The following is a 48388-nucleotide window of genomic DNA, read 5'->3' as shown; positions in this document are numbered from 1 at the left end:
TCGGCTACACCCCGGCCGGCAAACGCATCGTCAAGAAGGCCAGCGGCAAGACCAAGACCGAAGCCAAGGCCAAACTCAAAGAGATCATCCGCGACTACGAAGACGGCCTGGCAATCGCGCCGACCAACTACACCGTGGCCGACGCGGTGCGCTACTGGCTGGAACACGGCCTCGGTGGGAGGTCGGACGCCACGGTGAAGATGTACATCACCTACGCCGACAAGCACGTGATCCCTGCCCTCGGCGCTCGCAAGCTGCGCGACCTCTCGGTGGAGGACGTGGACAAGTGGCTCACCAGTAAGACCGGTGACCTGGGCACCCGGTCGCTGAAGCTGATCCACGGCATCCTCAACCGGTCGGTCAAGAGCGCCATGCGCCGTGACAAGGTGAAGCGGAACGTCGTGGATCTGTGCGACATCCCGGAGGGGCGCGCCGGTCGTCCGTCCAAGGCCCTGACGCTGGCCCAAGCTCTCGCCGTTCTCGCCCAGGCGGAGAAGAGCAACGAGCGCATACGGGCCTACATCGTCTTGTCCCTGCTGACCGGGGCTCGTACGGAGGAACTGCGGGCACTGCTCTGGTCGCACGTCGTGGCGTACGACGAGAGCCGTGAAGCCTGGCTGCCGGTGGCAGAGGCGGGCTGGGAGCACACCGACTTCGCGGTCTACGTCTGGCGATCCGTCCGGCAGAAGGGCGACACCAAGACGGTGAAGTCCCGCCGGTCACTCAAGCTCCCCCAGCGCTGCGTGGACGCGTTGCGCCTCCTCAAGGAAGCGCAGGACCTCGCGAGGGAGAAAGCGGGCAACCGATGGCAGGACACCGACCTCGTGTTCTGCACGCGAACGGGCACACCCGTCACGGCTCACAACGTACGGCGTGACTTCCGCAAGGTCGTCGTGGCGGCGGGGCTCACCGAACGAAAGTGGTCACCTCGCGAGCTACGCCACAGCTTTGTGTCCGTGCTGTCAGACTCCGGCGTCCCCATCGAGGACATCTCGCGCCTGGTCGGCCACTCCAACACGGTGGTCACCGAGACGGTCTATCGGCACCAGATCCGGCCTGTGATCATGCAGGGAGCTGCGGCGATGGACAGGATCTTCGGGAGTTAGTCACTCACTTAGTCACTCAGTCGCCGTTTTCAAGATCGAACATCACTTGTTTTCGCAGGTGGGCGGTACTGGGTTCGAACCAGTGACCCCTCGCTTGTAAGGCGAGTGCTCTACCGCTGAGCTAACCGCCCCTGATCGGCACTACACCTTACGACACCAACGGACCCGATCGCACATCCACCACCCACCCGGGCCCCAGCTCGGGGCGGCCGGCGGCGCGCCAGCCCAGGAGGGCGGCGCCGAGCATGCCGGCGTCCACGCCGAGTGCGGCGGGGACGAGCGGGGGCGCCTCGCGGAAGGCCAGGCGCTTGATCAGGCGCGTGCGTACGGGGTCGAACAGGGCGGGGCCGGCTTCGGCGAGGCCGCCGCCGAGGACGATGACGGACGGGTCCAGGAGCAGCGTGTACGTGGCCAGCGCCAGCGACAGCGCCTCCACGGCCTCGTCCCAGACCTCGATGGCGATGGGATCGTCGGAGGAGACCACCTGCTCGGCCTTGACGCCCTCGACGCCGGCCCGCTGGCTGTAGCGGCGCCCGACGGAGGCCGCCGACGCGTACGTCTCCAGGCAGCCGAACTGCCCGCACGCGCACTGTTCGCCGTCGGGGAAGACAGGGGTGTGGCCGATCTCGCCCGCCCAGCCGGCGGCGCCGCCGTACGGTTCGCCGTTGATGATCGAGGCGCCGGCGATGCCCGTGCCGATGGGGAGGAAGAGGAAGTCGGAGACGCCGCGGCCCGCGCCGAGGATGCTCTCCGCCAGGCCCCCGGTGCGTACGTCGTGCCCGAGCATGACCGGGATGTCCAGGGTGGTGAAGTCCGTGGCGGGGACGTCGCGCCAGCCCAGGTTCGTCGCGTATACGGCGGTGCTCTCCGTCACCAGCCCCGGTACGGCGAGGCCGACGCCGGCGGGGATGCCGTCGCCCGATCCTGCCAGGTGGCTGATGAAGTCGGAGATCGCGGCCACGACCGCCTCCGGCCCCTCGGTCCGAGGGGTGGGGCGCCGCTCGCTCAGCAGCACCGCGCCGGACTCGCTGACCAGGCCGCCCTTCATGGACGTGCCACCGACGTCAAGCGCGACGACGAACGAACTCATTGCGGACACGGAAGGAGACGATAGCGCAGCTCAGCAAATGTCCGGAAAGGGTGTCCGGCCCCAGGCACAAGATCAGCACGTGAACGCGACGTCGACCGGCCGCCGACCACGACCTTGATCAACCAGCCAGACCGGGGTCGATGGCAGGGCTCCGTGGCAGGGGGCCCGTGACAGGGGGCCCGTGACAGGGGGCCCGTGACAGGGGGCCCGTGACAGGGAGCCCGCGGCAAGGGCTCCATGGCAAGGGGCCCACGACAAGGGGCCCACGACAAGGGGCCCACGACAAGGGGCCCACGACCTGTGCCGAGTCCGGGGGCAGGGCATCCCAGAGAAGTCCGGTGCGGCATCCCGGTCAAGTTCGGTGCGGCGTCCCAGACACGATCAAGCTCAGGCGCGCATCCCGTTCAAGACGCCCCAGACCATCACACAGCCCCGCGAACCCAAGTGAAGCCCACCAAGCCCCGCACACACCCGCAACCCCGCACAAGCCCCCTCAGGCCCGCCCAAGGACCCGGTTGAGCGCCGCCTCCACCTCGGCCGACAGCCCTGGGGGTGCGGCGACGGTGGGTGGGTGGATGGGGTCGGTGGACGAGCGGGCCATCCAGACGGCGCCGCACCCCCGGCACTCCACCTCGCCCAGCCGGCAGAACAGCGCCGTGGACCCGCACGTCGAGCAGGAGTCGAGGTCGAGGTCGTGCAGCCGCTGACAGTCAGGGCAGATGAGCACCTGGGACTCGTGGCGCACCCCGCGCTGCCACGGGCTGGCTCCGCGCACCGGGTCCGTCTGCCGGGCCCCGCACCGGAAGCAGGGCATCGTTTCCTCCGAAGTCGGCGATGTCCTTGAACGTCATGCGATATCGGCGAGTGCCTTGACATAGTCGGCGACGTCACGTGCTGAGGAGATCGGACTGACCACCGACCACCGGATCACGCCCTCGCCGTCGATGATGAAGGTCCCCCGCTGCGCGAGCCCCTTCGCCTCATCGAACACACCGTACGCCCGCGCGACCTGTCCGTGTGGCCAGAAATCAGAGAGCAGGGGGAACGTGTAACCCTCGCGATCCGCCCACGCACGGTGGGTGAAGACCGAGTCGACGGACACGGTCAGCAACCGCGCGCCCTCGATGGGCTGATCGCGCAGAGCGGACAGCTCGCTGCCGCAGATGCCGCTGAACGCCAGCGGGTAGAAGACCAGCACGACCTTCTCGCCCCGGAACTGTCGCAGGCTCACCGGGGTGCCGTGCTGGTCCTGTAGCTCGAAATCAGGAGCCTGGGCGCCGACCTCGGCAGGATGTGCGTTCACAGATCCATCCTGCCGTACGGCAGGCGCTCGAGACTCCTACCGGCGGCTGCCTTTCGGCGGGACGAGCCTGGTCCCGGACCAGTCGGGTGCGGCGGAGATGCTGCTCGTCTGCGAGAGACCCGCGGTAGCGGCATCCTCCCCGATGTCGCTCGGCTCCACGTGGCCATCGCGCCCGGCCTTGGGAGTCAGCAGCCAGATCTGGCCGCCGTCGGCGAGTGCTCGCATGGCGTTGGTCAGAGCGTCGAAGAGGTCGCCGTCACCGTCGCGCCACCACAGCAGCACCACGTCGACGACGTCATCACTGTCCTCATCCAGCAGCTCGTTGCCGGTCAGGTCTTCGATGGAGTCGCGAAGCTCGTCGTCGACGTCCTCGTCCCAACCGATCTCCTGCACCACCTGACCCGGCTTGAGGCCGAGTCGTTCGGCCAGGCCGCGCTCGCCCTGCGCCTGACCCGCGGTCGCGCTCACGTTTATCCCTCCTGCTTGAGTGGCCCCGCTTATGCGGTTTATCGCTTCGGCACAGTCCACACGCTGTGACCCTCAGTCGTCAACGGTCGCCACGGGTACGGCCCTGGTCGGCCAGAATCAATCAGACAAAAACGACAGCCGAACCTGACGTTGCGGGTTGTCGACGTTCAGGTCGATCAAGGCGACCGACTGCCACGTGCCCAGTGCCATTCGCCCGCGCAGCACGGGGATCGTGGCGTACGGCGGGATCAGTGCGGGCATCACGTGGGACCTGCCGTGACCTCGCGAACCGTGGGCATGACGCCATCGATCGTCGGCGGGCAGCAGGTCGCGCAGCGCGGCCAGCAGGTCGTCGTCGCTGCCCGAGCCCAGCTCCAGCAGCGCGACCCCGGCCGTGGCGTGGGGCACGAAGACGTGCAGCAGCCCGTCGCCGCCCTGACCGCGTACGAATTCGGCACATTCGGCCGTGATGTCGTGCACGGTCTCCCGGGAACCGGTGGCCACAGCGATGATTTCAGATCTCACGCGAAAATCTTACTGATGCAGCACCACGGCATCGGGCCCGGGAAAGACCAGGCAGGTGTGCCCGTCGTCGTACTGGACCCGGTACGGGGGCGCGCCGTCCACGCCTTGGACCTCAGTGATTACGCCACCCCTGTCCCTTTCGCCCACGGTATTGCCATGTACCAGGAGGCGGTCGCCAACCGTCGCATTCATACCTCTCACATTGGTACGTGGAATGCCGTACGAAAAGTGAGATTCCTAAGTTTTGCCGGGTCTGGAGAGCGCTCCAGAATCATGACCGGATTGTTACGGTGCATGGAGCGAACGTCGCCACCGCGAGAGCGACGGTTGGAAGCCCCGATCGGCGGCGACGCGCCCGGGCGGTGGGACACCGGGCAAAGGGGTGAGGAGAGGCTCCAGGGCACACCGGCGCAAGGCCCCCGAGGGCCGCGGCGGACAGCACAGGAACAGGCCGGGGCCGCCGCCCGTTCGCGCCGAAAGCCGGCGCATGACCGGCGCGTGATCCGCCTGGCCACCTGAACCAAGAGCGGTCCGGCCAGGAGCGGCCGGCGGACGCCGTGATCGCGGCCTGAGCGCCCGGCCGACCTGGCCGGATAGACTCGCCCGCCGCGAGTGAGAAGCCTCCCCCGAGGGGGAGGCTAAGGCTACGGAGGAGACATCGCGGGAAGCAGCCGGGAATCGAGCGAAATTTCGTTGGTTTTCTGGTCTTGTTAAATTGTTTTCGGGATGTAACCTTTGGTGGCGATTCGTCCTACCATCGGTGGTCTAGGCCATCAGGGGCGGCCCTGCCAGCAGGGACACTCTGGTTACTGGCTAGTAGAGATGCGTTTTCTCCGGCTAGAGACCAGGATGGAAGGCGACCCAGACCAGACATCAGTCCATCTCGGAAGGCGAGACCCAGTGGCTTCCGGACGCCAGCGATTCTCGATCATCAGCGACGGCCTACCCAGCCAGCTTCCTGATGTCGATCCCAGCGAGACCAACGAGTGGCTCGAGTCCCTCGACAACGTCGTCAAGACCGAGGGCCGCACCAGAGCCCGCTATCTCATGCTGCGCATGCTGGAGCGAGCCCGCGAGCACCAGGTCGGCGTGCCGGGCCTGCGCAGCACCGACTACATCAACACCATCCCGCCGGAGCGCGAGCCCTGGTTCCCGGGTGACGAGCACGTCGAGCGCCGCATCCGTGCCTACATCCGCTGGAACGCGGCGGTCATGGTGTCGCGAGCCAACGCCCGCACCAACGTCGGCGGCCACATCGCCACCTACGCCTCGGCGGCCTCCCTTTATGAGGTGGGCTTCAACCACTTCTTCCGCGGCAAGGACCACGGCGAGTCCGGCGACCAGGTCTTCTTCCAGGGTCACGCGGCCCCGGGCATCTACGCGCGCGCGTTCCTCGAGGGCCGGCTCAACGAGGCCCAGCTCGACGCGTTCCGCCAGGAGCTGTCGCACGGCTTCCACGGCCTGCCCTCCTACCCGCACCCGCGGCTCATGCCCGACTTCTGGGAGTTCCCGACGGTGTCGATGGGTCTCGGCCCGATCGGCGCGATCTACCAGGCGCGGTTCAACCGCTACCTGTTCAACCGCCAGATCAAGGACACCAGCCGCAGCCACGTCTGGGCCTTCCTCGGCGACGGCGAGATGGACGAGCCCGAGTCGCTGGGCGCGATCGGCCTGGCCGCGCGCGAGGAGCTCGACAACCTCACGTTCGTGATCAACTGCAACCTGCAGCGGCTGGACGGCCCGGTACGCGGCAACGGCAAGATCATCCAGGAGCTGGAGTCGTACTTCCGCGGCGCCGGCTGGAACGTGATCAAGGTCGTCTGGGGCCGCGACTGGGACCCGCTGCTGGCGGCCGACGTCGACGGCGTGCTGGTCAACCAGATGAACACGACCCCCGACGGCCAGTTCCAGACCTACTCGGTCGAGTCGGGCGCCTACATCCGCGACCACTTCTTCGGCTCCGACCCGCGCCTGCGCAAGATGGTCGAGCACCTCACCGACGACGACATCCGCAAGCTGTCGCGCGGCGGCCACGACTACCGCAAGGTCTACGCCGCGTTCAAGGCGGCCCGCGAGCACGTCGGCCAGCCGACGGTGATCCTCGCCCAGACCATCAAGGGCTGGACGCTGGGCAAGGACTTCGAGGCGCGCAACGCCACCCACCAGATGAAGAAGCTCACCAAGGCCGAGCTGAAGGAGTTCAGGGACCGGCTCTACCTGCCGATCCCCGACTCCGCGCTGGAGGGCGACCTGCCGCCTTACTTCCACCCGGGCGAGAACGACCCCGAGATCCAGTACATGAAGGAGCGCCGCGCGGCGCTCGGCGGCGTGCTGCCCAAGCGGATCATGCGCGCCAAGCCGGTCAAGCTGCCCGGCGACGAGGTCTACGCCACCTTCCAGAAGGGCTCGGGCAAGCAGCAGGTCGCCACCACGATGGCGTTCGTGCGGCTGCTGAAGGACCTCATGCGTGACAAGGAGATCGGCCACCGGTTCGTGCCGATCATCCCCGACGAGGCCCGTACGTTCGGCATGGACGCCATGTTCCCGACGGCCAAGATCTACTCGCCCCACGGGCAGACGTACGAGGCCGTCGACAGGGAGCTGCTGCTGTCGTACAAGGAGGCGACGCAGGGGCAGATCCTGCACGAGGGCATCAGCGAGTCGGGTTCGATGGCCTCGGCGATCGCGGCCGGCACCTCCTACGCCACGCACGGCGAGCACATGATCCCGATCTACATCTTCTATTCGATGTTCGGGTTCCAGCGCACCGGCGACCAGATGTGGCAGATGGGCGACCAGATGGGGCGCGGCTTCCTGCTGGGCGCCACCGCGGGCCGCACCACGCTCAACGGCGAGGGCCTGCAGCACGAGGACGGCCACACGCCGCTCATCGCCTCGACGAACCCGGCCGTCGTCGCCTACGACCCGTCGTGGGCGTTCGAGGTGGCCCACATCGTCAAGGACGGCCTCAGGCGCATGTACGGCGACCAGCCCGAGGACGTCTTCTACTACCTGACCGTCTACAACGAGCCCTACCTGCAACCGGCCCAGCCCGCCGACATCGACGTGCAGGGCCTGCTCAAGGGCCTGTACAAGTTCGCCGACGGCCCGGAGACGCAGGGGCCCAAGGCCAACATCCTGTCCTCCGGCGTGGCCGGTCCGTGGGCCGTGGAGGCGCAGCGGCTGCTGGCCGAGCACTGGGGCGTGTCCGCCACGCTGTGGTCGGCGACGTCGTGGTCGGAGCTGCGCCGCGAGGCGCTGGCGTGCGACGAGCACAACCTGCTCAACCCCGACGCCGAGCGCCGCGTCCCCTACGTCACCCAGGCGCTGTCCCAGGCGCACGGCCCGTTCGTGGGCGTCAGCGACTACATGAAGGCCGTGCAGGACCAGATCGCGCAGTGGGTGCCGGGTGACTGGTCCTCGCTGGGCACCGACGGGTTCGGCCTGTCCGACACCCGTTCGGCGCTGCGCCGCCACTTCCACGTCGACGCCGCCTCGATCACGCTGGCCGTGCTGAGCAGCCTGGTCAAGCGGGGCGAGCTCGACGGCGAGGTGCTGCGCGAGGCCATCGCCCGCTACCACCTCAAGAACGGCGTCACCGAGGCGGGCGGCGCGGAGAGCAACGACACCCAGTCGATGGGCGTCTGACCCGACCGAGATACGGCGCTCCCGCGAAGATCTTCGCGGGAGCGCCGTCATATCAGGCCGTCCGGGCCGCCGGGCAGCTGAGGCGGCACGTTCAGGAGGGGGTACGTGCCGCCTCACTCACGATTGGTGCACGTTGCCGTATTGTGGGCACTACTTCCCCCTGAAGAGATGTGAGGGGAAGTTTCGTCATGCGTCGCGTTATAGCCGCCGCCCTGGTCCTGGCGGCCGCCGGCTGCTCCACCGCACCCGCTCAGCCGGCCTCCGAGGCCCTCGACGGCGCGAGCCCCGGGCCCGCCGCATCAGGGTCGATCGCCTGGGGGCCGTGCACCGACATCAAGCGTCCCGACGGCGATCCGCCCGCCCGCCAGGACGCCTCCATACGGTGCGGCAAGCTCGCGGTGCCCCTCGACTACGCCAAGCCGGACGGCGAGAAGATCGACCTCGCGCTCATCAAGCTGCCCGCCGCCGGCAAGGCGAAGAAGCTCGGCTCGATGGTGTTCAACTTCGGCGGGCCTGGGGCCTCCGGCGTCGACACGCTCGACCAGGCCGCCAAGGCGCTGACCGCGCTGCGCGCCCGCTACGACCTGATCAGCTTCGACCCGCGCGGCGTCGAGCGCAGCTCCGGCGTGCGCTGCGGCGACGGCGCCGAGATGGATAGGTTCACCTCGCTCAACACGCTGCCGGCCGACGCGCAGACGCACCAGGCGGCCGAGGCGGCCAACAAGGAGTTCGCCACCCTCTGCCAGGAGCACTCCGGCAAGATCCTGCCCTACGTCGGCACCGTGAACGCCGCCCGCGACATGGACCGCATCCGCGAGGCCGTCGGCGACCCCAAGCTCAACTACGTCGGCATGTCGTACGGCACCCAGCTCGGCGGCGTCTACGCCACCCTGTTCCCGAAGAACGTCGGCCGCATGGTGCTCGACGCGCCACTCGACCCGACGGTCACGTTCGAGCAGCGCACGCTGGCCCAGACGCGCGGCTTCCAGCAGGCGTACGAGAGCTTCCTCAAGGCGTGCGTGAAGGAGGGCGGCTGCGCGGTCGGCAAGACGTCCGAGGAGGCCAACGCGAACGTGGCCCGGCTGATGAACCAGCTGACCACCAAGCCGCTGCAGGTGGGCGGCCGCGCGCTGACCCAGGGCCTGGCCTCCACCGGTGTGGCCGCCGCGCTCTACTCGGAGCTGACCTGGCCGTTCCTTGAGCAGGCGCTGGGCGAGGCGCTCAAGGGGCGGGGCGAGGCGCTGATGTACCTCGCCGACTCCTACACCGGGCGCGACCAGAACGGCAACTACTCCACGCAGATGACCAGCTTCCCCGCCATCACCTGCGTCGACACCGCCGAGCGGCCCGACGAGGCGACGCTGCGCCGCACGGAGGCGGCGGCGCTGAAGATCTCGCCGCTGTTCGGCAGCGAGGGCTCGGGCGGGCTGTGCCGGGTCTGGCCGGCCAAGGGCAGCGACGAGGCCAGGCACGTGAACGCCACCGGCTCCGCGCCGATCCTCGTGGTGGGCGGCAAGGGCGACCCGGCCACGCCGTACGAGTGGGCGCCCAAGCTGACGGCCCAGCTCAAGACCGCGACGCTGGTGACGTACGAGGGCGAGGGGCACGGGGCGTACCTGTCGGGCAGCAAGTGCGTGCAGGGGATCGTGGACGCGTACCTGATCGACGGCAAGATGCCGCAGAAGGGCACGACTTGCCCGGCGGCCTAATGTAGGTCGGGTGACTGACTACCTCGCGAAGATCGAAGCCGAGACGACCAGGCTGGCGGCGCTGTCGGGCGACCTGTCGGTGCCGGTGCCGAGCTGTCCTGGCTGGACGATCGCCGACCTGGTCACCCACGTCGGGCGGCTGCACCGCTGGACCGTGCACGTGCTGGGCAACCAGGTGCAGGAGCGGGTCTGGTCGTTCCAGGTGCCGACCGGCCTGCCGGAGGGCGTCCCCGGCGACGCGGCGTGGCTGACGGCGGGAGCCGGCGAGATGCTGGAGACGCTGCGCGCCACCGACCCCGCGACGCCGGTGTGGTCGTGGGGGCCGGAGAAGCAGGCCTCGTGGTGGCCGCGCCGGATGTTCTTCGAGCTGCTGATCCACCGGGTGGACGCCGAGCTCGCGCTCGGCATCGACCCGGAGATCCCGGCGGAGACCGCGATCGACGGCATCGAAGAGCTGCTGCACAACCTGCCGTCCGCCCGGTGGGTCACCAAGCCGCTGGCCGAGCTCGGCCTGGAGGGGGCCACGATCCACCTCCACGCGAGCGACGCCGACGGCGAGTGGACCATCACGCAGGGCCCCGCCGGGACGTTCACCTGGGAGCGCGGGCACGCCAAGGGCGACGTGGCCGTGCGCGGCCCGGTCGCCGACCTGCTGCTCGTGCTCTATGGCCGCCGCTCACTCGCCGCGGTGACCGTGCACGGCGACCAGGACCTCCTCGACCGCTGGCTGTCGGCCGCCTCCCTCTGATCACCGCCCTGCTCCCTGACCGCCGGCCCTGAGCACCGGCCCTGAGCACCGGCCCTGAGCACCGGCTCCGAGCACCGCCCGATCACCGCGAGCGCAAGGGCCCTGGACGCGCCGCCGCTCGGCGATCGGCGGCGTGTCCAGGGCGACGGGTGACCCGCCCCGCACGGGCGGGGCGGCCCGCTCGCCGGGACCGGGATCTCGCGGGGAAGGCGCTCTCTCCGGCCGGCGAGCGGATGATCACCTGGAATGGATGATCATGCGCTCCTCATTGTTCGAACACCACAAGGATGTATCCCTATGGCGACAACCCCCTGTCGGTGTTTTCGAAAAAACTCTCGGATCAGTCAGTCGAGCACCGTTCCGTGCACGACCATCTCGGGCACGTCGGTGGCGAAGCCCTCAAGGGGCCGGTCGGGGCAGCGCTCGGCGGTGACGGTGGCGGCCGCGATGCGGTCGAGGCGGAAGACGCGTACGTCGTCGCGCAGCCGGCACCACGCCACGAGATACCAGAACCCGCCACGCCCGCCCAGGAACACACCAGGCTCGACGTCCCGCGAGGTCAGCGCCCCCTTGGCGTCGGCGTAGTCGAGCCTGAGCACCCGGCGGCGCAGCAGCGCCTCCTCGATGGCCCTGGAGATGCCCTCGCCGCCCATCGGCCGGACCTCCGGCTCGTCCTGCGGGCGCGCGAGCTGCACGCGCCTGGCCAGCTCTCTGGCCAGCTCGCCCTCGGCGCCCGGCATGGCGGCCACCACCTTGCGTAACGCGCTGCGGGCCTGGCGGCCGAACGGCTGGTCGCCGGCCCGGCTGAGCGCCACCGCGATGGCCACCGCCTCGGTCGGCGTGAAGTTGAGCGGGGGCAGGGAGGCCTTCCTGTCGATCGCGTAGCCGCCCTTGCGACCCGGCTCGGCGTAGATCGGCACGCCCGACTCCTGCAACGCGGTGATGTCGCGCTCGATCGTGCGTACGCTCACCTCGAACCGCGCGGCCAGCTCGCGGGCGGAGCGGCAGCGTGGCGCGATGGCGCGCAGGTCTTCGACGAGCGCGTAGAGCCGGTCGGTACGGTTCACAAGCGGAACGCTACGCGCCGCCACCGACAATCGCGGGCCGCGCGGCAGCCCCGCGACACCCACCTAACCGCGCCGCCACAGGGGTCTCACGCCCGCGTCACCACCCCGGCGCCCCCTGGAAAAAGCGGAACGACCTTCCATGCGACATGCGAGCCGTGCTCGCCTTTCCACGGTGTGACGATCCGCGGTTCTTCCCGTCAGCCGACCAGCCCGCCGATCGATCAGCCGCGCCGCCAGCCGAGCGGTCAGCCGACCGTTCAGCCGCGCCGTCAGCCCCGCGTCCAGTCGAGCAGCCGGTCGAGCGGCCAGGTGTTGACGATCCTGTCCGCCTCGATCCCGCACCTCGCGGCCCGCTCGCAGCCGTTGCGCTGCCAGTCGAGCTGCCCCGGCGCGTGCGCGTCGGAGTCGATCGCGAACAGGCAGCCCATCTCGTACGCCAGCCGCATCAGCCGCTTGGGCGGGTCGAGCCGGTCGGGCCTGGAGTTGATCTCCACCGCGACCGAGAACCGCCGGCACGCCTCGAAGACCAGCTCCGCCTCGAACTCCGACTCGGGACGCTTCACTCCTCGCTTGCCGCCCGCCCGCACGACGCGGCCCGTGCAGTGGCCGAGCACGTCCACGCGGGGGTCGGCGATGGCGGTGACCATGCGGCGGGTCATGTCCTCCGCGCCCATGCGCAGCTTGGAGTGCACGCCGGCGACCACCACGTCCAGCCGGTCGAGCAGCTCGGGCTCCTGGTCGAGCGAGCCGTCGAGGTTCACGTCCACCTCGATGCCGGTCAGGATCCTGAACGGCGCCAGCCGCTCGTTCAGCGCGGCCACCTCGTCGAGCTGGCGCTCCAGCCGCTCGGCCGACAGCCCCTTGGCCACCGTCAGCCGCGGGGAGTGGTCGGTCAGAGCCAGGTAGTCGTGCCCGAGCGCGATCGCCGCCCGTGCCATCTCCTCGATCGGCGAGCCGCCGTCCGACCAGTCGGAGTGGCTGTGCAGGTCGCCCTTGAGCGCCGCGCGCAGCTCCGCGGTCTCCGCGTCGAGCTCCGTCCCGGCAGTTGCCCGCATTCGCCGCAAATAAGTTGGAACCTCACCCATAAGGCTTTCGTTGACCACAAGGGCGGTGACCTTCCCGATGCCGGGCAGATCACCGAGCCCGCCGTCACGGGCCAGCCGGGCGAGTTCTCCGGGGGACAGCTCATCGATCACCGCGGCGGCGCGGCGAAAGGCACGCACGCGGTACGGGGGCTCATCCGCGCGCTCGAGCAGAAAGGCGATCTCGCGCAGGGCCTCGACCGGATCCATGCGTCCAGTCCTACCCCAGGAGAGCGGCGACCAGGAGCACCAACCCTGATCAGGGCAAATCGGCCAGGGACCATTGATCAGGGCCAAGGGCCGCCGCTAGTCTGATCGGCCCAGGAAAGCAGGAGTTTCATGCCACACCCGTCGCAGGCGCCGAAGCAACCGCCGCGCAAATCGTCCAAGATCGTTCCGCTGGCGGTCCTCGGTGTCCTCTCGGTGATGGTCGTGGGTTATTGCGCGGCGGTCGACGACGACGAGGAGGTCACGGCCGACTGCGTCCTGCTGGGCAGCCCGAACGGCAGCGGCGACTTCCCCGCCACACCGACCCCCACCCCGACCTCCACACCGACCGCCTCCCCCACCGCCACAGACAGCGCCACCCCTACCGCCACCGAGTCCCCGACCACCTCCCCGACCCCCACCGACAGCCCCGCGGCCACGAGCACTTCCTCCGACGGCTCCTACCAGGTCGTGGACGACTCCTACTGCGACGACGACAGCCGCTCCTCCTCCACCGGCCACCACTACGGCGGCTCCCACGGCGCCTACGTCTGGTACTACGGCGGCCACCGCGTCGGCACCCGCGTACGCGGCGGCACCACGCTCAAGCCCTCCGACGTCAACATCAGCAGCAGGAGCGGCAAGTCGATCCAGCGCGGCGGCTTCGGCCGCGGCTGGAGCGGCGGGAGCTGAAGCCATGCGCCGCGAGCACGCCGCTCCCAGGGACGGCTGGGAGAAGACCATCGAAGGCCAGGGCCTGGCCTACCACCGCGCCGCCCACCCGGCCGGGCTGAGCCGCCCCTACTGGGACGAGTCCGTCCATTACGTCTTCTCCATGGACGAGGTCGAAGAGCTCGAACGCCAGGTGGAAGAGCTGCACGAGATGTGCCTGCACGCCGCCGCGCACGTGGTGGAGACCGGCCGCTTCGCCGACTTCGCGATCCCCGAATGGGCGTGGGAGGACGTCGCCCGCTCATGGGAGCGCCGCGACGACCACCTGTACGCCCGCTTCGACCTGCGCTACGACGGCACGGGCCCGGCCAAGCTGCTGGAGTACAACGCCGACACCCCCACGTCGCTGGTGGAGTCGTCGGTCGTGCAGTGGTTCTGGCTGCAGGACGTCTTCCCCGGCGACGACCAGTGGAACTCCGTGCACGAGCGGCTCATCGACCGCTGGCGGGAGCTGCGCCTGCCGTCCGGCCCCGCCCACTTCGCCTTCACCAGCGCCGACGAGACCGGCGAAGAGGCCATGACCGTGGCCTACCTCCAGGAGACCGCCGAGCAGGCGGGCCTCGCGACCGTGGCCGTCGCCATGGAGGACATCGGCTGGGACGCGCTCAACCGCACGTTCGTGGACACCGAAGGCCGCGTCATGCGCTCGGTGTTCAAGCTGTACCCGTGGGAGTGGATGCTGTCCGACGAGTTCGGACGCCACGCCGTACGCCACTCCACCTGGATCGAGCCGCTGTGGAAGGTGCTGCTGTCGAACAAGGCGCTGCTCGCCGTGCTCTGGGAGCTCAATCCCGGCCATCCCAGCCTGCTGCCCGCCTACCTCGACGGGCCCCGCGACCTGACCTCGTTCATCAGCAAGCCGCTGCTCGGCAGGGAGGGCGCCTCGATGCGCATCGTCACCCCTGAGGGCGTCCAGGAGACGCCCGGCCAGTACGGCCGCGAGGGCTACGTCCACCAGGGCTTCGAGGCGCTGCCCGTCTTCGAGGGCCAGCGGCCGGTGCTCGGCGCCTGGATGGTCGCCGACGAGGCGGCCGGCCTGGGCATCAGGGAGACGACCGGCTACATCACCGACGACACCTCCTCCTTCGTCCCGCACCGCATCCAGTCCTGAGCCCGTACCCACCCGTTTCGAATGGATCTTCCGTGACCCTCCTTGAGACCCTCGCCCGCGGTTCGGGCGCCATCGCCGCGTACGCCGCCGTCGGCCTGATCCTGCTGATCGTCGGCTTCTACGTGATCGACTGGGCCACGCCCGGCAAGCTGAGCGAGGTCATCCGCTCCGAGCGCAACCCCAACGCCACCCTGCTCGCCACCTCCGCCCTGGCCGCGATCGGCCTCATCGTGGCCGCCTCCATCTGGTCGGCGGGCGGCCGCCTGGGAGAGGGACTCGCGGGCACGGCCGTGTTCGGCCTGGTCGGCATCGTGGTCCAGACGCTCGCCATGCTGATCTTCGACAAGGTGGCCGGGATCTCCGTCCGCGACCTCGTCAAGGAGCAGGAGCTGCAGCCCGGCGCCCGCCTGCTCGCGGTCACGCACGTCGCGATCGGCCTGATCACCGCGGTCGCGGTCATCTGAGCCGCGAACCCGTCGCGCTCCGAACCGCCGTTCCGGACATCCGGAGGGACCTGGCACTCTAGGAGGCGTGACAGACCGGACCCGGGAGGACACCACCCGCCGCCTTGAGCGCGCCATGGGCGCGCTCGGCACCGCGGCGATGGCCCGCATGGACGAGCAGCTGCCGTGGTTCCGCGCGCTCAGCGCGGAGGACCGCTCGTGGGTGGGACTGGTGGCCCAGGCCGGCATCGCCGCGTTCGTCGAGTGGTTCCAGCACGCCGGCGAGGGCCGGCTCACGCCCAGCATCGAGTTCTTCGGCACCGCGCCGCGCGAGCTCAAGCGCTCCATCTCGCTCCAGCAGACCGTCGACGTCGTCAGGGTCGTGGTCGAGGTGGTCGAGGCGCAGACCCACGAGCTGGCCGCCCCCGGCGGCGAGGACCAGCTCCAGCAGGCCATGCTGCGCTACACCCGCGACGTCGCCTTCGCCGCCGCCCAGGTCTACGCCCGCGAGGCCGAGGCCAGGGGCTCGTGGGACGCCAGGCTCGAGGCGCTGATCGTCGACGCGCTGGTGCGCGGCGAAGTGGACGACGGCCTGCACTCCTGGGCCGCCGCGCTCGGCTGGACCTCCTCCCCCGTGGTCGTCATCGCCGGCAACGCGCCCGACGACGACCCGCGCGCGGTCATCGACGGGCTGCGCGAGAAGGGCCGCCGCATCGGCATGGACCTGCTGGCCGGGGTCCAGGCCGACCGGCTGATCGTGATCGTGGGCGGCGCGAGCGACGCCGACCACGCGGCCAAGCAGGTCGTGGCCAGGTTCGGCGTCGGTCCCATCGTCATCGGGCCCGAGGTGCCCGACCTGCACGCCGCCGCCAGGTCCGCGCGGGCGGCGCTGGCCGGGCTCAAGGCGTCCTGCGGCTGGCCCGACGCGCCCCGCCCGGTGCACGCCGAGGACCTGCTGGCCGAGCGGGCGCTCGACGGCGACGCCGACGCCAGGGAGCAGCTCATCGAGAACGTCTACCTGCCGCTCGCGGGCACGCCGCTGCTCGACACGCTGGCGACGTACCTGGAGCAGGGCACCTCGCTGGAGGCGACGGCGCGGCTGCTGTTCGTGCACCCCAACACCGTGCGCTACCGCCTGAAGAAGATCACCGAGCTGACCGGCTACCAGCCGACGGAGGGCAGGTCCGCCTTCACCCTCCAAGTGGGTCTCATCCTCGGCAGGCTCTCGGAGAGCGCCGAAACGTGGCGAGCGCTAACGTAACGCCGCCGAAATCCCCACTGTAGGGAACCTACAAATCACCCCGGACAAAGTTCGTACGGATCTCCATCCGCGTGTCGAAGTTCTACAGGGCAAGGTGGTTTTTGTGCTTGTACTCGTCGCCCCGGGCCAAGGTGCCCAATCACCGGGCTTCCTGACTCCCTGGCTCGAGCTGCCCGGCCTGGCCGACAGACTCGGCGCCTGGTCCGACGTCGTCGAGCTCGACCTGATCGCCTACGGCACCACCGCCGGCGCCGACGAGATCCGCGACACCGCCGTGGCGCAGCCGCTGCTCGTGGCCGCCGCGCTGGCCGCCGCCGAGGCGCTCGGTGCGGCCCCCGACGTGCTGGCCGGCCACAGCGTCGGCGAGTTCGCCGCCGCCGCGCTCGCCGGGGTGCTCACCCCCGAGCAGGCGCTCGGCCTGGTCCGCGAGCGCGCTCAGGCCATGGCCAGGGCGGCCGCCACCACCGAGACCGGCATGACCGCGGTGCTCGGCGGCGTCGAGGAGGACGTGCTCGCGGCCATCGAGAAGCACGGCCTGACCCCGGCCAACATCAACGGCGCCGGCCAGATCGTCGCGGGCGGCACGCTCGAGCAGCTGGCCGCGTTCAAGGACGACGCTCCCGCCCGCGCCAGGCTCATCCCGCTGAAGGTCGCGGGCGCCTTCCACACCGACCACATGGCCTCCGCGGTCGAGAGCCTGCGCGCGGCGGCCGCGGCCGTCGAGCCCGCCGACCCGTCGGTCACGCTGCTGTCCAACGCCGACGGCCAGGCGGTCGCGTCCGGGGCCGAGTTCCTGCAGCGGCTGATCAAGCAGGTGAGCAACCCCGTCAGGTGGGACTCCTGCATGGAGACCATGGCCGCGCTCGGCGTGACCGGCATGATCGAGCTGCTGCCCGGCGGCACGCTGACCGGGCTGGCCAAGCGCGGCCTGCGCGGCGTCCGCACCGCGGCGCTCAAGACCCCCGACGACCTCGACGCGGCCAGGGAGCTGATCCAGTGAAGATCCCCGACATCGTTCCCGGCGCGAAGGTGCTGGCGCTCGGCCACTACCAGCCCGCCAACGTCGTCACCAACGACGACCTCGCCAAGACCATGGAGACCAACGACGAGTGGATCCAGTCGCGGGTCGGCATCAAGGAGCGCAGGGTCGCCCCGGCCGGCGAGTCCGTCGAGGACATGGCGGCCATCGCCGGCGGCAAGGCCATGGCGGCCTGCGGCATGTCGCCCGACGACATCGACCTCGTCATCGTGGCCAGCTGCACGCTGGAGACCCAGATCCCCAACGCCTCCGCGGTCGTCGCCCACCGCCTGGGCATCCACGCCCCCGGCGCGTTCGACGTCAACGCCGCCTGCGCCGGGTTCTGCTACGCGCTCGGCACCGCCAGCGCCGCCGTCCGTGCGGGCTCGGCCCAGAACGTGCTGGTCATCGGTGCCGAGAAGCTGTCGCAGTGGGTCGACTGGACCGACCGGTCCACGGCCGTGATCTTCGCCGACGGCGCCGGCGCGGCGGTCGTCGGCCCGTCCGACACTCCCGGCATCGGTCCCGTCGTGTGGGGCAGCGCCGGCGACAAGTCCGACGCCATCATCATCAAAGACCGCAACGACAGCCTCCACCAGGAGGGCCAGACGGTCTTCCGGTGGGCCACCACCGCCCTGCACCCGGTGGCGCTCGAGGCCTGCAGGCGCGCCGGCGTCGAGCCTTCTGAGCTCGCCGCGTTCGTGCCTCACCAGGCCAACCTGCGCATAGTCGAGTCGATCGCCCGTAAGCTGGGCGCCGACAACGCCGTCATCGCCCGCGACATCGTCCTCGCCGGCAACACCTCGGCCGCCTCCATCCCGCTCGCGCTCTCGCGCATGCTGGAGCGTGGCGAGGTGCAGTCGGGTGGCCTGGCGCTGGTGCTCGGCTTCGGCGCGGGCCTGACGTACGCAGGACAGGTGATCGAGATCCCGTAGGGAGCTCGCCCACCCTTTCCATACTTGTGCGGCATCGCCCGCACAGAATCCAGAAAACCAAAGGAGAACTAGCGACATGGCTGCCACCGAGCAGGACATCCTCGAGGGCCTCGGCAAGATCATCAACGAGATCACCGGCATCCCGGCGTCCGAGGTGACCCCCGAGAAGAGCTTCGTGGACGACCTCGACATCGACTCCCTGTCCATGGTCGAGATCGCCGTGGCCGCCCAGGACGAGTTCGGCGTCGAGATCCCCGACGACCAGCTCAAGAACCTGAAGACGGTCAAGGACGTCCTCACCTTCATCCAGAACTGAGCGATCGATCACCGATCCGATCCATCCATGACTGATTCCAGCAAGGAGCGCGAAACGTGAGTGCGAACCGGGTACGTGTCGTCGTCACCGGGCTTGGCGCGACGACGCCCGTCGGTGGAGACGTCACCTCGACCTGGTCGGCGCTCCTCGCCGGTCAGTCGGGCGTCAAGACCCTGACCACGGACTGGATCGACACCGTCCCCGTGAAGTTCGCGGGGACGGCGGCGGTCGATCCCGCCGAGGTGCTGCCGCGGCCCGAGGCCCGCCGCCTCGACCGCAGCGAGCAGTTCGCGCTGGTCGCCGCCCGGGAGGCCTGGCAGGACGCCGGCGCCCCCGAGGTGGCGCCCGAGCGGCTCGGCGTCGTGGTCTCCAGCGGCATCGGCGGCATCAACACCACGCTGTCGGCGTACGACACCTACCGCGAGCGCGGCTGGAACCGGCTGTCGCCGTTCACCGTGCCCATGCTCATGCCCAACGGCCCGGCCGCCTGGATCGGGCTCGACCTGGGCGCCATGGCGGGCGTGCACGCCACGGTGTCGGCCTGCGCCTCCGGCGCCGAGGCCATCGGCTACGCGATGGACATGATCAGGGCGGGCCGCGCCGACGTGGTCGTGGCCGGCGGCACCGAGGCCGCGATCCACGGCCTCAACATGGCCGCCTTCGCCGCCGCGCGGGCCATGTCCACCCGCAACGACGACCCCGAGGGCGCCTCCCGCCCGTGGGACCGCGACCGCGACGGCTTCGTGCTGGGCGAGGGGGCGGGCGTCGTCGTGCTGGAGTCGGAGGAATACGCCAAGGCGCGGGGCGCGCGCATCTACGCGTACTGCGCGGGCGTCGGCTACTCCGCCGACGCGCACCACATCACCCAGCCTGAGCCCGAGGGCCGCGGCCAGATCATGGCGATGACGCAGGCGCTCAACGACGCCGACGTCACGGGCCTCGACGTCAAGCACGTCAACGCCCACGCCACCTCGACCCCCGCGGGCGACATCGGCGAGGTGCAGGCCGTGGCCAAGGCCATCGGCACCCACCCGCTCGTCACCTCCACCAAGTCCATGACCGGGCACCTGCTCGGCGGAGCCGGCGGCATCGAGTCCGTCTTCACCATCAAGGCTCTGCAGGAGCGGATCGTCCCGCGCACGATCAACATCGACGACCTCGACGACGGCATCGAGGTCGACCTCGTCCACGACGCGAACCGCGCGCTGCCTGACGGCGACATCGCCGCGGTCAACAACTCGTTCGGGTTCGGCGGCCACAACGTGACCGTCGTGTTTAAGGGGGCTTAAATGACCGTGCTCGACAACCGGGTGGTGAGCGAGGGCTCCGATCAGGAGCCCGCTGATCCCCGCGATCCCGTCGTCCGCCTGACCGCGCTGCTCGACGAGGGCTCGCTGCGGCTGATCACGCCCGAGGACAAGAGCGGCGCGCTCGCCGCGATGGGCCGCGTCGAAGGCGTCCCCGTCGTCGCGTTCTGCAGCGACGCCCGCGTCCAGGGCGGCGCCATGGGCGGCGAGGGATGCGAGCACATCGTCCACGCCTACGACGTCGCCGTCCGTGAGCGGGTGCCGGTCATCGGCATCTGGCACTCCGGCGGCGCGCGGCTCGCCGAAGGCGCCGAGTCGCTGCACGCGGTCGGCCGGGTCTTCGCCGCCATGACCAAGGCGTCCGGCATCGTGCCGCAGATCTCCGTGGTCGTCGGTCCCGCCGCCGGGGGCGCCGCCTACGGGCCCGCGCTCACCGACCTGGTCATCCTCGCCGACACCGGCCGCATCTTCGTCACCGGTCCCGACGTCGTGCGCAGCGTCACCGGCGAGGACGTCGACGCCGCCGCGCTCGGCGGGCCCGACCCGCACAGCAAGCGCAGCGGCGTGGCCCACATCGTCACCAAGTCCGAGACCGACGCCCTCGTCAAGGCGCGCCAGCTCGCCACGCTGCTCGGCCACCAGGGCCGCATGCGCACGGGCGAGATCGGCGAGGTCGACTTCTCGTCCCTGCTGCCCGACTCCGCCCGCCGCGCCTACGACGTCAAGCCCCTGGTCAACGGGCTGCTCGACGAGCCGGGCCTGGAGCTGCACCCCAAGTGGGCGCCCAACATCGTCACCTCGCTCGGCCGCATGGGCGGCCGCACGGTCGGTGTCATCGCCAACAACCCGATGCGGCTGGGCGGCTGCCTCGATGCCACGTCCGCCGAGAAGGCCGCCCGGTTCGTCCGTATGTGTGACGCCTTCGGGGTGCCGCTGGTTGTCCTGGTGGACGTACCCGGTTACCTCCCGGGTGTCGGGCAGGAGCACGACGGCGTGGTCCGGCGCGGGGCCAAGCTGCTGCACGCCTTCGCCGAGGCGTCGGTGCCGCGGGTCACGCTGATCACCAGGAAGGCGTACGGCGGGGCGTACATCGCGATGAACTCCCGCGCGCTCGGCGCCACCAAGGTCTTCGCCTGGCCGACCACCGAGATCGGGGTCATGGGCGAGGTGGCCGCGGTGCGCGTGCTCAAGCGCCGCCAGCTGGCCGCCGTCCCCGAGGAGGAGCGGGCCGAGCTGGAGCTGCGCCTGGCCGAGGAGCACAAGCAGGAGTCCGGCGGGCTGGTCAGGGCTCAGGAGCTGGGCGTCGTCGACGAGGTGATCAAGCCCGGCGAGACGCGCGGCGCGATCGCCAAGGTGCTGTCCCAGGCTACCCCGGCCAGGGGCGCCCACGGCAACATCCCGCTGTAACGCGCGACCTCACGGCAGAGGCCCCGCACCGTAATCGGTGCGGGGCCTCTCTCGTGTCTTCGGGCGCCCTTCACGGGTCTCGGGCGCTCGCCACCAGCAGGTCGGGCGTTCAACGGGCTCAGGCGGCCGGTCGGGTGCTCGGGGCGCCTCCCTCGCGGCCGGGTGCTCGCTTCCGGGGTCAGACGGCCGCGTGCAGCCACCTGACCGGGGCGCCGTCACCGGCGTACCGGAACGGCTCCAGCTCCTCGTCCCACGGCCGGCCCAGCATCTTGTCCAGCTCGTCCTCAAGCACGCACCGGCCCTGCGCGGCCATCATCATCGCGGAGCGCAGCCGGTCCTCAGGGATCATGATGTCGCCGTTGACGCCGATCACGGCCGTGAAGGGGCCGAGCGTCGGCGTGTAGGCATGGCGGGAGCCGTCGACACCGGGTGAGGCGTCCTCGGTGATCTCGAACCTGAGGCGCTGCCAGCCCATGAGGGAGGAGGCGATGGCCGCCGCGATGCCCGGCCGGCCCTCCCACTCCGCCTGGGCCCGCACGACGTTGGGCGCGGCGGGTTGCGGAGTCCACGTCAGGTCTACGGGCACGCCAAGGACACCCGCGACTGCCCATTCGATGTGAGGGCACAGCGCGGGCTGAGCCGAGTGGACGTAAAGGACGCCACGAGCAGACACCGGACCTCCCGTTCGGTACGAGGTGCGCCTTCCCCAACGGCCTCGTCCCGGGATGATCACAAGTGACTAGGGAGAGACTACCGTCGGTCGCTATCCGGCACCAGAGGGGGGCCATACCAAGTTGGTGCGCAAGTGGCGGGTGACAGGTCGTCTCCGCAGGAAACATACCCGCTCATGGAAATCCAATCAGTCGGGGAGGCGTTCGTCCGCCCGCGCCAGCTGCTGACCGACCGGACGGCGCTGTCGGCCGCGCGGCGCTGGACGCAGGCGGTCTCGGAGGCGGACGGCGTCTGCGTGCTCCATCTGGCCGACGGCGTAGATCCGTGCGAGCTGACCACCGAGTTGCGCGAGCAGGGCCTGCGGGCCTCTCCCAACCACGTCTTCCGCGGCCAGCCGCTGTTCTTCGGCGGCCCGGCCTCACGGCCTTTTCCCACGCCGCCGATCGGCGGCAGGACCCACAGATCCCGCTCCGACGTGGTCGTGGGCCTGCTCGACACCGGCGTGTCCAAGCACCCCTGGTGGTCGGGCAGCGAATGGTACGCCCGCCTCGGCCCCCAGGAGGCCGACGCCGTGGAGGGCGAGCAGGCAGGGCACGGCACGTTCATCGCGGGTCTGCTGACCCGCCGCGCCCCGGGCGTGTCGCTGCGCGTGGAGCGGGTGCTCGACGCCGACGGCGTGACCGACGAGGCGACCGTCGTCCGCGCCCTGCATCGCATGCGCGAACGTCCCCCGCACGTGCTGAACCTCTCCTTCGGCGGCCACACCTTCGACGACCGGCGGCCGCCCCTGCTGTCCGACGCCATCGGCGCGCTGGGCGCCACGTCCACGGGGACGGTGACCGTGGCGTGCGCCGGCAACACCGCGTCCGACCGGCCGTTCTGGCCCGCGGCGCTGCCCTTCGTGGTCGGCGTGGCGGCCGTGGACGCCTCCCAGCAGTGCCGCGCCCCCTACTCGGGCTACGGCACCTGGGTCGACGCCTGCGCCCGAGGCGACTGGCTGACCAGCAGCTATCTCGACGTGGGCGAGTTCGGCGGGTACGCGGCGTGGAGCGGCACGTCGTTCGCCACCGCGCTGGTGACCGGCGCCATCGCCGACGCGGCCAGGGACGAGCCCGCCAGGCAGTGGATAGACCGGCTGCTCGACTCCGAGGAGACGCCGCAAATTCAGGATCTGGGGGTCCTCTTCCCGGCGAGTCTGTAGAGTTTACGCTCAGTCCCCGGACCATCACAGGGAGGCATGATCGCCTCCCCTGGCCGGGCGGAAGGAGGCCGTATGCGTGATCTGCGTGATCCAGCGGAGCTGCTCACGGCCGCTGCCAAGGGCGACCGGGCGGCATGGGACGAGCTCGAAGCGAGGTTCGGGCCGCGCATGTGGGCGGTGGCCAGGGCCTGCGGCCTGAGCACCGTCGACGCGGCCGACGCGGTCCAGGGCGCCTGGCTCCGCCTGCTGCAACACCTCACCGACATCAGAGACCCGGCGAGCGTGGGCGGCTGGCTCGTGACGACGGTGCGCCGCGAGGCCCTGCTCATGCAGCGCAAGGACCCGCCCCTCGTCTCCGCCGCCGAGCCGGTCGGTGAGCCCGACCCGGCCGCCGCCGTCCTGGAGGCCGACGGGCGGCGCCGGCTCTGGCAGACGGTCTCCACGCTCGACGAACCCTGCCGCTCGATCCTCGAACTCGTCGCGAACGAGGCCGGCAACCAGCAGGTGGCATCGCGGCTCGGGCTGCCCGCCGGCAGCGTCGGCCCGACGAAGGCACGCTGCCTGGAGAAACTGCGCACTCTGCTCTCACTACAGGAGACAGCGCAATGATCAACGACGAATACTTCCTGGCGGCCCTCCGGCTGGGCGCCGGGAACGACCCGATCCCGGGTCACGTGTCCGCCGCCGCACGTGACGCCTACCGGCTTCGGGTGCCGATGGCGGTGACCGCGGCCGCCCACGCGGAGTCCGCCACGATCCGCAGCGTGCGCGAGGACGACAGCTCGCATCTGGTCAGGTTCATCGCCGCCGGCCTCACGTTCGACCTGGAAGTGACGGAGGGCGACGGGCTCATCGACGTCGCCGGCCACATCTCCCCCTATCCCGGCGAGGGCGCCCTCGTCGACGTGCGGTCCCCGCACCTGACGCTGACCAGGCGCATCGCCCCCACCGGCCACTTCGTCGCCACGGGGCTGCCGCCCGGCTGGCTGAGCGTGGTGTGCCACCGGCCGGGCCACGCACCCGTGCAGACCACGTGGGTGCGCATCCGCCCCTGACCCGCCAATGACCCGGCCGGGAGAGCCGCGCATTTCTCCCGGCCGTCTTCTCCTCCGAGGCCGGCCATGAGCGCATCATCGGACCCCCACGACCGCCATCCGGACCTCCATCCGCTCGTCAGAGCGGCCGAGGCCGCCATGATGCGTTCCCTGATCGACCCCGAGCACGCGCTGCGGGCCTCCCGTGCCGTCCGGGAGGCCGCGCGGCGCGACGGGTGCCGCGAGGCCGAGGCCGTCGCACTGCGCTCGATGGCGCTGGCCGCGCGGGAGCTGGGCGACCTCGAAGGCGCCGAGCATCACCTGCGGGCGGCCATCGCCATGACCGACATCCCGCCGGAGCGCGTCGCGCAGGCCAGACTGTCGCTGGTCACCGTACGCACCGAGCGCGGCCATCCGCTGCAGGCGCTGCGCGTGGCGGCCCTCGCCTGGGCCTACCTGTCGCCGCTCGACCAGGCCAAGCTCGACACGCAGCGCGCGGTGGCGCTGGCGCGGCTCGGCCGGCACCAGGAGGCCATCGCGTCCTGCGACCGCGCGCTGCGGGCGCTGGTGAAGGCGCCCGGCACGCTCGACGACCGCAGGTTCCTGGCCGGCGGGCTGCTCAACCGGGGGCTCATTCACTCCTGCCGGGGCGACTGGGACGCCGCCCTGCGCGACCTCACGGCCTGCCTGGGGATCGCCAAGCACGCCGGGCTGCGGCACCTGGAGCGGCTGTCGGCCGCCAACCTGCCGTTTCTCTCCGTACGCAGGGGCGATCTCGCCGCCGCCTTCAAGCACTACCACGAGGCCGAGGACACCCTGTTCGGCTACCCCGAGCGGCTGGCCACGATGCGGGCCGACTTCGCCGGCGCGCTGCTGGCCGCCCACCAGCCGGGCGAGGCCAGGGCGATGCTGAGCCTGGCCGTGCCCGACCTGGAGGCGTCGGGGGCGCGGGTCGCGCTGGCCGAGGCGCGGCTGAAACTGGCCCAGGTCGAGCTGCTCACCGGCGACCCCACCAGGGCCTGGCAGGTGGCCGAGCAGGCGGCGGCCGAGCTGGCGGAGCAGCAGCGCGTGTCGTGGCTGCCGCTGGCCAGGGAGGTCGTGCTGCGCTCGCGGCTGGCGCTCGGGCCCGTCACCCGCGAGCTGGTGGGCGAGCTGGTCGAGTGCGCCCGCGAGCTGGAGGAGTGCGACGAGCACGGCGCCGGTGCGGCGGCGCTGCGGCTGATCGCGGCCGAGGCGGCGCTCGCCGTGGACGACCGCGGCACGGCCATGGCGCAGCTCGCCCGGCTCACCCGCAACGCCGGCCCCCAGGAGCGGCGGCCGCCCGCGGGCACCCGGCTCACCCGCCTCGCCTCCGAGCCGCAGGCCCGGCAGCTCGCCCGTACGTCGCCGATCCCGGTGCCGGTGCGCCAGCACGCGCTCGCCCTCAGGTCGGCGCTGCAGGAGGACCTCGCGGGGGCCTTCGCCGCCGTACGCGACGGGCTGGCCGAGGTCAGCGGGTGCGTGGAGGGGCTGGAGGACCCGTCGCTGCGGGCCCACGCGGCGCGGGCGGGTGAGCGGCTGGCGGGGTTCGGGCTTGAGCTGGCCGTACGCGACGGGAGCGCGCGGGCCGTGTTCGAGTGGTCCGAGCGGTGGCGGGCCGTCGCCGCGCCCGCCCACGCGTGCGCGCTCGTGGACCCCGACCGGGTGCGGGCCGAGCTGGGGCGGGGCGCGCTGGTCGAATACGTGGCCGACCGCGACACGCTGCTCGCCGTCCTCATCACCGGTGAGCGCCTGCTGCTGCGGCGCATCGGTGACCTGCGGCAGGTCAGTGAGGCGATCCTGCGGCTGCGGTACGCGCTGCGCCGGCCCGCGCAGCGGCACGACGCCGAGGCGGCCGCCGTCGCGCTCGAAGAGCTGGTCCTGCGGCCCCTGGCTCCGGCGATCGGTGACCGGCCGCTGGTGGTGGTGCCGGTGGCCGGTCTGCACACGCTGCCCTGGGGTGCGCTGCCCGGCCTGCGCGAGCGGCCGGTGAGCGTGGCCGCCGGGGCGGCGGCCTGGCTGCGGGCCCGCGCGTCCGCCCGTCGTGCCGGCGTCCCGCCCACGCTGGTCGCCGCCGCCGGGCCCGCGCTTTCGCACGCGCACGCCGAGGTGGAGCACGTCGTACGCTGCCATCCCGGCGGGCGCTCGGCCCCCGGGCGGGTGGGGCCGGTGATGGAGGCGCTGGCCACGGCCGACGTCGTGCACCTGGCGGCGCACGGGGTGTTTCACTCGCGCAGCCCGCTGGTGTCCGGCATCACGCTGGAGGACGGGGCGCTCATGGCGTACGACCTGCTGGACCTGCCGCGTACGGCGGGGCTGGTGGTGCTGTCGGCGTGCAACTCGGGGATGTCGCGCACACCCATGGAAGGGGCGCCGCTCGGGCTGTCCGGGACGTTCCTGTCCAAGGGCACGTCGTGCGTGATCGCCGGCATGCTGCCGGTAGGCGACGAGTCGGCGCGGGCCCTGATGAGCGCCTTCCACGAGTTGCTCACCGCCGGACAGGCTCCCGACGCGGCGCTGGCCTGCGCGGCGGCCAAGACGGGCGAGCTGGGCTTCACCTGCTTCGGCGCCGGCGACCTGCCCGTCTACTGAGCCGCACGGCCCGGACGCTCGGTGGTCAGCCGGTGGCGATCGGGCGGGCGGGGTCGGTGACCCAGTCGGACCAGGAGCCGACGTAGAGCGCGGCGGGCAGGCCCGCCACCTCCAGGGCCAGCACCTCGTGTGCGGCCGTCACGCCCGAGCCGCAGTAGGCCCCCGTCTCGACGCCGTCGCCCACGCCCAGCGCGGCGAAGCGGGAGCGCAGGTCATCGGGGGCGAGGAAGCGGCCGTCTGGGGCGACGTTGCCGGTGGTGGGGGCGCTCACCGCGCCGGGGACGTGGCCGGCCACCGGGTCGACCGGCTCCACCTCGCCTCGGTAACGCTCGCCCGCGCGGGCGTCCAGCAGCACGCCGCGCCCGGCCAGCTCGCCCGCCTCGTCGGCCGACAGCACCGGCATGCCGCCGGGCCTCGCCGTGAAGTCGCCCTCGGCCGGGGCCGGCGCCTCCTTGGTGACCGGGAAGCCGGCCGCGAGCCAGGCGGGCAGTCCGCCGTCGAGGACGCGTACGTCCTGGTGGCCGAAGTAGCGCAGTGTCCACCAGGCGCGGGCGGCGACCGTGGCGGCGGCGTCGTCGTACACGACCACCGGGCGGCCGGCCGAGACGCCGAGCCTGCGCATCGCGCTCTGGAACGCCGCCGCGCCGGGCAGGGGGTGGCGCCCGCCGGTGCCGGGCGGTGCGGCGAGGTCGGTGTCGAGGTCGCAGTAGACGGCGCCCTCGATGTGGCCCTCGCGGTAGGACTCGAGGCCGGGCGGCCCGCCGAGCCGCCAGCGTACGTCGAGCACGGTGACCTCGCCCTGCCTGACGAGCTCCGCGAGCGCGGCCGGGGTGATGAGCGGGCTGGTCACGGGCGTACCTCCAGGAGCGGGACGTGCTGCTCCGCCGAGGTGAGCGAGCCGTGGTAACCGGTGAACGCCGCCTCGACGGGATGTCTGCTGGGAGCGGTGATGGCGAGGTCGGTGCGGGGGACGGCCACGACGTCGCCGATGCGGGCCAGCCACGGCTCGCGTACGCGGGGGCCGAACCAGCCCGACTCGACGGCCTCCTGCCGCGACACCACCCAGGCCCGCTCGCCCAGCGTCTCCCGCCAGGCGTCGAGCACCTGCGCGGCGGCCCCCGGCTGAGCATAGACGTGGCGTGCCCTGGCCTCGCCGCCCAGCATCGCCACCCCTTCGGTAAGCTCGGGGACGCTCTCCGCGTCGATCTTCTCGGTGGCGTTGATCATGCCGTGGTCGGCGGTGACGTAGAGGGCGGAGCCGGGCGGCAGGCCCTCGGCCAGGCGGCGGGCCATGTCGTCGACGATCTCCAGCTGGCGCAGCCACTCCTCGCCGCCCCAGCCCTGCAGGTGGCCCGCGGCGTCGAGGTCGCCGTAGTAGACGGTGACGTGGGACCGGCGGCGGGCCCGCAGCGCCTCGTGGACGCGGGCCACCCGGTCGTCCACGGTGGCGGCCGGGACGTAGCGGACGCCGCGGTAGACGGCCCTGGTCAGGCCGGTGCCCTCGAACTCGGCGGGGGCGACGTAGACGGGCTCTATGCCCGCGGCGGCGGCGCGTTCGTAGACGGTGGCCGCCGGTTGCCAGGTCTCGGGGTCGATCGGCGCGCCGCCGGGGAAGGTCCAGCGCAGGCAGTTGAGCATGGCGCCGGTGCCCGGCACGGCGAGCAGCAGGCCCACCATGCCGTGCTCGCCCGGGGTCAGGCCGGTGCCGAGCGAGGTCAGGCTGGTGACGGTGGTGGCGGGGAAGCCGGCGGTGAGCCGCTTGGAGGTGCGGTGTGCGGCCAGGAACGGGGCCCGCTCGGGGTGGGCGTCGAGCAGCTCGGCGCCGAGGCCGTCGACCAGGAACAGGCAGACGCGGTCGGCCGGGCCGAGGGCCAGCGGGTTGGGCTCGCGCATGCCGAGCGCGGCCAGCAGCGAACCCGGAAGGTCGGTCAGGGACGCGCCACCATATCCGGGCACCAGCATGCCCCTCAGTCTAGCCCCGCCCCGATCACTCACCCGGCGCCGGCGAACGCCTCGACAGCAGGCCGAAAGCGAACACGCATCAGGCTCCCGGCCTCACGGCTCAGCCGCAGGGTTCGCATGACAAGGGCCGGCTCAGGCGGGGCCGCCTGGTGAAGGGGTCAGGTGGTGGCGCGGGCGGTGGCTTCGGAGAGGGCCTTGGCGAAGGCGAGGACGTGGGTGACCGCCTCGGGGCCGTCGGCGGCCTCACTGACGCGCAGCGACAGGTCGTCGGCGGTGATGGCGCCGGTGTAGCCGTGGTCGGCCTCGCAGTTCTCGTCGCCGCACGTGGCCGGCTCGAGATCGACGTGGGAGATGGCGCCCCAGCCGATGGTGAGCGTCACCTCCGTGGGAGGGATGCCGGGCACGTAGGAGGCGGGGTCGGGCACGACGCGGGTGACGGCGACCGACTGGACGCGGCTCAGCCGAACCGCCTCGGTGGTGGTGGAGGCATGGGACGCCGAGACCCCCTCCACCGCGGGGTGCTCGTCGGTGTGGCAGACCAGCAGCCGCGTGCCCGTCAGCACCAGCACGGTGACGTGGCGGCGCACCTCCATCGCGGGATCGAAGGTCGCCTCGTGGTGGACCACGAACGCGGTCACGGCCTCCTTGCCCAGCGCGGATTCGACCGCATCGGTGACGAGGTCGGGGTAGTAGCCGCTGCGCTCGATCGCTTCGCGCAGGCCCGCGGCTGAGACTCGGGTTTCCCTCATGGGTCCATCCTGCCAGGGACGGGCAGTACACTCACCCGCCGGATATAACGCTCTATAACGTCTTATGCCGGGTCATCAGGGGGCACTCGGTCCCCTCCCTTCGCTCAAGGCTGACCGAGGGCCCCCGAGACGCCGGGCGGGCCGGTCAGGACAGCCGTCGCGGCCCCCCGTCGAGCCGCGGGCCCGCCGGGGTGCGCAGGGTGGCGCGGGCCCCGAGGATCATCACCGCCGACTCCCCCACGAGCACCTGGTCGAGGTCGAGCCTGGCCACCTCGGGCAGATCGTGAGCCAGGCGGCCGACGCGTACGAGCAGGTCCTCCAGGGCGTCGACCGCGACCGGCGGGTAGCCGTACTGGCCGAAGAGCAGGGGCGCCGCGCGTACGGACCTGATCAGGTCGGAGGCGTCCTCCGGGGTGAGCGGCGCGAGGAGGAAGCTCTGGTCGAGCAGGAGCCGCGCGGTCACCTCGCCCAGCCCGAACGACACCACGGGCCCGAACGCGGGATCCTCGACCACCCCGACGACGGTCGGCACCGCGGGCTGCGGCGCCATCCGCTGCACGGCCAGCTCCGTATGCTCGCCCAGCAACTCGGCGTAGGCGTGGCGGACCATGTCGGGGCCGGTCAGCCCGAGGCGTACGGTGCCGGCCCGGCGCGAGGCCGCCGGATCGGCCACCTTGACCACCACCGGCCAGCCCAGCCGCTCGGCGGCGGCCACGGCCTCGTCCGGCGAGCGGACGGTCTCGGCGGGCCACACGGTCAGCCCGTAGCAGGACAGCAGCTCGGCCGCGTCGACCTCGACGGGCGGCCCCTGCTGGGCGAACCCGCCGGGGGGGATGTCGGGCGCGGTGCCCGCCAGCGTCTCGCGGGCCAGCGTCTGGGCCCGGTGGGTGTCGATGCCGCTCAGCTCGGGCGGCGGCGGCACCGGCTGGGCGCGCCAGCGGGCGTAGCGGACGACGTGGGCGAGTGCGCGCACGGCCTCCTCGGGGGCGGCGTACGACGGGATGGACCCCCGCGCGGGCCCGTCACCGGGGACGCGCAGCGCGGGATGCATGCCGAGATGCCCCATGAACGTGGCGAGCACCGGCTTGCCGGAGTCCTGGGAGGCGCGCAGCAGCTCGGCGGCCACCTCGTCGGTCTCGCCCGGGATCGGCGGCATGTAGATGACGACGGCGGCGTCCACCTCGGGGGAGGCCAGCTCGCCCGCGAGCGCGGCGCCGTACTCGGCGGGCCCGGCGGCGGGGCCGAGGTTGACCGGCTTGCGGGGTTCGAGGCCGGCGGCCAGGCAGGCGTCGGCGGCGAGCAGGCCGAGCGCGTCGGAGTTGGTGACGAGCGCGGTGCGCGGCCCGCCGGGCAGCGGCTGGTAGGCCAGCAGCTGCCCCACGTCGAAGAGCTGGATGAGGTCGTCGACCCTGATCAGCCCCGCCTGCTCGAACAGCGAGCTGATCGCCGAGTCGGGCAGCCCCAGCTCGGCGGCCGAGTGGCCGGACGGGGTGCCGCCGCTCTTGACCACCACGACGGGCTTGCGGCGGGAGATGCGCCTGGCCAGCCGGGTGAACTTGCGCGGATTACCGAGCGACTCGAGGTAGAGCAGGATGACCTCGGTGGAGTCGTCCTCCTCCCAATATTGCAGGAGGTCGTTGCCCGAGACGTCGGCGCGGTTGCCGGCCGAGACGAACGTCGAGATGCCCATGCCGCGCTGGGCGACCCGCTGGAGCAGCGCGGTGCCGAGCGCGCCCGACTGGCTGAAGAAGCCCACGTTGCCGCGGCCCGGCACGGTGGCGGCGAGGGTGGCGTTGAGCTTGACGGCGGGGTCGGTGTTGGCGATGCCGAGGCAGTTGGGGCCGACGACGCGCAGGCCGTAGGAGCGGGCGATGCGGGCCAGCTCGTCCTGCCTGGCCCGGCCCTCGGCGCCGGTCTCGCCGAACCCCGACGACACCACGACCAGGCCGTGCACGCCCTTCTCCGCGCACTCCTTGACCACGTCGAGGACGCCTTCGGCGGGCACGGCGACCACGGCGAGGTCGACCTCGCCGTCGATGGCCGTGACGCTCGGGTAGGCCCGCACGCCCGCCACCGCCCGCACCTCGCGGTGCACGGGGTAGACGGGGCCGGTGAAGTCGGCGGCCAGCAGGTTGCGCAGCACGGTCTGGCCGACGCCGCCCGGCTCGCGCGATGCGCCGATCACCGCGACGGATCCGGGGGTGAGCAGCCGGGCGATCGAGCGGGACTCGGCGCGGTGCTCGCGGGCGGCGGTCACCTCGGCGGAGGTGTCGGTGGGGGTGAGGTCGAGCGTCATGCGGACGACGCCGTCCTCGAACTGGCTCTGCGCGGTGTAGCCGGCCTGGCGCAGCAGCCCGGTCATGCGCATGTTGGCGGGCAGCACGTCGGCGATGAAGCGTTCGATGCCGCGCTCGCGCGCGGTGGCCGCCAGGTGTTCGAGCAGTACGGAGGCCACGCCCCTGCCCTGGTGGGCGTCCTCGACGAGGAAGGCGACCTCGGCCTCGCCAGGGCCCGTGCGGTCGTAGCGGATGACGGCCACCATCTCGGTGCCGATGGTGGCGATCAGCGCGACGCGGTTGACGTAGTCGACGTTGGTGAAGCGTTCGACCTCACGGTCGGACAGCCGGGGGCGCGGCCCGAAGAACCGAAAATAGATCGACTCGTCGGACAGACGGGAGTAGAACGAACGGAGACGGTCGGCGTCGGCGGGCCTGATGGGGCGCACGTGCGCGGTGCCGCCGTCGGCAAGGACGACATCGGCCTCCCAATGGGCCGGATATTGTGCCTCCACACAATTGAGCGTAAACCCGCATCCCACATGCCAAGACGCTGGGGCCCTGTTGGGCAACGCTTGTGCATCGACTCCTGCCCGGTGTCAGGGGTACGCCCCACGAGCAGCTCGGAAGCTGTTAGTTTTGCGGTGGCGTTTTGCCGTGGCCAGGCTCGATCTGAAGGCAGCAAGGTGGTGACATCATGACGCGGGTCGTCGTGGTGGGCGATCTCATGACCGACGCGGTGGCGCGCGCCCGTTATGCGCTCGCCAGGGCGAGCGACACCCCGGCGATCGTGACGATGCACGGCGGCGGCTCGGGTGCGAACATCTCGTCCTGGCTGGCCGTCGAGGGCGGCGAGGTGGCCTTCATCGGCCGCAGGGGCGCCGACATCACGGGGCGTAACCGCGACATGGAGCTGATGGGCTACGGCGTCGACGCCCGGCTCGTCATGGACCCCGAGCGGCCCACCGGCACGTGCGTGGTGCTGGTCACGCACAAGGGTGAGCGCACGATGCTCTCCGACCCCGGCGCCAACGCCGCGCTGTCCCCGGAGGACCTCCCGCGCGACCTCTTCGTCCAGGGCTCCCACCTGCATCTGTCGGGTTACACGCTGATCAACGAGGGCTCGCGCGACGCCGGGCTCGCGGCGCTCGACATGGCCAGGCACACCGGCATGTCGATCTCCGTCGACTGCGCGTCGTCGGCGCCTCTCGAGCGTACGGGCGCCGAGCCGTTCCTCGAGTGGACCAACGGCGCGAAGCTGCTGTTCGCCAACATCGACCAGGCCAAGGTGCTGACCGGCCGCGACGACGCCGAGGCCGCGGCCAAGGTGCTCACGGCGTGGTTCCCGCAGGTCGTGATCAAGATGGGCGCCGAGGGCGCGCTGTGGTTCAGCAACGGGCGCCCCGACCCCGTGCGGGTGGCCGCCGAGCCGGTCGACAAGATCGTCGATGGCACGGGGGCCGGTGACGCGTTCTGTGCCGGGTTCCTGCCGCCATGGCTGGAGGGCAAGCCCCCGGCCGAGGCGCTGACCTCCGGCTGCCGGCTGGCGTCGAAGGCGATCATGCACCTCGGCGCCCGCCCGCCGTTCTAGACTCAGACCTCCTCAGCCGGTCACGGCGCCCGCGGCCGCCGCACTCTCTCAGCCGGTCACGACGCCGCGGCCGCCGCACTCCCTCAGCCGGTCACGACGCCCGCGGTACTTTCTCAGCTGGTCACGGCGAGCGCCAGCGGCAGCACGGCCGGCGCGCCCGCGTGGCGCACCTGCGCCGCCGCCAGCGTCATCGTCCAGCCGGTGTCGACGCGATCGTCGATCAGCAGCACCGGCCCGCCGCACTGCGCGATCGCGGCACCGAGGTCCTTCGGCATCGCGAGGGTGCCCCTGACGGCCTGCACCCGCTTGGCGCTGTTGAACTGCTTGCCCGGTGAGCCCGCGCGGTAGCCCAGCTCCCCCAGATAGTGCAGCCGCCCCACCTGCACCAGCCGCTCGGCGAACCCGCGCACCAGCTTGGGCCGGCTCGCCGACGGCACGTTGACCACCGCGACGGGCCGCTCCCGCCACTCCCACGCCGACAGCACCTTGATCACGGCGGCGAACATGTCGTCGGGCATCGGCCCGTCGTCGCCGGCGAACAGCTCGCGCAGCCGGTTGCCCCAGCCGATGTCGGTCAGCCGCCCGAGCGCCCTGCCCGGCTCGGCGCCCAGCTCGGGCTTGATGCGCCCGGACAGGTCGGACAGGCCGGTGGGCCACTGCCTGCGGGCGTCGATCTCGACGCCTGGCCTGCTCAGGCGCTCGCGGGCGGTCTCGACGGCCTGCGCGGCGATCTCGGGCGAGCGGTGCCTGCCGGTGCAGTTGTCGCAGCGGCCGCAGGGCGTGGCGGTGTCGTCGTCGAGGTGGCGGCGCAGGAACTGCTCGCGGCACTCGGTGGTGGTGAGGTAGGCCAGCATGGCCTCCTGCTCGGCGCGGCGCTCGGCGGCGATGCGGGCGTAGCGCTCGGTGTCGTATGCCCAGGGCTCGCCGGTGGCCGTCCAGCCGCCCTTGACCCGGCGTACGGCGCCTTCGACGTCGAGCACCTTGAGCATCATCTCCAGCCGGCCGCGGCTCAGGTCGACCGCGGTCTCCAGCGCCGGGGTGGACATGACGCCGCGCTCCTCCAGCGTCTGGAGCGTGGTGCGCACGACGGGCTCGGGCGGGAAGGCCAGCGAGGCGAAGTAGGCCCAGATGTCGCGGTCTTCGACGCCGGGCAGGAGGATGACCTCGGCCCGCTCGACCCCGCGCCCGGCCCTGCCGACCTGCTGGTAGTAGGCGACCGGCGACTGGGGCGCCCCGACGTGGATCACGAAGCCCAGGTCGGGCTTGTCGAAGCCCATGCCGAGCGCGCTGGTGGCGATGAGCGCCTTGATCTTGTTGCCGAGCAGCGCCTCCTCGGCGGCCAGCCGCTCGGCCGGCTCGGTCTGCCCGGAGTAGGCGGCCACTTCGAGGCCCTGCTCGCGCAGGTAGCCGGCGATCTCGTGGGCGGCGGCCACGGTGAGGGTGTAGACGATGCCGGAGCCGGGCAGCTCGCGCAGCGTCTGGGCGAGCCAGGCGAGGCGCTGCTCGGCGGTGGGCAGGCGGACGACGCCGAGGTGGAGGCTGTCGCGTTCGAGCGGGCCGCGCAGGACGAGCGTGTCGTCTCCCTCGGGACGCAGCTCGGGCGGCAGGCTCAGCTGCTCGGCGACGTCGCGGGTGACGCGGGCGTTGGCCGTGGCGGTGGTGGCCAGGACCGGGATGCCGGGCGGCAGCTGCGCGAACAGCGTGGACAGCCGGCGGTAGTCGGGCCGGAAGTCGTGACCCCAGTCGGAGATGCAGTGGGCCTCGTCGACCACGACCAGCCCGGCGCTCTCGGCCAGCTCGGGCAGGACGTTGTCGCGGAAGTCGGGGTTGTTGAGCCGCTCTGGGCTGACCAGCAGCACGTCGACCATGCCCTCGGCGACCTGGCCGTAGATCTCCTCCCACGCCTCGGGGTTGGCGGAGTTGATCGTGACGGCTCTGATGCCCGCGCGCTCGGCGGCGGCGATCTGGTTGCGCATGAGGGCGAGCAGCGGCGAGACGATGACCGTGGGGCCTTCGCCCATCTCGCGCAGCAGCGCGGTGGCCACGAAGTAGACGGCCGACTTGCCCCAGCCGGTGCGCTGCACGACGAGCACCCTGCGGCGGTCGAGCACCAGGGCCTGGATGGCGGACCACTGGTCGTCGCGGAGCCTGGCGTGCTCGCCGGCCAGCGCCTGCAGCCGCTCTTCGGCCTCTTCCCGCAGCATCGCGGCATCGGGGGCATCAATCATGCCTTCCTTGTTACCAGCTCCGGGCGACGAAATTCGCCGCTACCGCGACTCAGGCCGGGTCGGCGTGCTCGGGGAAGGCGTTGATGGTGACCCGGTGCATGCGGCGGCGCTCGGTGTAGTCGGCGACGGCGTAGTGCTGGGTGGGCCGGTTGTCCCAGAAGGCCAGCGTGCCGGGCCGCCAGCGCAGCCTGACCTGGAACTCGGGCGAGCGGATGTGGTCGATGAGGAGCGGCAGCAGCGCCTCGTTCTCCCTGTCGGTCAGCCCGGCGAGGCGGGTGGTGGACGCGCGGTTGACGAACAGCGCCTTCCGGCCGGTCTCGGCGTGCACGCGGACGACCGGGCGCTCCACGGGCGGCCACTTGGCCTGGATCTCGGCCAGGTCGAACGGATGCCCCTTGGCGATGGCCTTCTTCATGGACATCGTGATGTCGTGCACGGCGGTCAGCTCGTCGCACAGCCGCTGGATGGAGGGCGAGAGCGTCTCGTAGGCCAGGTACGTGTTCGCCCAGCACGTGTCGCCGCCCACGCTGGGCAGCTGCACGCAGCGCAGCAGCGAGCCCATGGGCGGCGTCGGCTCGAAGGTGTTGTCGCTGTGCCACTCGTCGCCGCCCTCCCCCTTGGGCGAGGTCTGGTCGAGGACGTGGATGGGGCTGGTGGCGTCCTTCTTGAAGGCGGGGTGGTTGAGCGTGCCGAAGTTCAGGGCGAACTGCAGGTGCTGCTCGTCGTCGATGGGCTGGTCGCGGAAGAACAGCACGAGGTGCTTGAGCCAGCCCGCCCGCAGGGCCGCGGCCTCTTCCTGTGACAGGGGCTTGCGCAGATCGACCCCGGTGACCTCGGCGCCGATGTGCTTGGTCACGGGATGGAACTCGATCATGACGCCCTCCGGAGACAGATGCGGATCCCTCGGATCGAACGTACGACCCAAGCAATTGCTTGGTCAAGCCATGCGTCTCGCTCGAACATGTCAGCGATAACTCGTACGGATCGAGTAGGATCTGAGCCTCGGCAGGATCCCTCCCAGGGCACCGGAAGCGTGAGCGACACCATGGATACGCCACAGAAGACCTGGCTCGTGCGATCATCTGCCATAGGCGAAGACGTCCCCACCCCTTCCGGTCGCGTGGCCGCGCCGGCTCGGGAGGGTCGCATCGCCGTCTCGCACGCCGATCTGACGCTTCTCCAGCGGGCTGACGGCTACCGTTAGAGCACAAGAACAGAAGGAGGATGCGCTTCCCCTCGGCGCGACGGCCGAGGCAGCCGCGCAGCATACGATGGCCCGACGCACGACAGCACCCCCGCCCGAGGACTTCGAGGAGCGGATCGTCGACATCGACGTCTCCTCCGAAATGCGCAGGAGCTATCTCGAGTACGCCTACTCGGTGATCTACCAGCGCGCGCTGCCCGACGCACGCGACGGGCTCAAGCCGGTCCAGCGGCGCATCCTCTACTCGATGAGCGAGATGGGCCTGCGGCCCGACCGCGGCCACGTCAAGTCCTCCCGCGTCGTCGGCGACGTCATGGGCAAGCTGCACCCCCACGGCGACGGCGCGATCTACGACGCCCTCGTCCGCCTGGCGCAGCCGTTCTCCATGCGCCTGCCGCTCGTCGACGGCCACGGCAACTTCGGCTCCCCCGACGACATGCCCGCCGCCATGCGTTACACCGAGGCCAGGCTGGCCCCGGCGGCGATGCTCATGGTCGAGTCGATCGACGAGGACACCGTCGACTTCAAGCCCAACTACGACGGCCAGGAGACCGAGCCGGTCGTCATGCCGTCGGCCTTCCCCAACCTGCTGGTCAACGGCACGAGTGGCATCGCGGTCGGCATGGCCACCAACATGGCGCCGCACAACCTCGTCGAGGTCGTGGCCGCCGCCCGCCACCTGATCAAGAAGCCCGACGCGACGCTCGACGAGCTGATGAGGTTCGTGCCGGGGCCCGACCTGCCGACGGGCGGGCAGATCATCGGGCTGCAGGGCGTGCGCGACGCCTACGAGACCGGGCGCGGCACGTTCCGCATGCGGGCCAAGTGCACGATCGAGCAGATCACGCCGCGGCGCAAGGGCATCGTCGTCACCGAGCTGCCGTACAACGTGGGTCCCGAGCGCGTGGTCGCCAAGATCAAAGAGCTCGTGACCAGCAAGAAGCTGCAGGGCATCGCCGACCTCAAAGACCTCACCGACCGCCACAAGGGCCTGCGGCTGGTCATCGAGATCAAGAACGGCTTCATCCCCGAGGCGGTCCTCGAGGAGCTCTACCGGCTCACGCCGATGGAGGAGACGTTCGGCATCAACAACGTCGCGCTGGTCGACGACGAGCCCCGCACGCTCGGGCTGCGCGAGCTGCTGCAGGTCTACGTCGACCACCGGCTCGAGGTCGTGCGCCGCCGCTCGGAGTTCCGCCGCCGCAAGCGCGAGGAGCGCCTGCACCTGGTCGACGGCCTCATCATCGCGCTGCTCAACATCGACGAGGTCATCCAGGTCATCCGGTCCAGCGACGACTCCGCCCAGGCGCGCACCCGCCTGATGGAGGTCTTCGACCTGACCGACACCCAGGCCGCCTACATCCTCGACACGCCGCTGCGCCGCCTGACCCGCTACGACAAGCTGGAGCTCGACCGGGAGAAGGAGACGCTGACCGACGAGATCGCGAAGCTGACCGAGATCCTCTCCTCCGACACCAAGCTGCGCCAGGTGGTCTCGGGCGAGCTGGCCGACGTCGCCAAGAAATACGGCACGCCGCGCCGCACGGTCCTGCTGGAGTCGCCGGGCGTCACCCGCACCCCTGTGGTGGAGCTGCAGGTGGCCGACGACCCGTGTCTCGCGCTGCTGTCCTCGACCGGCCTGCTGGCCCGCACCTCCGACGCCTCGCCGCTGCCCGGCGAGGGCGAACGGGCGGCCCACGACGTGCTGGTCAGCGTCGTACGCACGTCCGTACGCGGCGAGGTCGGCGTCGTCACCTCGCTGGGCCGGCTGATCCGGGTCCAGGTCGTCGACCTGCCCACGCTGCCGTCCACGGCCAACCCGCCGTCGCTGTCGGGCGGGCACCCGGTGTCCGAATACGTCTCGCTGGAGCCCGACGAGAAGGTGGTCGGCCTCGGCTCACTCGATCCCGAGGGCCCGGGCCTGGCGCTCGGCACCGCTCAGGGCGTGGTGAAACGGGTGGTGCCCGACTATCCCGCCAACCGCGACGACTTCGAAGTGATCACGCTGAAGGACGGCGACCGCGTGGTGGGCGCGGTCGAGCTGGTGTCGGAGTCCCACGACCTGGTGTTCATCTCCTCCGACGCCCAGTTGCTGCGCTACCCCGCCTCGCTCGTACGCCCGCAGGGCCGGCCCGCGGGCGGCATGGCCGGCATCAGGCTCGACGACGGCGCCAGGGTGATCTGGTTCGGCGTGGTCGATCCGCAGGTCCCCGCCCGGGTGGTCACCATCGCGGGCTCCTCCACGGCGCTGCCAGGCACCCAGGTGGGCGGCGGCAAGATGTCCGACTACGCCGAGTTCCCCGCCAAGGGCCGGGCCACCGGCGGCGTACGCGCCCAGCGCTTCCTCAAGGGCGAGGACGAACTCCTGCTGGCCTGGGCGGGCCCGGCGCCGGCCAAGGCGGTCTCTGCGGTGGGCAAGCCGGTGCCGCTGCCCGAGGAGCTGGGCCGCCGCGACGGCTCCGGCGTACGCCTGACCAACACGATCGGCGCCGTCGGCGGCGCGCTCGCCTCCACGCCCGACGCCCTGCCGAGCGGCAGCGGGGGCCAGGCGCCCGCCGAGGACGAGTAGCGGGCGAACGGGGGGCGCTCCCGCGTCCCCCGCGCCTGTCTCACTTCGGTCACCGCGATTCTGTTATGAAACACGTCCTGCCACCGATCCTCTGAGAGAGCGCTCTCTCTTCGTCCGGATCTGGAGGAAACGTGTCCCGACTCAAACCCCCGTTATGGGCGGCCCTCGTCCTCGCCGCCTCGCTCGTCGTCGCCCCCGCCCCCGCGCAGGCCGCCGAGCCGCTGACCGTCACCGACTTCGAGTCGGACGGCGTGCCCGCCGGCGTGTACGCCTGGGGCAACGACACCGCCTCGACCCCGGCCCTGACCGTCGAGCCCGGCGCCGACCGTCCCGACGCGCCCGCGACGAACCGGGTGCTCACCTCCGCCTTCACCATCAGCCAGTGGGGCGGCTGGTCCCACGACCTGCCCGCCACCGCGGACTGGTCGGCGTACGAGGGCTTCTCCTTCCACGTCAAGGGCACCGGCTCGGGACAGCGGGTCTTCTTCGAGCTCAAGGACGGCGGCGGCGGTCCCGGCACCGCCGAGCTGTTCGAGTCCTCCTTCACCGACGACGTCGCCGGCTGGCGCGAGGTGCGGGTGCCGTTCGCCGACTTCACCCGGCGTACCGACTACCAGCCGGGCGGCGCCCCCACCGACGGCGAGCTGGACCTCGTGGAGATCTGGGGCTACGCGATGCGCCTGCCCGTCGGGACGGGCACGTTCACCTGGGACGAGGTGCGCCTCTACGGCACCGCTCCCCCGCGCCCGGTCCGGCTGAGCGCCGACCGGCCCGTCCTGCCGGTGGACGAGAAGGGCAGCGCCGAACTGCGCGTCACCGTCACCACCGCCGACAGCGCACCTCTGCCCGCCGACCTGGCCGTGGACTACCGCACCGGTACGGGCACCGCCACCCCCGGCGCCGACTACATCCCCGTCCAGGGCACGCTGAGGTTCCCGGCCGGCACCGCGTCGGGCTCGGCCAAGACGATCACCGTCAGGACGCTGCGCGACCACCAGAACGAGGTGGCCGAGACCATCCCGATCGAGCTGTCAGGCGAGGGCGCCCGCCCGCCCGCCGAGCCGCCCGTCGTCGTCATCAACGCCCACGGCCTGCCCTACCTCGACGCCCGCAAGCCGGTCAAGCAGCGCGTCGCCGACCTGCTCGCCAGGATGACGCTGGAGGAGAAGGTCGGGCAGATGACGCAGGCCGAGCGCGGCGCCCTCGCCAAGCAGAGCGACATCGCGGCGTACCGGCTCGGCTCCCTGCTGTCCGGCGGCGGCTCGACGCCCCCGCAGAACACCCCGCAGGCGTGGGCCGACATGATCGACGCCTTCCAGCTGCAGACCCGGCAGACCCGCCTGCAGGTGCCGCTCATCTACGGCGTGGACGCCGTGCACGGCCACAACAACGTGGTCGGCGCGACGATCTTCCCGCACAACGCCGGGCTCGGCGCCGCCCGCGACCCGCGCCTGGCCGAGCAGGCCGCCGCGATCACCGCCAAGGAGGTCAAGGCCACCGGCATCCCCTGGAACTTCGCCCCCTGCCTGTGCGTCTCCCGCGACGACCGGTGGGGCCGCGCGTACGAGTCGTTCGGCGAGGACCCCGCGCTGGTCACCCGCATGGCCACCGTCGTCGACGGGCTGCAGGACCACGGCGTGCTGGCCACCGCCAAGCACTACGCCGGCGACGGCGGCACCGCGTTCGGCTCGTCCACGACCGGCGACTACACCATCGACCAGGGCGTCACCACGACGACCCGCAAGGAGCTGGCCGCGATCCACCTGGCACCGTTCAAGGAGGCGGTGCAGCGCGGCGTCGCCACCGTGATGCCGTCGTTCTCCAGCGTGGACTTCGGTGACGGGCCGCTGAAGATGCACGCCCACGACGAGCTGATCAACGGGACGCTCAAGGGCGAGCTCGGGTTCAAGGGGTTCGTGGTCAGCGACTGGCAGGCCATCGACCAGATCCCCGGCGACTATCCGTCCGACGTGCGCACCTCGGTCAACGCCGGGCTCGACATGATCATGGTGCCGTACGCCTACCCCGAGTTCACCGGCACGCTGAAGACCGAGGCCGAGGCCGGGCGGGTGCCCATGTCGCGGATCGACGACGCCGTCGCCAGGATCCTCACCCAGAAGTTCCGGCTCGGCCTGTTCGAACGCCCCTACGCCGACCGCTCTCACCTGCGCGACGTCGGCTCGCCCGCGCACCGCGCGGTCGCCCGCGAGGCCGCCGCGAAGTCGCAGGTGCTGCTGAAGAACGACGGCGGGCTGCTGCCGCTGCGCCGTAACGCGAAGGTGTACGTGGCCGGCTCCAACGCCGATGACATCGGCAACCAGAGCGGCGGCTGGACCATCACCTGGCAGGGCTCCTCAGGGCCCATCACGCCCGGCACGACCATCCTTGAGGCCGTCCGCTCGCGTGCCGCCTCCGTCACCTACTCCCGCGACGCCTCCGCGGACCTCGCCGGGCACGACGTGGGCGTGGTCGTCGTGGGCGAGACGCCGTACGCCGAGGGGCAGGGCGACGTCGGCCGCGCCGGCCGCACGCTCGACCTGTCGGCCGCCGACCGGGCCGCCGTGGACAAGGTGTGCGGGGCCATGAAGTGCGTCGTCCTCGTCGTGTCGGGCCGGCCGCTGCTGCTCGGCGACCTGTCCGGCGTCGAGGCGGTCGTCGCGTCGTGGCTGCCCGGCACCGAGGGCGACGGGGTCGCCGACCCGCTGTTCGGCGCGGTCCCTTACACGGGGCGGCTGCCGTTCACCTGGTTCAGGAGCGTCTCCCAGCTGCCGATCAACGTGGGTGACGCGTCGTACGATCCGCTGTTCCCGTACGGGTGGGGGCTGCGTACCGACCGGGCCCGCGACCGGCTCAAGGACGCCCGCGACCGGCTCGCGCGCGGAGACGTCGCGTCCAGGGCGGCCGCGCTGACGCTCTCTGCCACCCTGTCCGGCCGGAACTGGCACGCCGACGGCTCGGTCCGCGACCAGCGCAGGGTGCTGGACGGACTGGCGGTCGCCGCCGGCCTGCTCGACCGCTCGAAGGACGAGCCGTACGAGGTGGCCGACGCCGTGGTCTCGGTGGCCCGCGATCTGGCCCAGAAGTCCGGAAAACGCCCGGACCTCCAGGCACTGGCCGACCACGAGCTGGCGTCCGGCAACGTCCGCAAGGCAGTGGACCTGCTGACCCGAGCAACCCGCTGACCCTTCAGACCCCCGGCCGGGGGCCTGAAGCTCATGGCCTCTTGGCTCCGTGGAGACGTCGTCATCGGCCACGACCACGTCGAGGCCGGCGTCGAGCCCGGAGACGTCCAGCATCGTCACCAGGAGGTCGCGGGCCCTAGGCTGCCTCGCTCACTGCCCCTTCTTCTCCTTCATGGCGTCCTGACAGGATTCGGGGCTGACCTCGCGGAGTGCGGGGTCAGCCCCTCATCCGGGCCGGGAGCAGTCCCCTTCGCCCGGCCCGGGCTTCGATGCCGCGTGGTCGGTCGCGGCTCTGGGCGGTGTGGTCAGTCGTGGCAGAGGCAGAACGGGTGGCCTGCCGGGTCGAGGAAGACGCGGAAGGAGTCGTTCTCGCTGGGCTGGTGCTCGTGCTTGCGGGCGCCGAGCTTGAGCACCTGGCGCTCGGCCTCGTCCATGTCGGGCACCGTCACGTCGATGTGCATCTGCTGCGGGCGCTCGGCGCCGGGCCAGTCGGGCGGCTGGTGGTCGGGGGCGAGCTGGAAGGCCAGCCGTTCGGGCGAGCCGCCGTTCGTGACCACCACCCAGTCGTCCTCGACCGAGGTGATCGGCCAGCCCAGCAGCTGCGAGTAGAACTCCGCCAGTCCCTTGGGGTCCCGGCAATCGATGACGGTGGTTCGGAAAACGGCTATGCCGCCCATCCTGTCCAGCCTCTCCGTGACGACAATGGGTGTCATGGCTGCCAACTCGTTCATGGTTCCGCTCGGCACTCCCGCACCCGCCTTCGACCTGACCGCCATCGACGGCGGCAGCGTGTCGCTGGCTGACCTCGAGGGGTCGCCCGCCACCCTCGTGATCTTCCTGTCGAACCACTGCCCGTACGTACGGCGGATCGAGGACGGCCTCGCCGCCCTGGCCAAGGACTACGGCGCGAGTTTGTCGATCGTCGCCATCTGCAGCAACGACAGCGTGACCTACCCCGACGACGACCCGACACACCTCGCGGAGCAGGCGGCGCGGGCGGGATTCACGTTCCCGTACCTGCTGGACGACACCCAGGAGACGGCCAAGGCCTTCCGCGCGGCCTGCACGCCCGACTTCTTCCTGTACGACGGACGGCTCCGGCTGGCGTACCGGGGCGAGTTCGACGGGGCGCGGCCGGGGAACCACATGCCCGTGACCGGCGCGTCGCTGCGCGCGGCCATCGACGCGGTGCTGGCGGACGAGCCGGTGCCACAGGACCAGCGGCCGTCGATCGGCTGCGGCATCAAGTGGCGGCCGGGCAACGAGCCTGCCTGATCGCACGCGGAACGGCTGGCCCTCGCCCCATCCGGCCTGCCGGACCCGAGCGGCCCGCCCGACCCGAGCGGGCTGCCGGACCCACGCCTGGGCGGCGGCCTGCTCGGGGCCCGGACCAAGGCACAAGCCTGATCCGGGTGAGCCCCTCCCGATCAGGAAGTGGCGGCGGCGATCGCGGCGGGGAGGGCGAGGAGCAGGTCGTGGGGTTCCCCGCCCTGCCAGTGCCGGATCAGCGTGGTGCCCGCCTCCCCCGGATCGAACTCCTCGCACCCCAGGGGGCCGAAACAGCCGGCCTGGTCGAGCATGAGGATGAGGGGATCGTCGTCGGGCAGGGCGGCCGCGTACGCGGCGGCGTCGAGGAGCGCGAGCGCGCACCTGGCGTTTCGCCCCTCGTCCCTGGACTCCACGCGGTCGAGGCGACGCCGGGCTTGAGCACGGAGGTACTCGGCGAGCGATTCTGACCTACTCACGACAAACCTTCTTCGATCACGTACGTACGGCTACGACATCATCACTCAAGGTGAGGCTCTGTCGTGGGACGTTTGCCAACTACGGCCAGTCGGACCCCCGCGAACATGACTTTTGCGGGGTGGGGGATTATTTGATGCATGAGTGCGTTCGACGACCTGTATGCCGCCAACGCGACGTTCGCCAAGGAGTTCGGCACCTCCGACCTGACCGGCCGCGCGGCCCGCGGTCTGGCGGTGGTGACCTGCATGGACTCGCGCATCGACCCCCTCGGCCTGCTGGGGCTCAAACCCGGCGACGCCAAGATTCTGCGTAACGCGGGCGCCCGCGTGACGGATGACGTCCTTCGTACTTTGGTGCTGGCCGTTTACCTGCTCGGCGTGGAGCGGGTGCTCGTCATGGCGCACACGGACTGCGGCATGTCGAAGGTGAGGGACGACGACGTACACGACCTCACCGAGGCCCACGGGGTGGACACCCGGATGCTGGACTTCCACACCGTCCCCGACCAGGCCGCGGCCATGCGCCACGACCTCACCCGGATCCGCAGCACCCCGTTCCTGCCCTCGGGCATGCCGGTCGCAGGCGCCCTCTACGACGTCCACACCGGCCTGCTGTCCCCCTACCCGGACTGACGAGCACGCCGCCACCCTCTTACATACGACCGCCCACCCCTCGCTGCGGCACCGACCCGCCGCAGCGAGCCTCCTCATGCCCGACGCAACCCTCACCTCTCCGTCAGACCCGCTCAAGGGCTCTCAGACGGCCTCAGCACCCGAATGACACGCGGAGACGATCAAGGGGCCGTGAAGGGGCTTCTATGGGCCTAGAAAGCCGCACAGAGCCGCTGAGACCCCGCCAGCCCCTTCAGACCCCCCGTTCAACAAAGCGCGGTGGGGGCACGGCCGAGGCGCGGCGGGGACACAGCCGAGGGACACGGTCGAGGGACACGGTCGAGGGACACGGTCGAAGCGCGGTGAACGCGCCCTCGCAGGCAAGTGAGGCGAGCATGCAACGCCCTCTGACGCGCAAGCGAGGCGAGCAGCCCAGCGCGCCCCGCCACACGCAAGCCAGGCGGGCGGGGAACGCGCGCGCTAGCACGCAGGCAAGGCCGGCGGACCCCGCGCTCACTAGCGAGGCCAGCAGACCGCGCCTTGAGCCAGTGCGCCGCTCATCTACCTCGGGCCAGTACCGCCGCTCGCGCGTCTCGGGCCAGTGCGCCGCTCACCCACCCCAGGCCAGCACCGCCGCCCGCCTGCTCCGGGTCAGCGTGCCGCTTGTCCGTCTCGGGCCGGCCCCCGCTCAAACGCCACGGTCACGCAAGCGGCCCGGCCGCCGTAGCGCCCGTGGGCGGTCGGGGGTCGGGCCGGAAGCGTGGTGGGTCAGGCGTCGATGTGGTCGCGGTCGACTTCGGCGGCGCTGTTGACGATGAACTCGCGGCGCGGCGCGACCTCGCTGCCCATCAGCAGGTTGAAGATGTGCTCGGCCGCCTCGGCGTCCTCGATGCGGACGCGGCGCAGGATGCGGTGGCGCGGGTCCATGGTGGTCTCGGCCAGCTGGTCGGCGTCCATCTCGCCCAGACCCTTGTAGCGCTGCACCGGGTCCTTCCACCGCTTGCCGCGCCGCTCCAGGTCGCGCAGCACCTTCTGCAGCTCGGCGTCGGAGTAGCAGTAGATGTATTTGTCCTTGCCGCGTCCCGGGTTGGTCAGCTCGATGCGGTGCAGCGGCGGCACCGCGGCGAACACCCGCCCGGCCTCGACCATCGGCCGCATGTAGCGGTGGAAGAGGGTCAGCAGCAGGCAGCGGATGTGGGCGCCGTCGACGTCGGCGTCGGCCATGAGGATGACCTTGCCGTAGCGGGCGGAGTCGATGTCGAACGTACGGCCCGACCCGGCCCCGACCACCTGGATGATGGCGGCGCACTCGGCGTTCTTGAGCATGTCGCTCACGGACGCCTTCTGGACGTTGAGGATCTTGCCGCGGATCGGCAGCAGCGCCTGGAACTCGGAGTCGCGGGCCAGCTTGGCGGTGCCGAGCGCCGAGTCGCCCTCGACGATGAACAGCTCGCTGCGGTCGACGGCGTCGCTGCGGCAGTCGACCAGCTTGGCCGGCAGCGCGGAGTTTTCCAGCGCGCTCTTGCGGCGCTGGTTGTCGCGGTGCTCGCGGGCCGCGATGCGGGCCTTGGCGGCGGCGACGATCTTCTCCAGCACCGCCCTCAGCGGCTGCTTGTAGCCGCGCGGCGGGTTGGTGAACAGCTCTTTGAGCTCGCGCGAGACCACATGGGAGACGATGCGGGTGGCGGCGGAGGTGCCGAGCACCTCCTTGGTCTGCCCCTCGAACTGCGGCTCTGGCACCCGGACCGTGACCACGCCGGTCAGGCCCTCGGAGATGTCGTCCTTGGTGACGGGGTCGTCGCCGTTCTTCAGCAGGCGGGTCTCACGCAGCAGCTCGTTGATCGTACGGACCAGGCCGCGCTCGAAACCGGTGAGGTGGGTGCCGCCCTTGGGCGTGGCGATGACGTTGACGAACGAGCGCACGGTGGACTCGTAGCCCTTGCCCCAGCGGACCGCCACGTCGACCGTCAGCTCGCGCTGGACCTCGGTGGGCGTCATGTGGCCCTGGTCGTCGAGGACCGGCACGGTCTCGTGGAAGTGGCCGACGCCCTGCAGGCGCAGCACGTCGCAGATCGCCTCGTCGCGGGCCAGGAACTCGGTGAACTCGGAGATGCCGCCGTCGAAGCGGAACTCCTCCTCCAGGCGCTCCTCGTGCCGGCTGTCGTAGACGGCCAGGGTCAGGCCGGGGACCAGGAACGCGGTCTGCCGCAGGCGTACGTGGATCTCGTCGAGCGAGACCTCGGCGTCGGGGAGGAAGATCTGCTTGTCGGCCCAGAAGCGCACGCGGGTGCCCGAGACGTTCTTCGGGACCTTGTCGCCGATGCGCAGGCCGGACTTCTTCTTGAACTTGGCGGTGGGCCCTTCGCCGTCGAAGACGCCGGGGACCCCGCGCCTGAAGCTGATCTCGTGGACCACTCCGTCACGGTCGACCTCGACGTCGACGCGCGCCGACAGGGCGTTGACCACGGAGGCGCCCACGCCGTGCAGGCCGCCGGAGGCGCCGTAGGAGCCGCCGCCGAACTTGCCGCCCGCGTGGAGCTTGGTGTAGACGAGCTCGACGCCGGCCAGGCCGCTCTTGGGCTCGATGTCGACGGGGATGCCGCGGCCGTTGTCGCGCACCTCGATGGAGCCGTCGGCGTAGAGCTCGACCTCGATGCGGTCACAGTGGCCCGCAAGCGCCTCGTCGACGCCGTTGTCCACGATCTCCCAGAGGCAGTGCATCAGCCCGCGACTGTCGGTGGACCCGATGTACATGCCCGGGCGCTTGCGGACGGCCTCGAGACCCTCAAGCACCGACAGGTGACGAGCCGTGTAACCCGCCTCCACTAGCGTCACTCCAGCTCCCCTGTTCTAGTCATCGAACACGTGTGCGTAGCCTACCGTTCTTCCCCTACGCGCGCGTACAAGCTTGCCATGGTCGCTCGTTTGCCGTTACCAACCGGCTGATCGTCATTACTTTCGGGCACATTCCGCTCTGGGCGTAGAGAGGGGGCGGTTGGGAACGTCCACGTCCGGTTAGATGTTGTTCCAAGTGACTGACGCCAGATCCTCGCTTCGGCGGGGGTGACCCGAAAGGCGATACGTGACTGGAGCTCTCGCCCCCGTTAAGCCGCTGACGGCCCTCGACCGCTGCGACCGCTGCGGTGCCCAGGCCTACATTCGCGCGACCCTGCCTGTGGGTGGGGAGCTGCTGTTCTGCGCCCACCACGGGCGTCAGCACATCGCAGCGTTGCGTGAAAAGGGCGCCGACATCCTGGACGAGTCGGCTCG

Annotated in this window: 41 protein-coding genes and 1 tRNA gene (1 of these 42 running past the window's edge); 23 read left to right on the top strand and 19 right to left on the bottom strand. The window is 71.3% G+C overall.

Translation table 11 applies throughout. The features are described from left to right. The coding region (locus AB0K18_RS28000; protein WP_364919703.1) for a site-specific integrase at positions 1-1106 on the top strand (1106 nt) is incomplete at its 5' end. A 59-nt stretch (positions 1107-1165) separates the two neighbouring features. On the opposite strand, the gene AB0K18_RS27995 is transcribed toward AB0K18_RS28000, so the two are convergent. The 7 genes from AB0K18_RS27995 to AB0K18_RS27965 all read right to left on the bottom strand — a co-directional run bounded on the left by AB0K18_RS27995 (position 1166) and on the right by AB0K18_RS27965 (position 4684). Further along, positions 1166-1237 (bottom strand) — tRNA-Val (locus AB0K18_RS27995). A gap of 17 nt (positions 1238-1254) precedes the next feature. Further along, entirely contained in the window at positions 1255-2196 is a 942-nt protein-coding gene (locus tag AB0K18_RS27990) for an ROK family protein (protein WP_355413200.1), read from the bottom strand. Positions 2197-2689: 493 nt separating this feature from the next. Beyond that, positions 2690-2971, bottom strand: coding sequence for a hypothetical protein (locus AB0K18_RS27985; protein WP_364919700.1), 282 nt, complete (start codon positions 2969-2971; stop codon positions 2690-2692). A gap of 72 nt (positions 2972-3043) precedes the next feature. After that, positions 3044-3499: a peroxiredoxin gene (locus AB0K18_RS27980; RefSeq protein WP_364919697.1), complete on the bottom strand. Its 456-nt coding sequence runs from the start codon at positions 3497-3499 to the stop codon at positions 3044-3046. Between the two features lie 36 nt (positions 3500-3535). Beyond that, complete coding sequence (locus tag AB0K18_RS27975) at positions 3536-3967, bottom strand: DUF3052 domain-containing protein (protein WP_345387640.1); 432 nt, start codon at positions 3965-3967, stop codon at positions 3536-3538. Between the two features lie 117 nt (positions 3968-4084). After that, positions 4085-4492: a secondary thiamine-phosphate synthase enzyme YjbQ gene (locus AB0K18_RS27970; RefSeq protein ID WP_364363387.1), complete on the bottom strand. Its 408-nt coding sequence runs from the start codon at positions 4490-4492 to the stop codon at positions 4085-4087. 9 nt (positions 4493-4501) lie between these two features. Beyond that, positions 4502-4684 (bottom strand): DUF1918 domain-containing protein, encoded by a 183-nt coding sequence (locus AB0K18_RS27965; protein ID WP_364919694.1) that lies wholly within the window; start codon positions 4682-4684, stop codon positions 4502-4504. Positions 4685-5392: 708 nt separating this feature from the next. On the opposite strand from AB0K18_RS27965, the gene aceE reads away from it, so the two are divergent. From aceE to AB0K18_RS27950, 3 genes are all read left to right on the top strand, one after another. Beyond that, the gene (gene aceE, locus AB0K18_RS27960; RefSeq protein WP_364919692.1) at positions 5393-8140 is read left to right on the top strand and encodes a pyruvate dehydrogenase (acetyl-transferring), homodimeric type; all 2748 of its coding nucleotides are present in this window, start codon (positions 5393-5395) and stop codon (positions 8138-8140) included. Positions 8141-8328: 188 nt separating this feature from the next. Then, a complete protein-coding gene (locus AB0K18_RS27955; protein ID WP_364919689.1) occupies positions 8329-9849 on the top strand; it encodes an alpha/beta hydrolase in 1521 nt (506 codons plus the stop codon). A gap of 10 nt (positions 9850-9859) precedes the next feature. Further along, positions 9860-10597: a maleylpyruvate isomerase family mycothiol-dependent enzyme gene (locus AB0K18_RS27950; RefSeq protein WP_364919686.1), complete on the top strand. Its 738-nt coding sequence runs from the start codon at positions 9860-9862 to the stop codon at positions 10595-10597. 344 nt (positions 10598-10941) lie between these two features. On the opposite strand, the gene AB0K18_RS27945 is transcribed toward AB0K18_RS27950, so the two are convergent. Both AB0K18_RS27945 and AB0K18_RS27940 read right to left on the bottom strand, forming a co-directional pair. Then, entirely contained in the window at positions 10942-11664 is a 723-nt protein-coding gene (locus tag AB0K18_RS27945; protein ID WP_364919684.1) for a YafY family protein, read from the bottom strand. Positions 11665-11933: 269 nt separating this feature from the next. Continuing rightward, positions 11934-12956, bottom strand: a complete 1023-nt coding sequence (locus tag AB0K18_RS27940) for a PHP domain-containing protein (protein WP_364919682.1) — start codon at positions 12954-12956, stop codon at positions 11934-11936. 129 nt (positions 12957-13085) lie between these two features. On the opposite strand from AB0K18_RS27940, the gene AB0K18_RS27935 reads away from it, so the two are divergent. The 9 genes from AB0K18_RS27935 to AB0K18_RS27895 all read left to right on the top strand — a co-directional run bounded on the left by AB0K18_RS27935 (position 13086) and on the right by AB0K18_RS27895 (position 21483). After that, complete coding sequence (locus AB0K18_RS27935; protein WP_364919680.1) at positions 13086-13646, top strand: hypothetical protein; 561 nt, start codon at positions 13086-13088, stop codon at positions 13644-13646. A 4-nt stretch (positions 13647-13650) separates the two neighbouring features. After that, positions 13651-14796, top strand: a complete 1146-nt coding sequence (locus tag AB0K18_RS27930) for a glutathionylspermidine synthase family protein (protein ID WP_364919678.1) — start codon at positions 13651-13653, stop codon at positions 14794-14796. A 32-nt stretch (positions 14797-14828) separates the two neighbouring features. Beyond that, a complete protein-coding gene (locus tag AB0K18_RS27925) occupies positions 14829-15260 on the top strand; it encodes a DUF350 domain-containing protein (protein ID WP_345387660.1) in 432 nt (143 codons plus the stop codon). Positions 15261-15375: 115 nt separating this feature from the next. Further along, positions 15376-16500 carry a helix-turn-helix domain-containing protein gene (locus AB0K18_RS27920; RefSeq protein WP_364919726.1) on the top strand — a complete coding sequence of 375 codons (1125 nt, stop codon included), beginning with the start codon at positions 15376-15378 and terminating at the stop codon, positions 16498-16500. Between the two features lie 103 nt (positions 16501-16603). After that, positions 16604-17500, top strand: a complete 897-nt coding sequence (locus tag AB0K18_RS27915) for an ACP S-malonyltransferase (RefSeq protein ID WP_364919676.1) — start codon at positions 16604-16606, stop codon at positions 17498-17500. After that, positions 17497-18453, top strand: coding sequence for a beta-ketoacyl-ACP synthase III (locus AB0K18_RS27910; protein ID WP_364919673.1), 957 nt, complete (start codon positions 17497-17499; stop codon positions 18451-18453). Before AB0K18_RS27915 ends, AB0K18_RS27910 begins: the two co-directional genes overlap by 4 nt. 76 nt (positions 18454-18529) lie before the next feature. Then, a complete protein-coding gene (locus tag AB0K18_RS27905) occupies positions 18530-18769 on the top strand; it encodes an acyl carrier protein (RefSeq protein WP_043614464.1) in 240 nt (79 codons plus the stop codon). Positions 18770-18825: 56 nt separating this feature from the next. After that, complete coding sequence (gene fabF, locus AB0K18_RS27900; protein ID WP_364919671.1) at positions 18826-20058, top strand: beta-ketoacyl-ACP synthase II; 1233 nt, start codon at positions 18826-18828, stop codon at positions 20056-20058. Next, positions 20059-21483 carry a carboxyl transferase domain-containing protein gene (locus AB0K18_RS27895; protein ID WP_364919668.1) on the top strand — a complete coding sequence of 475 codons (1425 nt, stop codon included), beginning with the start codon at positions 20059-20061 and terminating at the stop codon, positions 21481-21483. It abuts the gene before it with no gap. Between the two features lie 178 nt (positions 21484-21661). On the opposite strand, the gene AB0K18_RS27890 is transcribed toward AB0K18_RS27895, so the two are convergent. Next, entirely contained in the window at positions 21662-22156 is a 495-nt protein-coding gene (locus tag AB0K18_RS27890; RefSeq protein WP_355413168.1) for a DUF3145 domain-containing protein, read from the bottom strand. Between the two features lie 174 nt (positions 22157-22330). Between AB0K18_RS27890 and AB0K18_RS27885 the strand changes: the two genes are divergently transcribed. The 4 genes from AB0K18_RS27885 to AB0K18_RS27870 all read left to right on the top strand — a co-directional run bounded on the left by AB0K18_RS27885 (position 22331) and on the right by AB0K18_RS27870 (position 27000). Continuing rightward, positions 22331-23356, top strand: coding sequence for a S8/S53 family peptidase (locus AB0K18_RS27885; protein ID WP_364919665.1), 1026 nt, complete (start codon positions 22331-22333; stop codon positions 23354-23356). Between the two features lie 72 nt (positions 23357-23428). After that, positions 23429-23965, top strand: coding sequence for a sigma-70 family RNA polymerase sigma factor (locus AB0K18_RS27880; RefSeq protein WP_364919662.1), 537 nt, complete (start codon positions 23429-23431; stop codon positions 23963-23965). Further along, positions 23962-24411: a hypothetical protein gene (locus tag AB0K18_RS27875; protein WP_364919659.1), complete on the top strand. Its 450-nt coding sequence runs from the start codon at positions 23962-23964 to the stop codon at positions 24409-24411. Before AB0K18_RS27880 ends, AB0K18_RS27875 begins: the two co-directional genes overlap by 4 nt. Positions 24412-24477: 66 nt before the next feature. Beyond that, positions 24478-27000, top strand: coding sequence for a CHAT domain-containing tetratricopeptide repeat protein (locus tag AB0K18_RS27870; protein ID WP_364919657.1), 2523 nt, complete (start codon positions 24478-24480; stop codon positions 26998-27000). Positions 27001-27025: 25 nt separating this feature from the next. Here AB0K18_RS27870 and AB0K18_RS27865 read toward each other — a convergent pair whose 3' ends face one another. The 4 genes from AB0K18_RS27865 to AB0K18_RS27850 all read right to left on the bottom strand — a co-directional run bounded on the left by AB0K18_RS27865 (position 27026) and on the right by AB0K18_RS27850 (position 32502). Beyond that, positions 27026-27850: a sulfurtransferase gene (locus AB0K18_RS27865; protein ID WP_364919654.1), complete on the bottom strand. Its 825-nt coding sequence runs from the start codon at positions 27848-27850 to the stop codon at positions 27026-27028. Then, positions 27847-28962: a nucleotide pyrophosphatase/phosphodiesterase family protein gene (locus tag AB0K18_RS27860; protein ID WP_364919652.1), complete on the bottom strand. Its 1116-nt coding sequence runs from the start codon at positions 28960-28962 to the stop codon at positions 27847-27849. Before AB0K18_RS27860 ends, AB0K18_RS27865 begins: the two co-directional genes overlap by 4 nt. Positions 28963-29120: 158 nt before the next feature. After that, a complete protein-coding gene (locus AB0K18_RS27855; RefSeq protein ID WP_345387681.1) occupies positions 29121-29711 on the bottom strand; it encodes a DUF5998 family protein in 591 nt (196 codons plus the stop codon). A gap of 145 nt (positions 29712-29856) precedes the next feature. After that, a complete protein-coding gene (locus AB0K18_RS27850) occupies positions 29857-32502 on the bottom strand; it encodes a GNAT family N-acetyltransferase (protein WP_364919649.1) in 2646 nt (881 codons plus the stop codon). 182 nt (positions 32503-32684) lie between these two features. Here AB0K18_RS27850 and AB0K18_RS27845 point away from each other — a divergent pair, with 182 nt between their 5' ends. Continuing rightward, entirely contained in the window at positions 32685-33578 is an 894-nt protein-coding gene (locus AB0K18_RS27845) for a sugar kinase (RefSeq protein ID WP_364919646.1), read from the top strand. 113 nt (positions 33579-33691) lie between these two features. Here AB0K18_RS27845 and AB0K18_RS27840 read toward each other — a convergent pair whose 3' ends face one another. Next, a complete protein-coding gene (locus AB0K18_RS27840) occupies positions 33692-35806 on the bottom strand; it encodes a RecQ family ATP-dependent DNA helicase (RefSeq protein WP_364919643.1) in 2115 nt (704 codons plus the stop codon). A 49-nt stretch (positions 35807-35855) separates the two neighbouring features. Beyond that, entirely contained in the window at positions 35856-36680 is an 825-nt protein-coding gene (locus tag AB0K18_RS27835; RefSeq protein WP_364919641.1) for a TauD/TfdA family dioxygenase, read from the bottom strand. 397 nt (positions 36681-37077) lie between these two features. Between AB0K18_RS27835 and AB0K18_RS27830 the strand changes: the two genes are divergently transcribed. Then, positions 37078-39579, top strand: coding sequence for a DNA topoisomerase IV subunit A (locus AB0K18_RS27830; RefSeq protein ID WP_364919637.1), 2502 nt, complete (start codon positions 37078-37080; stop codon positions 39577-39579). A gap of 131 nt (positions 39580-39710) precedes the next feature. Continuing rightward, a complete protein-coding gene (locus tag AB0K18_RS27825; protein WP_364919636.1) occupies positions 39711-42761 on the top strand; it encodes a glycoside hydrolase family 3 N-terminal domain-containing protein in 3051 nt (1016 codons plus the stop codon). Positions 42762-43066: 305 nt separating this feature from the next. On the opposite strand, the gene AB0K18_RS27820 is transcribed toward AB0K18_RS27825, so the two are convergent. Next, positions 43067-43438 (bottom strand): VOC family protein, encoded by a 372-nt coding sequence (locus AB0K18_RS27820; protein ID WP_364919723.1) that lies wholly within the window; start codon positions 43436-43438, stop codon positions 43067-43069. A gap of 34 nt (positions 43439-43472) precedes the next feature. Between AB0K18_RS27820 and AB0K18_RS27815 the strand changes: the two genes are divergently transcribed. Continuing rightward, positions 43473-44036: a thioredoxin family protein gene (locus AB0K18_RS27815; RefSeq protein ID WP_364919633.1), complete on the top strand. Its 564-nt coding sequence runs from the start codon at positions 43473-43475 to the stop codon at positions 44034-44036. A gap of 152 nt (positions 44037-44188) precedes the next feature. Here AB0K18_RS27815 and AB0K18_RS27810 read toward each other — a convergent pair whose 3' ends face one another. Further along, positions 44189-44506, bottom strand: a complete 318-nt coding sequence (locus AB0K18_RS27810) for a hypothetical protein (protein WP_364557301.1) — start codon at positions 44504-44506, stop codon at positions 44189-44191. Positions 44507-44644: 138 nt separating this feature from the next. Here AB0K18_RS27810 and AB0K18_RS27805 point away from each other — a divergent pair, with 138 nt between their 5' ends. Then, on the top strand, positions 44645-45139 hold the full coding sequence (locus AB0K18_RS27805) for a carbonic anhydrase (RefSeq protein ID WP_364919630.1): 495 nt from the start codon (positions 44645-44647) through the stop codon (positions 45137-45139). 747 nt (positions 45140-45886) lie between these two features. Here the strand turns inward: AB0K18_RS27805 and AB0K18_RS27800 are convergent. Continuing rightward, a complete protein-coding gene (locus AB0K18_RS27800) occupies positions 45887-47953 on the bottom strand; it encodes a DNA topoisomerase IV subunit B (protein ID WP_364919628.1) in 2067 nt (688 codons plus the stop codon). Positions 47954-48200: 247 nt separating this feature from the next. On the opposite strand from AB0K18_RS27800, the gene AB0K18_RS27795 reads away from it, so the two are divergent. Beyond that, positions 48201-48388, top strand: the 5' portion of a protein-coding gene (locus AB0K18_RS27795; protein ID WP_364919625.1) for a hypothetical protein. Its footprint extends 43 nt past the window's final position; only the first 188 of its 231 coding nucleotides appear in the window; it begins with the start codon at positions 48201-48203; its stop codon lies beyond the right edge, outside the window.

This window comes from Nonomuraea sp. NPDC049421 (genome assembly GCF_040677005.1).
Lineage (GTDB): Bacteria > Actinomycetota > Actinomycetes > Streptosporangiales > Streptosporangiaceae > Nonomuraea > Nonomuraea salmonea.
Note: the sequence above shows the minus strand (reverse complement) of the source record. Positions and strands in the feature narration are given on the sequence as shown.

Excerpts from the sequence above, each read along its gene's own strand:
- AB0K18_RS27940 (WP_364919682.1), bottom strand. The coding sequence starts at position 12,956 with ATGGATCCGGTCGAGGCCCTGCGCGAGATCGCCTTTCTGCTCGAGCGC.
- AB0K18_RS27880 (WP_364919662.1), top strand. The coding sequence starts at position 23,429 with ATGCGTGATCTGCGTGATCCAGCGGAGCTGCTCACGGCCGCTGCCAAG.
- AB0K18_RS27905 (WP_043614464.1), top strand. The coding sequence starts at position 18,530 with ATGGCTGCCACCGAGCAGGACATCCTCGAGGGCCTCGGCAAGATCATC.
- AB0K18_RS27815 (WP_364919633.1), top strand. The coding sequence starts at position 43,473 with ATGGCTGCCAACTCGTTCATGGTTCCGCTCGGCACTCCCGCACCCGCC.
- AB0K18_RS27845 (WP_364919646.1), top strand. The coding sequence starts at position 32,685 with ATGACGCGGGTCGTCGTGGTGGGCGATCTCATGACCGACGCGGTGGCG.
- AB0K18_RS27875 (WP_364919659.1), top strand. The coding sequence starts at position 23,962 with ATGATCAACGACGAATACTTCCTGGCGGCCCTCCGGCTGGGCGCCGGG.
- AB0K18_RS27855 (WP_345387681.1), bottom strand. The coding sequence starts at position 29,711 with ATGAGGGAAACCCGAGTCTCAGCCGCGGGCCTGCGCGAAGCGATCGAG.
- AB0K18_RS27935 (WP_364919680.1), top strand. The coding sequence starts at position 13,086 with ATGCCACACCCGTCGCAGGCGCCGAAGCAACCGCCGCGCAAATCGTCC.
- AB0K18_RS27860 (WP_364919652.1), bottom strand. The coding sequence starts at position 28,962 with ATGCTGGTGCCCGGATATGGTGGCGCGTCCCTGACCGACCTTCCGGGT.
- AB0K18_RS27930 (WP_364919678.1), top strand. The coding sequence starts at position 13,651 with ATGCGCCGCGAGCACGCCGCTCCCAGGGACGGCTGGGAGAAGACCATC.
- AB0K18_RS27835 (WP_364919641.1), bottom strand. The coding sequence starts at position 36,680 with ATGATCGAGTTCCATCCCGTGACCAAGCACATCGGCGCCGAGGTCACC.
- AB0K18_RS27955 (WP_364919689.1), top strand. The coding sequence starts at position 8,329 with ATGCGTCGCGTTATAGCCGCCGCCCTGGTCCTGGCGGCCGCCGGCTGC.
- AB0K18_RS27885 (WP_364919665.1), top strand. The coding sequence starts at position 22,331 with ATGGAAATCCAATCAGTCGGGGAGGCGTTCGTCCGCCCGCGCCAGCTG.
- AB0K18_RS27990 (WP_355413200.1), bottom strand. The coding sequence starts at position 2,196 with ATGAGTTCGTTCGTCGTCGCGCTTGACGTCGGTGGCACGTCCATGAAG.
- AB0K18_RS27820 (WP_364919723.1), bottom strand. The coding sequence starts at position 43,438 with ATGGGCGGCATAGCCGTTTTCCGAACCACCGTCATCGATTGCCGGGAC.
- AB0K18_RS27895 (WP_364919668.1), top strand. The coding sequence starts at position 20,059 with ATGACCGTGCTCGACAACCGGGTGGTGAGCGAGGGCTCCGATCAGGAG.
- AB0K18_RS27840 (WP_364919643.1), bottom strand. The coding sequence starts at position 35,806 with ATGATTGATGCCCCCGATGCCGCGATGCTGCGGGAAGAGGCCGAAGAG.
- AB0K18_RS27830 (WP_364919637.1), top strand. The coding sequence starts at position 37,078 with ATGGCCCGACGCACGACAGCACCCCCGCCCGAGGACTTCGAGGAGCGG.
- AB0K18_RS27805 (WP_364919630.1), top strand. The coding sequence starts at position 44,645 with ATGAGTGCGTTCGACGACCTGTATGCCGCCAACGCGACGTTCGCCAAG.
- AB0K18_RS27920 (WP_364919726.1), top strand. The coding sequence starts at position 15,376 with ATGGGCGCGCTCGGCACCGCGGCGATGGCCCGCATGGACGAGCAGCTG.
- AB0K18_RS27870 (WP_364919657.1), top strand. The coding sequence starts at position 24,478 with ATGAGCGCATCATCGGACCCCCACGACCGCCATCCGGACCTCCATCCG.
- AB0K18_RS27965 (WP_364919694.1), bottom strand. The coding sequence starts at position 4,684 with ATGAATGCGACGGTTGGCGACCGCCTCCTGGTACATGGCAATACCGTG.